Here is a 43041-nt window from a genome sequence, read left to right on the forward strand (position 1 = left end):
CTATTTTCTATTTTCTATTTTCTATTTTCTATTTTCTATTTTCTCGTTCCTACTGGTGCCGAAAACCTATTTTCTATTTTCTATTTTCTATTTTCTATTTTCTCGTTCCTACTGGTGCCGAAAACCTATTTTCTATTTTCTATTTTCTATTTTCTATTTTCTCGTTCCTATACCCTTCCCTTAGGAGGTCAATCATGTGCCTTGGTGTTCCCGGAAAAATCGTCGCCCTTGACCCGGATAGTGAAAGCATGCCTATGGGCAAAGTCAGCTTTGGCGGCATTGTCAAAGAGGTCTGTTTGGCCTACACCCCCGAAGCGCAGCTCGGCGACTATGTGATCGTGCATGTTGGCTTTGCCTTGAGCATCGTTGATGAAGCCGAGGCGCAACAGGTTTTTGCCTATCTCCGTGAGATGGATGAGCTTACGGAGCTTCAGGTTGAGCAACCGGAGTGATGGTTTATACCATTTACGATTGTAGATTGCCGATTGCAGATTGCCGAACATAGCGTCCCAATGGGCGTTAGCGTTCTTGATAAGGCGGCATGTTCAAGGGTAATTGGTATTATGAGGATGCGCGGGGTTGTAAGCCCCAACGATGTTGGTGTAGCCCTAATCCATACCTTGACCACAGGTATAACTATTATTATACTGGCAACATGAAAACAGCTATTTCCATACCCGACCCGCTCTTCCAAGCGGCGGAGCAATATGCTCAGGAACAAGGTCTCTCACGAAGCGAATTGTATGCCCGAGCCATTCAGCATTATCTCCAAACCTATCGTTATCAAGGCATAACCGAGGCACTCAATCGAATTTATGCAGAAGAAGATGCATCTATTGAGCCTGGGTACATTGCTGTGCAAACGCAGATTTTGCCGAAGGAAGACTGGTAATGCATCAACCAGAGGCTCCCCATGAAATATGTAGATGAATATCGTGATGCCACGGATGTGCAGAGGTTTCTACAGGCGCTGAGGCAGGTGGTGCGCCGCCCGTGGACGATTATGGAGATTTGTGGGGGCCAGACCCATACGTTGGTCAAGTCGGGCTTGGAGCGTATGTTGCCGCCGGAGGTGCGCCTCGTTCACGGCCCGGGTTGTCCGGTCTGTGTGACGCCGTTGGAATTGATTGATCGGGCCCTTGCGCTGGCCGCCCGCCCGGAGGTGATCTTTACCTCTTTTGGTGACATGCTGCGTGTGCCGGGCTCGCAACAGGATCTGTTGAGCGTTAAGGCGGCAGGGGGGGATGTGCGGATTGTCTATTCGCCCTTGGATGCGGTCAAGTTGGCCCAGAAGCACCCTGAGCGCGAAGTGGTCTTCTTTGCGGTGGGCTTTGAGACGACGGCACCCGCTAATGCGATGGCGGTCTACCATGCCCAAAGGTTGGGCTTGAGCAACTTTTCGATTCTGGCGGCGCATGTGTTGGTTCCACCGGCGATGGCGGCGCTGCTGGCCGCGCCCAATTGCCAAATCCAGGGCTTCTTGGCAGCCGGGCATGTCTGTGCAATCATGGGCTATGAGGAGTATCTGCCGTTGGCCGAGCGCTACCGCGTACCCATTGTGGTCACCGGCTTTGAGCCGCTCGATCTGCTGCAAGGGATCTACATGACCGTGGAGTTGCTTGAACGGGGCGCGTGGGGCGTAGAGAACCAGTATGTGCGCGCCGTCACGCGCAAGGGCAACCAGCATGCCCAGCGGATTATGCACGAAGTCTTTGAGGTGCGTGAGCGCCAATGGCGCGGCATTGGCCCGATTGCCCAGAGTGGGCTGGGGCTCCGGGCGGCCTATGCAGCCTATGATGCCGAGCAGAAGTTTCATGTAGCGACCATCAAAGCCAATGAATCGCCCCTTTGCATTGCGGGCCAGATCATGCAAGGCTTGGCCCGCCCGCCCGATTGTAGCGCCTTTGGTACCCAGTGTAGCCCCGAACAACCACTTGGTGCGCCGATGGTTTCGTCTGAAGGGGCATGTGCGGCCTACTATCAGTTTAGGAAATAGGAGACAGGAAGTAGAAGGACGCCCACAATGTCCCTAGAACTCCAATGCCCGTTGCCGCTACACAACTACCCCACGGTCACCATGGGCCATGGTGGGGGTGGGCGCTTGAGCCAGCAGTTGATCGAGGGGATGCTACGCCCCGCTCTGAGCAACCCGGCGCTTGATGCGTTGCACGATGGTGCTCGTTTGGCGCTTGGTGGTGAGCAGGTGGCTTTCACGACCGATTCCTATGTGATTAGTCCGCTCTTCTTTCCTGGTGGCGACATTGGTGCACTGGCGATCCATGGGACAATCAATGATCTGGCGATGTGCGGTGCCCAGCCTTTGGCGCTTGCAGTGGGCCTGATTATCGAAGAGGGCTTGCCGATGGAGACGCTCTGGCGTGTGGTGCAGAGTATGCAAGCCGCCGCTCGTGAGGCTGGGGTTGCGGTGGTAACGGGTGATACCAAGGTGGTTGAGCGGGGCAAAGGGGATGGTATCTTCATCAATACGAGCGGCATTGGTCTGATTCCGCCTGGCATTGTGCTCGATCCGCGCCGCGCCGCGCCCGGCGATCATGTGCTGCTCAGTGGGCCGATTGCGAACCATGGCATTGCGATTATGTCTGTGCGTGAAGGTTTGGCCTTCGAGACGGCCCTAGAGAGCGATTCGGCGGCGCTGCATGGCTTGGTGGCGGGCCTGCTTGAAGCTGTTGGTACACATGTGCATGTGCTGCGCGACCCCACGCGGGGCGGTGTGGCCTCGGCGCTCAACGAGATTGCTCAAGCAGCCGGGGTTGGGATGAGTCTTGATGAAGCGGCCATCCCGCTGGACGAGGCGGTACGCGGGGCCTGCGAGATGCTCGGATTGGATCCGCTCTATGTTGCCAATGAGGGTAAATGTTTGGCTATTGTGGCCCCTGAACAGAGCGAAGCGGCCCTCGCTAGCATGCGGGCCCACCCCCTGGGCCAGTCTGCCGCGATCATTGGCCATGTCAATAGCACCAATCCCGGACGGGTTACGCTGCGCTCGCGCATCGGCGGTAGCCGCGTGGTGGACATGTTGAGTGGTGAGCAACTTCCGAGGATCTGTTAGTACCATCTATGACTCAAAAATTTCACCTCACCGCTTCGATCATTGTCTCCCATTTTAAGCATCGCTGTGACCGACGCTTGCGCTGGGGCGTCGTTGCGAAACAGGATCGTGGGAAGCCTGGGCTTGGTTGGAATGTGCCCGCCCATTTGCGTAGCCATAACCGTCCTGGCATCGGGCTGCTGATGGCAGCGGGCGATGCGTTTGAACTGGAGCGCGTCCAGGCGCTGGAGGCGAGCCTCACGACCACGCCGCCGCTGCCGGGCTTGGAGCAGCGCCTGCACCACGCCGGTTTGCAGCAAGAGCGGGGACGTACCCGGGTAGTGCCGTTGCCGCTCAACGATACAATTGCGCTGCTGCGCCAGCCCACACCGCCCCGTTTCATCGCTCAGGTAGACATCAATCTCGCTAACCACCAGGCCATCGCGGAGCGCTTTTTGCGCCAGTTTGGCCTTGATCCCAACCAGATCGAACTGGGCGTTTCGCGTCCCGATCTGCTCGAACTGCTTCCTGCGACGCCCGACCAGCCCCAGCGCCGGGTGCGCGTCTGGGATTTTAAGGGCAGCCAGGTGCCGCGCCACGAACATTATATCCAGGTGGCTTTCTATACGCTGCTGCTAGAGGCGGTGTTGGCTGAGTTTGGCCTGCCCGATCTTGTGGTTGACCCGCAGTTGGCGGTGATTGAGGCGCGGCGTGAGCGTACCATTTGTGAGTTGGCACCCTACCGTTTGGCCTTGAGCGACTTTCTCTGCAACCGCCTGCCCGCACTGCTGGCGCTGCCCGCTGCTGAGGCCCACTTCCACGTCCATGCGGGTTGCACGCTCTGCGAGTATCTGGAGGAGTGCCGGACCCAAGCCAATGCCGCCTTCGATCTCTCGCGCCTGCCCTACATCAGTTCCGAGTCGAAGCACCACCTACTGGCCGCCGGAGTGCGCAGCCATACCGATCTGGTCGGCCTTGATCCAGAGCGCGACCAGCAGCGCATTGAGCAGTTGCGCCAACTGAGCCACGATCTGGCCAGTAACCTCGTGCGCTACCTCGCCGCAGCCCAAGCCCTGCATGATGGCACGCCGCGTCTCTTAGCAACCCATAGCTTCCAGATGCCCGCCTACGAAGATGTGCGCGTCGTTATCTCCGCCGAGCAGGATGGAGTGACTGGCACATGCTTTGCCTTGGGGCTCAAGAGCTACGAGGGCTGGGACGAGGGGCGCGGGCGTCCGTTGGGCCAGGAGCATGTCTTCATCGCTGAGCATGAGGGTGATGAAGTAGCTATGCTGCTGCCCTTTCTGCAAACCCTCAACCGCCTGTTGGAAGCGCTTGATGCGGAAAATGAGGCCCAACGTGGCCAACCGCTTGATAGTGATCCGCGCATCGCTGCCGCAGCCCAAACGCATCTTGCGGCCCAAACGGAACTGGCCGATTTCAAGCAGACCCACGCTGCTGCGTTGCGGAAGCGTGATGCCAATGCTACCGCGTTACGGGCCAAACGTACGGAACTAGAACAGGCTGAAAAGGAGGCAGCCAAGGAGCTCAAGTTGGCTTGCAGCCTTGTGCAGCGCGAACAGCGCCGTGCCCAGAAGCGGCTCCACTTCTACTTCTACGACACCCTCGATCTGTTGGTACTCAAAGGGCTGATCGAGCGCCACATGTTCGCCAGCGAGCCGCCTGAATTGCGCGTTGAACTAGACAACCTGATGCGCCTCTTCCCCCCCGAAGCGGTGCTGCCCGATGCCGAGACCTTCCGTAGCATCCCGGCGACGATTGTGGTGCTGCTGCTCCGCAAACTGATCGCCCTGCCCATCCCCTATGCCTACGATCTGCGCGAGGTCGCACAGTGCTACCAACCACACAAGGGGGGCTTCAGCTTTCGCACGCGCTACGGCTTCAGTTGGGAACACTCCAACCAGATTGCTTTCGAGCGCATCCACGATGTATGGCGCAACCAGGATTTCACCTATACCCAGCGCGGCAAAGCGGTCAGGCTGACGCCAAAAGAGATTGTGCGGGAAATTGGGCAGGCTGTGCGTGCCAAATTGCGGGCGAGCGATGCGATCATTCGGCGCATCAAAACCGACTTTAAGGAACAGTTGCTCTTACGCAAAGAACCTTTTCGCCTCTACAAGCTCGGCGATCCGCTCCAAGCCCAGATGCTGGAAGCCTTGCGCATCTTTACCACGCTTGAGGTTAGCCATGAAGAACTGGCGACCAAGCAGCGCCACACCCTGCCCGTGAGCGACCGCGTGGCCAGTTTTGTCTGCCTCTCAGGGCTACGCGCCCTCACTGATGATCTTGATGCGGAAGGCTGCCTCTGGTTTACTTTCGACCCCGTTGCTGCTGATGCCAAATTTGAACCTGGCGACTTTAATCTTGTGCTGACACCTAGTGACCAGCCGCATATTCTGTTGAGCGAGATTGACGGCGAGCTCTTCAATACCACGAGCAACCGTTGGCGCTTTGCGCCCTACAAGGTGACGCTCTGCGCCTATGATCTCCACAGCAACCCGCCCCGTGTACAACTCAAAGCAGAGCACCCCCCACAATTCCGCAAGGTCTTTGAACCCGACCAGACCTACGTGCTGGATCGCCTCTTTGTGGACTACAATTCACCAAAGGTCTTTGAGGTACTCCAACGGATCGCCAGCGCCCCTGCGCCTGCCGCGCACCTGCACGCGCTTATGGCCACCGCGACCAATCCTGCTTGGCAGCCCTGGATGCCTGACGTAGTGGGCCTTGAAGACGCCATGCGCCAACTGATCAGTGCCAGCGGTAGCGACCCCGACGGGCTGCTCAATGAAGGCCAATGGCAGGCATGGCGGGGCGTCTTCCGCGAGCCACTCACGCTTGTCTGGGGGCCGCCGGGTACAGGCAAGACCCACACGATTGCCCATATGCTGATCGGCGCGATCCTTGCTGCCCGTATTCAGCAACGGCCCGTGCGCGTCCTCGTGAGCGCCTTCACCCACCATGCGATCAACAACGTGTTGCGGAAAGTGGGCGAACTCACTGCGCGCTACGGCCTTGGGGCCGACCTGGTGCAGTTGGGCAAACTGCAGCGCAACGCCCCCGCTGGGCCCGATCCTGAACTGCCGGGCGTTTTGCCGCTCGACACCAAAAGTTTCAGTAACAGCTTGGAGAACGCCAGCCCCTGCCAGATTGTAGGTGCCACCGTCTGGGCGCTACACCACGCCATGCAGCAAGCGGGCGACCTCTTGCAAGCCTGGTTCGATCTGATTCTGATTGACGAAGCCTCGCAGATGAAGTTGCCCGATGCGCTGATCGCCTTTGCCGCAAGCAAAGCGAGTGCCCAGATCATCCTCGCGGGCGATGATCGCCAACTGCCGCCAATTATTCATGGCGACTACCCCGAAGAGCAGCAGCACCTGCTCAGTTCAGTCTTCGCCTTTGTGCGCCAGCGGGTGGAAGTGGAGCGCCCCGAATTAGAAGCACGCATCCTCTTCCAGCTCGAAGCCAACTTCCGCATGAACGAACCGCTCACCGCCTACCCCCGCGATGTCCTCTACCATGGGCGCTTTTTTGCCACCAAGCCAGCCATCCGCATCGCCACAAGTAGCATGCTCCAAGCTGCAACCGATGATCTCGTGGATTTTTTGCTCCACCCGGAACGGGCAGTTATCTTAGTGCGCTATCAACCGCCGCACAGCTACACCGCCCGCAACCCATTGGAAGCGGCCCTTGCCACCCAGATCGTGGTGCGGCTGCGTGACCTGCTGATAGATCAGCGCAGCAATCTGGTCTATGATGCAGCCCAATTCAGTGCGGAAGGGGTCGCGATCCTCGCGCCGCACCGGGCCCAAAACAGCGCTATTAGGCAACAGTTGCGCAATGTAGGCTTTGACAGCGCCAACCAACCCATGCCCCTCGTAGACACCGTAGACAAACTCCAGGGCCAAGAGCGCGACGTGATCATCATGTCTTACGGCGTCACCGACAGCGAATATGCCGAAATGGAGGCGGAGTTTCTCTTAAGCAGCAAGCGTTTCAACGTCGCTGCAACACGAGCGCGCCACAAACTGATTGTGCTCTGCGCCGACACGATCCTCGACCTCGTACCCACCGATCCGCAGGTTCTCAACGATGCCATGATGCTGAAAGAATTCCGGCGCTACTGCGACAGCGGTATGCGGCGCTTGCGCTGGCCGGGGGGCGAGGGGGAAGTGGTGGTGCAGTGGAAGGATTTTGGGTAATACCCTTGTTCTTCCGCTTTGGCGGCTACGCCGCCAAAGCGGAAGAACAAGGGAGCGGAGCGCAAACAGCGCAGCTTTGTTGCGTTCCTTATATTCTGCGTGAGCGTTTTGCTGTTCTGTTCTTCTGTTCTGTTGTTCCTCTGTTCTTCTCCGCTTATGCCATCAACTCACGGATCGTCGCCAAGTTCGCCGCATCCACCGCTTCCCAACCGGGCATATTCAGGTCGTTGAGTACCTCTTTACCCAGATTGTCACTCGTCATAGCCACGAGGGCTTGGCGCAACTGCTCGGCCTGCCCGGCCAAGCTAGGCGCAACACAGAAGGAGTGGAAGGCGCACTGCTCATTGGTCGTATGCAGCAACGTGACCATCGCCTGGCCTTGGGGCGAAAGATCCGCATAGGAGTCGCGGTCAAGAACCCCGTAGGGCGCATCGCCCCCCCAGACGGCTTGGACAACACCGAGCCAGCTATCGCGGCCAACAATCTCACCAGGGTTCATGCCTTGGGCCTGAAGCATGCGCATAGCCAGTTTCATAGGCAGCGTGCCGTTAATCGTCGCCAGCTTCGCCCCACCCATCTTGGCCACCGCAGCATCAGCCAACTCGGTACTCGCCACCACCACCGCCTCATCGAACCGTCCGGTCACCCGTGCAATGGCGCTATAGCCATGCTGATCCACCAACTTCAGGGTATCACCAGCATTGGCATAGACCAGATCGCTGGCCGCAAAGCGCTCGTGGAAATCGGCAAAATCGAGCGCCAAACCAAAACTGACTTCCAGACTCATGCTGTTCGAAAGGTACTGAACCAGACGATACCAGCCTTCAGAATTGCGAACGGTGTCGTGTGGGCAGACGGCTAATTTGAGGTTTCCCATGGTCTATACTCCTTAGTATGCTCAAGCTGTACGCGAGGTGGGGCAGGTGGTACAGCACCAACCGCTTGGTTTTATGTATCGAGTATACTAAAATTCTGTAACCAAACCGTAACCTGAAGCATAACATATTGGGTGTTTCACTATGGGCACATTTCGTATCTTGACCGCGACCGACTACGAGCAACTCAAACCGATGCTTGCACGGGGCGCACGAGCGAAGCAAGCACCACCCGAACGGCAGCGGCAACTACAACGACTTGAGCAACGAGTACAGAAGTATCAGCAGCGTTTCCGTTATGATCACGCTCGTGGTGGGGCATTGCCCCAAAACCATGATTGGCGTCCCTATCGCTTTACCGTCCAGAATGTCTTGCTGGGGGCAACAGTAGTACGCCATAGTCGTGAGCATAACTGCTTGGAGGTGGATGCGTTTCTTACTGCCCATCCGCGCGAGTATGACCAGCTTGCGGCAGCGCAGGCGTTGACCTGCTTTCTGCTTTCGGAGGCCTATAAGTGTGGTGGGAGCCTCGAGTTGCGTTTTACGCCCCATGTGGCTGGTGGGCACCTGCCCGCTGAGTTGTGCGCGTTAGCCGAGCGCCACCATGTCCCATTAGCTGACGCGAGCGCTGGGCGTCTGCCGAGCAGTGCGGCGCGCCTGCTCTACTTGGCGCTAACCGGCTTTGCCCCGGCGGTGCAGCAGCGCCTCTTGGCGCTCGATCAAGCGGGGGCGCTGACGCTACCTCGTGCTTGCTACGCGGTACACCATGGCGTCTGGAGCCGCGAGCAGGTGGAGTTGCTCACCTTGGGCAGCCGTCGCCCCGAACGGCTGCTGGCTGGCTTGAGTCAGCCGCAACAACGCCACAGCTACCAGGAGGATCTGTTGCATGCCCGCGCCGCTGTGCTGACCGGGCGGCTCGACCGCCGCCTGCGTCATGGCGATAGTACCGAGGGCTACGTGCCAGCCCCCCTCGCATTGCGCTCCTCGTTCCTACCGGCACCCTACGCAATGGCCTATGTGGCTGGTGAGGCATTGACGATTCCGTGGATCTACCCGCAACGCAGCGCCGAACTACCCGCCGGTAGTCGCTTGCTGGCGGTGGTGCGGGCCCGTGATAGTGCTGATTTCTTGCACCACCTCGGCGACGATCTGCGCGTGGCGCAACAACTCCGTGAACGTGCTGCCCAGCCAACGCTCATTCTCATTCCGGGCGACTTTGTCGATCTGCCAGTGGCCCAACGTCAACGCATGCTGAAAGCCTGCCAAGAGGCTAAAATCGGCCTGCTGGTCTGCCCTGAATCCACTCTGAACCTCGACACAGAAGCGGCTGAACGTTTGGCATTGAGTAGGCTTTTGCGGATATAATACCATTTACGATTGCAGATTGCAGATTGTAGATTGTAGATTGCCGATGGCGTCCCAATGGGCTTTCGCGTTCTTGATAATGCGGCATGTTCAAGGGTAATTGGTATAATATCGCAATGACCACCTCAAAACTCTACCTCTGCGCGTTGCCCCGTGCGGTCTGGCTGGCACCGGCTGCACGCCACGGATTACAGACCGACTTGGTTGATCTGGTGAGCGAGGCGCTGGCCTGTGAGCGGCGCATGCGGAAGGCGATCAATCTGAGTGAAGAGCAGCGGCGCTATACACGCTGCTGCCAACGGATTGAGCAGCAGGTTGCGGCGAGTCCGCGCTTGGCGCTCTTTAAGCGTGGCGAGGAGTTTGCCAGCCTGGTGCGGAACGGGCGCTTTCCGCTCTTTCCGCTGCACCCAAGCTACCTCGACATTCTGGCCCAAGCGGCGCAACGTGGTGCCGCACCGGAGCGTCTGGGGGCGTCGTTCTTCCCGCCGCAGAGCCTGACGGCCCACCGTGAGGCCTTTGCCCATTGGGCCAGTCAGCAACGCCTTGAGCAGGTTGCGGCAATCCAGCACCGCATTGCCTTCCTGCGCCTCGCCGAAGCCAACGCTTGCGGCGTGGTCGAGTGGCAGAGCCCCTTCCATAGCAGCGCCCCCAATGAGGCCACGCCTCCGCCGGTACGGCGCGTCTTTGCTGCCGCTACCCTGCCCCCGCCCGCGCAGGAGCCAGCCCCCGCCGAGCGATCTGAACATTTCCGCCACAAGCTCAAAACTAACCTGCGCCAACACATCCGCAACGCCCTTGCTGCAGGTGAGCCAGTAGCTTTTGGTAGCGCAGCCCCCCACGATGTCTTTACCGAAGTGCTGCACGAGTTGGTCTACATTCCGGCGGGCAGCGACCTGAAACCCTTGCCGCTGCGCGTCGTCTATAACGACGGATCCGAAGCGGCACCCTTTCCCATCTTTATGCTACCGCGCGATCCCCGTCCGCTGCCGGAGCTACCGCCGCTGCGCGTGGCGCTGATGAGCATGCGCCACGCCGAACTCGATGCGCTCGTTGATGTCTGTTGGCTACGCAACCGCGACGTGTCACGCGCCCGCACCCTGGCGGAGACGGATGAATTCTGTTATACAGCAACGATCAACCAACTACGCGAGAGCCTAAGCGAAGGCGATCTGCTCATTCACCTCTACCACACCGGCTTCACGCCCGCCGTGATCGGCTTCTACCGTGGCTTCGCTCAGATCCTGCGGGGCTTACGCACCCGCCGCATCATGCGACGGCTGATTGTGGTTCCCTTCTATTACCGGGGTGAAGACGGCTACGCGATGGGGACAGCGTGGCAGTGATTTGTTGGCTTCGACAGGCTCAGCCAACGTCACACACCGATGGTGTTCGGTAGAGTAGCATAAAGGAATCAGCCTATGGCACGTGAGTGGTTCACCGAATGCCCCGACTGTGGGCGTAGTTTTGGCTTTGCCGATGCGGTGTTGCAACAGGCGGAAGAACGTGGCGAGGTTCGTCCTGAGCGCTGTGCTGCCTGTAGTGCGATCTATCGGCGCGAAGTGGCTCACCTTGGTCAGCCGACCCACCCGTTGCCGCCGCAGCACCCGCTGCCCGCGACGGGGCTGCGGGGGGCTGAGTTGGGCTATTTGCAGCGTCGTTACCAGGAGCCAAAGCCGCAGGAGCAGACGCCCCAACCACCGCTGGATCGCTTTGCCCTGCGTGAGGCGCACGTCGCAGAAATCTGTGCGCTCTGCTACCGCCACCAAGTGCTGGTGCTGGTGGCCCCGACGGGCAGCGGCAAGTCTACGCTGCTGCCCTATCGCTTGATGCAGCCGCCTACGCAGCGCCCCGCTGAACCTTTTGCGGCGCTTCTGCCCCCCGAAGGGCTTGCGCCACAGCTCTTTACGCGCCACGGGCCAATTATTGTGACCCAGCCCCGTATTCAGGCGACGCGCCAGATTCCTAGTTTTGTTGCCCATGATCTGCACGGCGCGAGCCTCGGCGCCGGTTTTGATGTGGGCTTCCAACATAGCGGTCAGCGGGCGAGTGATCGCCATAATCGCCTGATCTATATGACTGATGGGACGCTGCTTAATCTGATTGTGCGCGATGAGTTGGAACGGGTTGGTACCATTATCATTGACGAAGCGCACGAACGCAGCCTGAATATTGATCTTATTTTAAGCCTCCTGCGACCACGTTTGCGCCGCTTTCCCCATTTGCGCCTGCTGATTCTGAGTGCGACGATTGAGCCACAAGATTTCGTGCAGTTCTTTGGTGGGCCCGCCGATCTTCCGCTTGCTACTGTGCAGCAGCAGCCGAACGCCAATGCCCAACTTGCCGCCATGCTTGCCCAGTCGCCAGTGGGTTGCTACATGCTGCCGGAGCAGCGCGCCTTCCCGCTTGAGGTGCGTTTCCGCCAGCAGGCACCGCTGCCTGAGGAGTTACTGGTGGGACGTATGTATGAAGAGGTGGCCAATACGATCTTTGATCTGCTTTTGGCCATGCACCAACGCGATCCCGCCACGCCCCAGGGCGATATTTTGGCCTTTTTGCCAGGGCGTAAGCCGATTGAACGCGCTATTGATCGCCTGCGCGACCTGCTGCATAGCGAGGCCGATTACCGCCTCGCCGCACGGGTAGACATCTTTCCGCTCTATGCCACTCTGCCCCAGACGCGCCAAGCGGCGGCTCTGCGCCCATCCAAGGATAAACGACGCATCCGTGTGGTCATTGCGACCAACGTTGCCGAAACGTCGCTCACGGTGGAGGGCATTGTTCATGTGGTGGATAGCGGGCTGATCAATCAGGCCAGTTGGGATGCTGCGTCGCAGACCACCGCTGTGGTGCCGACGCTGCATAGCCAGGCGGGTTGCCGCCAGCGTTGGGGTCGCGCCGGGCGCACCCAACCCGGCGTGGCCCATTGCCTCTACACCAAGGAGCAGTTTGCCGACTTTGCGACCCAGACGCCGCCTGAGATTGCGCGTGCGCCACTGGAGCCGTTGGTGTTGAGTGCCAAGGCGGCGGGGGTGGACGATCTTGCTGCTTTCGCTTGGCTCCACGCCCCGCCCGCCGATGAATTGGCCCGCGCCACCCGGGCGCTTCAGTTGGTCGGGGCACTCGATGACCAAGAGGACATTACGCCCCACGGGAGTGAGTTGCGGACGATTGCCGACGAGCCGGAGATTGCAAACCTGATGCTGCTCGCCGACCGCTTCGGCTGCGCGGTGGAGATGGCGACCATTCTGCCCATGCGGCGCTTGGATGGCTACGCCAGCCTGTTGCAGTGGGATCGTGAGTGGGATGCGGCAACCAAACGGGCTGTGCGGCGCATCCATCAAGGGCTGATCGGGCCGTGCCGCGATGATGTGGAATTTGCGCTAAAGCTCTGGATGGCCTGGGAAGGTAGTGGCTTCGGGCGGAGTAAAGAGCGCGAGCGATTGGCGTGGGCCGAGCAGTTCTTTGTCAACCATACGATCTTTAGCGAACGCCTTGTGCGCGAACGCGATCTCTTGCTACACAACATGGCCGTGCGACGGCGCAATCAACAGTTGCGCCCCTGCGATCTGGGGCTGCTTGATCGGCTACGCATCGTCATCACCTACGGCCTGTCGCACCAGATCTACCAGACTGAAACACAGGGCGATGAGCGGCGTTACCGCCTCTATCTGCGCGACGCGGCCCTGGCCTCTGATCAGAGCAACGAGCTTGAACTCAGCCCCAATTCTATCTGCTTTGGGCAACCGCCGACCTACTTTGTCTGCGGTAAACGCCAACGGGCACGCAAGCGCATGACGCCCCTGGCGGCACCACTGAGTTTCACTGCTGCCTCCTTCCTGAGCCTGGTTGAAGCGGCGTGGCTGCCAGCGGTCGGTGGGAGTCACCTTGGCCTCGCCCGCCTCATTGCCAACACCACGCGTGATGCTAACGGCCTGCTGCAACGCTCCACCAACCCCGCGTGGCTCTTCATTGACCAGCGCTTTCCGGTGGGCTCGCGCATCAGGTGTAGCCCGACGCACCAAGGGACACTGCGTATCCACGAACTCGAAGCTGCCGCGCCACCCTTGCGCCCCAATGCGAGCAGCGAGTTGATTGAAGACCCCGACGACATTGAGTTGCTCGCCAGTGAAGAGGCGCTCGGCGCAACCCTGGGCAGTCGTGAGATCAAAGTGACCTTTGCGTCTAGTGCCCCGGCCAGCGCTGCCGAACTCTTTGATAACGATGGTCAGGAATCTACGTCAGAACCATCCACTGCGCTCCTGCAGGATGCCCCGCTGCCCCACGGGCGTATGCTCTACGGGCAGCCCCCCGCCACCCAACAGACCTTTAGCGCCATCGTTGCGGGCTACGATCAACACCAGCCCCATCAGCCCATTGTTCTCTTCACACCGCTCCAAGAGCCCTCGCCCTTCGCTCAGTTTCAGGCGCGCTACCGTGAAGGCCAGAGTATCAGCGTTGAGGTGCAGAGCATCGAGCGCTACATCAACGACGGCCTCTTCTACCTGATTGTGCGTGAGCCGGTGAGTGGCCTAGAGATTACCCTTGATCCCTATGACTACAGCCTAAGCGGGCGTAATGTTGCGGTGGAACTGCTCGCCAGTGCCCCGCCGCGCACGCAACTCCAGGTGGTAGTTGAAGAGATCAACAGCGAGTTGGAACAGGTGCGTGTCAACCGCCTCGCAGCCTCGCAGCAAGCCACCGCGGCCCTTGTTGCCAACGGCGAGCGTGTGGTGAGTGGGCAGATCGTGGATGTACGCGACAACGGCATCTTTGTCTGGATCGAACCGGAGCAGACCGAAGCCTACCTCCCGGTCATCCTCTTTGTCCATGTTGATCGCCTGCCACCGCGTGCCGACGAGTTCAACCTGGGCCAGCGTTGCCGTCTACGCATGCAAGCGCGGCGCTTCCAGCGCCCATTGCGGATCAGCCTCGATCCCGAAGACCTGCCGGGCAAAGAGCGCAAGGCGCTCGTGCAGCGCCTCGGCCCCAACTGGGACGAAGCGAGCCAAGCGTTGATCACCGATCAGCCCTTGAGCTACGCCCGCCGTCGTGAACTGCTGGAACTGAGCAACCACGTTGGCTACCGGCGTAAACTCAACATCCTCTTCCGCCGCTCCAATGAACTGGAAGTACGTGTGATTGACGTGAGCGGCCTTGAGTTGCTGCGCCCCTACGCCGAAGATGAGCGCCCTGTGCCCGTCACCATTGCGGGCATGCACAACGACCTCGTCTTTGTCCGCACCCATGAGGGCTACGAAGCGCCCATCCAACGCCGCGAAATCAGCAGCGCAATGCCTCAACTGCCCATTGCTCTTGGTCAACAACTGGAGGTACGCATCCGCGAATTCAACCCCGAAGAGGGGCGCGTCCAATTCACGCTCCGCAGCAAAAAACCTGCCCCGCGTGAAACGTGGCAACTCGTCTTGCAGGTCAACCCGGAGATGGTCTTCCGCATGATCGGCAAAGGCGGCGCGGTGATCAAAGCGATCCGCAGCCAGAGCGAGGTGCAGCGCATTGATCTGGAGAAGGATGACGCTGGCAACTCAACCGGACGTGTAACAATCATTGGCGCTAGTCAGGCCCACGTCGAGCGAGCGCACACCCTGATCAACCAACATGTCTTGGCGCTAGTCGTCAGCCCGGCGGAGCGGAGCAACACTCCTGCCGAAGCGCCGCCACGGCGCACAGCGCAACAGAGCAAAACACCCCAACGCGAACTCAACCTCACCCCAGCACAACTCAGCGCACTCACACGCAAATCAGGTGGGCTCTTCAGCAGCCTCTTTGGCGGCGGCAAGAGCAAATTGGAGACGATCCAAGCGCAAACCAGCACCCAAATCACTCCACTTGGCACCAGTGGGCGCATCCGCATCACCGGCACAACCATGAAGCAGGTGCATGATGCGGTAGCGAAGCTTAACGAAGCGATCAATCGGTGAGTGGGGGAGCGGAAGAACAGAGGAGCGGAAGAACGGAAGAACAGAGGAACAGAGGAACAGAGGAACGGAAGAACGCAAAGGAGCGCAATAAACAGCGGTGCCTTCGCCCCTCTCCCACAACGTGGGAGAGGCGATGCCCTGCCCTTCGACAAGCTCAGGGGCTGCTTGTCGAAGGGGGTAGGGGGTGAGGGCCATCCTGGGTGCCCCCAAGCCCTATCTGCGACTTCACAATGCTGTATCCTCTGTGCCCTCTGTGCCTCTGTGGTGAAAAACCTCGTTAGCGCGAAAAAGCCTTGGGTTGGCAGGCTGCCGCGCCGCTTGGCTTCGACAGGCTCAGCCAGCGGCGCGGCCCAGGACTTCTTCGCGCTAACAAAACCTCTGTGCCCTCTGTGCCTCTGTGGTGAAAAACCTCTGTGCCCTCTGTACCTCTCTCTACTCCGCCATGCTCTGGCGCACAATCTCCTCGATTTGCGCGAGATGGCCAAAGCCATGGGCCAAGCCAAGAGCGTGGCGACCAACGGCATTCACGCGGGGGCCACCGGGCCATGCCTCCTCCTCAAGCTCCAAGTGGGGGGCATCGGGCCAAACTGCTAGGCAGGCCAGCATCATACGGCGGCTCTCCTCCAGCCGCGCCCGCACCTGTGCAATGCTCGTGACCGTCTCCCAGGGCACTTCATAGCGCGAACGCCCGTGGAAAGCGACGCCACGGGCCTGCTCGGCCCCCAAAAAGGCGCACTCTTCGCCACCTGCGGTGACATGCACCACCACATGGCCAAGCGTCCAGGCAATATGCGCATCGGACTCAGTGGCTGCCGCCGGATCGTGGGCATCGGGATCAATTGGCACAAAGACCACAGCAGCATCGTTGCAATCCGCAATCAGGGCCAGGATGCGATCAATCAACTCGTTGGTCTCACGGGCCAAATCGTCCTTCGTCACCCCCTCTAGGACCTCAGCGAGAGTTTGGGTGCCGGCTATGACTGGTTGGAGGTCAAGCATATGGGTTCTTTCTGTGCTTTGGGATGGTTTTAGGAAACGAGGATGCGTGAGGCGAAGACGCGATGACTTCGCCTCACGCATCCTCGCCTCACGCCTCACGCCTCTTCGCAGGGCGAGTTTTGCGCTACTTCCTACTTCCTACTTCCTACTTCCCCGCTGCCACGGCGCAAATTGGGCTGCCAGTTCGCTCGGTAGCCGTCCGTGGATGTGGGTGCCTTCGTTGAGGTATTCTTCCTGTTCAACGATGCCCCGTTCACGCCAGAGCGAGACGAGATCGTTGCGTTGGTAGGGGATCAAGACCTCTAGGGTGACCATGGTAGCGGCGAGGGTTGTTTCGATGCGGGTGAGTAAATCGGCGAGCCCCCAGCCCTGTTGGGCCGAGACAGCCACAAAATCGCTGGGGAGGCCCATGTCGGCTACAATGTCACTCACTGCCGCTGCCTCAACCCCCTCCATCTTGTCCACTTTGTTGAGCACAGTGAGGGTTGGATGCTTGCCAACACCAAGCTCGCTGAGGGTCGTTTCGACCGTCTGGGCGTGCTCTTGGGCGTTGGGGTGGGTTAGGTCAACCACATGGAGCAGCAGATCTGCCTCATTGATCTCCTCTAGGGTGGCGCGAAAAGCGGCAACCAATTGGGTCGGAAGTTTTTGGATAAAGCCGACCGTATCGGTGAGCAGGAGGGCTTGACCACCCGGCAGCGTAATCTGGCGCGTGGTTGGATCGAGCGTCGCAAAGAGTTGGTTGGCCGCGTAGACATCCGCGCCGGAGAGGGCGTTGAGCAGGGTACTCTTGCCCGCGTTGGTATACCCCACAAGGGCCAGCACAGGTACACCACTCTGGCGGCGACGCTTGCGATAAAGTTCGCGGTGGCGATGCACATCGGCCAACTGCTCCTTCAGCCACGCAATGCGCCGATCAATCAAACGGCGGTCAATCTCCAACTGGGTCTCACCGGGGCCACGCAAGCCCACAACGCCCCCGGCTGAGGTGCCACCACCTGTACCCGCCTGACGCTCAAGGTGGGTCCACTGCCGACGTAGGCGCGGCAAGAGGTAGTGGTACTGCGCCAACTCCACCTGCAAACGCCCCTCGTGGGTGCGGGCGTGCTGGGCAAAGATGTCGAGAATGAGCGCCGTGCGATCCAACACGCCAACCTGCAACTCCTGTTCAAGGTTGCGCGTCTGGCTCGGACTCAATTCATCATCAAAAACAACCAACCCTGCGTTGCTCTGTTCGCGCAGTTCAGCAACCTCCTTGACCTTGCCGGGGCCAATGAAGAACTTGGGTGAAGGCTGATCGAGGCGTTGGAAGATACTACCTACCACCTCAAGACCAGCGGTATGCGCCAGCAATGCCAATTCACGCAGCGAATCGGGAGCACTCCAGGGGCTCTTCATGCTGGCAACTTCAGCGCCCACCAAGAGGGCGCGGGTTCGCGGCTGCGCCGTTGCGTGCAGGCGCTTGCCGTCCTGAGTTCGCACGTCTTCTATGATGGTCTCTCCTTTACTTCCATGAGTCAAGCGTACTCTGTTATTGTAGCATTGCCTTTTGGCTCGTGCCAAGCGACTAAAGTAGGATGAATTTACCTCCGGTGGGGGTGCGGGGGCGTTGCCCCATATGCATTGCGGCGAAGCCGCCAACACGGAACACAAAACGGGGTTTGGGGCGTAGCCCCAAGCCCCGCTAGGGGCTCCGTCAAAGGGAAGGTAGCGTATAATGAAGCGTTAAGGCTAAAGCACCAACATAAAGGAACACCATGAAACTGATTACCTATCACCATGCGGGCCAAGAGGCTCTTGGTGCGGTTCGTGAGGATGGGGTTGTGACCCTGAGTAGCCTGGCGAGCAGTATGCTCGCCCTGATTGACGGTGGCCCGACGCTGTTGGCCCAGGCGCGTGAGTTGGTGGCTCAGGCGCACAGTACGATCCCTTTGGATCAGGTCACGCTCTTGGCCCCAATTCCGCGACCGCGCAAGAATATCATCTGCTTGGGGCGCAACTATGCCGCCCATGCCATCGAGTCGCTACGGGCGATTGGGCAGCCAGAGCAGTTGCCGAGCCACCCGCTCTTTTTTAGTAAGGCGCCGACGGCGGTTACCCACCCCAATGCGGTGATTCCCCTGATGCCCGAGATCTCCGCACAGCGCGATTGGGAGGTGGAGTTGGCGGTGATTATCTGGTTGCCTGCCCGCCATGTATCCAAAGCGGATGCGCTGGACTATGTCTTTGGCTATACGATCCTTAATGACATCTCGGCGCGCGATCTGCAGAGCCGCCATCAGCAGTTCTTCTTTAGCAAGAGTCTTGATGGGGCCGCACCCATGGGGCCATGGATTGTCACCAGTGATGAATTGCCCAACCCCCACAACCTACGGATTCAACTACGGCTCAATGGCGCGACGATGCAGGATGCCAATACGAGCCAGATGATCTTCGATATTCCTACATGTATTGCCATCCTCACCAGTGGTCTCACCCTTGAGCCGGGCGATATTATTGCCACCGGCACGCCGAGTGGCGTTGGTCTGGGCATGACGCCGCAGCGCTGGCTCCAGGCGGGCGAGGTGCTTGAGTGTGAAGTTGAGGGGATTGGGGTGCTGCGTAATCCGGTGGCTTAATACCAATTACCCTTGAACATGCTGCATGATCAAGCACGCTAACGCCCATTGGAACGCCATGTTCGGCAATCTGCAATCTGCAATCTACAATCTACAATCGTACATGGCATAAGGCATGCTATACTCATGCCATGCTAAGAAACCGACATATACGCCGAACATCTGGTGGGCACCGCGTGGCGCGGCGGCCCGCCTTTCCGGGGATGCTGCGTGGCCGACGCACGCCCCCTTCCTCTGGGATGGGCTTACGCCTGGTAAGTCAGTTGGGCGTTGCCCTCGTGGTGGCGCTCGTTGCCGTGGGCCTCAGTATGGGCACGATGGCCTATTCGGTCTATGCCAATACGGCAGCCTCACTCACACCCCGCCTTGCCGCTCTTGATGAGCGCGAACTCTTTCAGACCTCGCGCATCTTTGATCGTAATGGTGTGTTACTCTATGAGTTCTTTGATGCCGGACGACGTACCAATGTGCCGCTTGATCAGGTTTCACCTCTGCTGATCAATGCGACGATTGCGATTGAGGATAAGACCTTCTTTACCAATCCGGGGATCGATTTTGCGGGTATGGTGCGTACCCTGGCGAGTAGCCTGTTAGCGGGCGAAGAGACGGGTGGTGCCTCGACGATCACGCAGCAGGTGATTAAGAATAGTGTCCTCACCGAGGATGAACGTGTCCGCGAACGACGCTATGAGCGGAAGCTCAAGGAGATTATTCTCGCTCAGGTGCTTGATGAACGCTTTAGCAAAGAAGAGATTCTTGAACTCTACCTGAATGAGAACTTTTATGGCAACATGGCCTATGGGATTCAGGCCGCTAGTGAGAGCTACTTTGGGGTCAATGCCAGCGATCTGAATCTCAACCAAGCCTCCTTGCTGGCCGGTTTGCCCCAGTTGCCCACCTTCTACAATCCGATTAACCACCTCGAGCGCGATGATCAGGGCGGCTATCTGCCCGGCGTGATCCTCGAGGCTGGCTGGCTGGAACCGGGCCATCGCCTGCCGCCCACGGTGAGTGCGCCACGCTGGCGCCAGGTTGCGGTGCTGCGGCGCATGGTTGAAGATGAGTATATCAGTGAGGCGGAAGCTCGTGCTGCTGTCGCCGAGCCGCTGCGCTTTACGCGCCAAGAGGTACCGCTCAATGCGCCCCATTTTGTCTTCTATGTGCGCGACCAGATTCAGGAGCGCTATGGCCAACAAGCGCTCTTTGGCGGCGGGTTACGCATCTATACCACCCTTGATCTGAATCTGCAACAGATGGCTCAGCAGAAGGCGGCGGAACGCATCGCTGAACTAGAGTCGCGTAATATCCATAATGCCGCCGTGGTGGTGATGCAGCCCTATACCGGCCAGATTTTGGCGATGGTTGGCAGTATTGACTACAATGCGATCAAACCGACACGCACCCCCGGCGAAACGGGCAATGTGCTCGATGGCCAAGTCAATGTGACCACCCGCGAACGGCAACCCGGCTCGGCCCTCAAGCCCTTTACCTTCCTCGCGGCAATGGAACAGGGCATGACCCCTGAGACGGTCATTTGGGACGTGCCTACCGATTTTCCCACCGGCATGGCGGGCCAGTGGTATACGCCGCTCAACTACAATGGGCGCTTTAATGGCCCAGTCCGTATGCGTACCGCCCTGGCCAATTCGCTCAATATCCCCGCCGTGAAGGCGCTCCGGTTCGCGGGGATTGATGAAACCCTCGATCTCTTTGACCGCATTGGGATTAAGCAGGGGCTGAAGCGTGGCCGCGATTTCTATGGCCTGGCCCTAACCCTTGGTGGTGGGGAGGTGACGCCCCTTGAATTGACGGTGGCCTACAATACCCTAGCGAGCAATGGCCGCTACTACCCGCCCGTTGCCATCCTCAAGGTGACCGATGCCGATGGTCAGGTACTCGAAGAGTTTACCCCCTACCAAGCCGAACATGTGGTTGAACCAGAACTGAGCGCAATTATCACCGATATGCTCAGTGACGACCGCGCCCGCCAAGCGATCTGGGGGCTCAATAGCCCGCTCCAACTGAGCCTGCCCTCAGCCGTCAAGACCGGCACGACCAACGATTGGCGCGATGCCTGGGCCGCAGGCTATACCCCCTTTGTCACCATTGGGGTCTGGACGGGCAACAATAACAACGAGACCACCGCGCGGGTCGAGAGTCTCACGGGTGGCGGGATCATCTGGCGCAACATCATGGAGGAGCTCTTTGTCTGGATGCGTAACGACGAGCGCTACCGCCAACTCTTTGCCGAGCCGTTTGGCACCACGACGCCACCGACCGACTTTGTGCTGCCCGACGATGGGCTCTTCACTCGTCCGATCTGTGAGCTACCAGGGCCGTTTGGCGGCTACAACGAGGAACTCTTCACGCGCACGATGCTCACGACTATCTTTAGTGAGACGGCGCGCATCGCTTCTGGCCCCGAACTGGATCGACAACTCAATCAACTGAGTATTCCCTGCGACATCTTCCGGCGTGTGGAGGTGGTGCGTATTCCCTCCGAAGCGGATTGGAGTTTCGATGGGGAAATGATGGTGCTTGCCCCAGGCGGCGGCGCCGAAGATGCTGAGATCGGTGAAGGTGAAGGTGGCTTCTGTCGGCCCGAAGAGGGTGCTACCTACCCAGCAGGGCTCCGGCGCACCATTACGCTCTGGAACATCCCACCGCCCGACCCCTTCATGCGTGTGCGCTACACCTGGTCTGGTGGTTCGGCCAGCCATGACGTGGATGTAGAGAATCTACCAAGCTGTAGCGCCGCTATGTTCGAGCCACCAGTGATTGAGCAGGAGGAAGAACCCCAACCCCCGATTGCGGGCGCGATTCTCATGCCCGACCTCAAGGGGCTTGGCGAAAATCAAGCGCGACGCCTGCTCGAAACGTTGGGAGTTGATCCGAGTAGTATCCATGTAGACTACCAGGATCGCTCGCGCATCGGGGCCGAGTTCGACCGCTACGGTGCCTATGTGGTTCTCAGTTCGTTGCCAGTAGCGGGCGACTGGATTATTCCGGGTACGGCAGTGATCTTGGGCATCCGCGCCCCCGAAGCCGAGCCTGCCCCCGCACCTGCGTATGAACCAGAACCCCCACCGCCACCAGCCGAGCCAGACCCGGCACCGCCGCCCCCCGAAGCGCCTCCCGAACTGCCCCAGCCCGAACCAGGCCAACCGCCTATGCCGCCGGGCCTGCCGCAGCCGCTGCCACCGGGGTCATAATTACGATTGTAGATTGTAGATTGTAGATTGCCGAACATGGCGTCCCGATGGGCTTTAGAAGCTGTCTGAAAAGCCGGGGGCGCACGCTGGAGTGCCGGCTTCAGCCGGCTAAAGCCGGCACTCCAACGCAAAACCATAGACTTTTCAGACAGCCTCTTAGCGTTTCCCCGCGCCCTCGCGCCCTCGCGCCCTCGCGCCCTCGCGTCCTCGCGCCCTCGCGCCCTCGCGCCCTCGCGTCCTCGCGCCCTCGCGCCCTCGCGCCCTCGCGCCCTCGCGTCCTCGCGGCTCCTACGCCATCAAACGCACCACGGTTTGCCGGTAGAGCGCCGAGATTGGATGATCCGGAAAGCGCAGCACAAAGATACCCATCGAGGCGAGGGCCATGAGATCGTCGGAATGGGGCAATACTGCGACCACTTGGACACCGAAGGTCTCTTCGACCCGTCGCTGCACAATGGTCGCATCATAGCTCAATGGAACTTTGTTGACCAAGATGTGCAACTGAGGCACCTCAAGCTTCCGTGCGACCTCGACGGTCACGCCGGTGCCTTGGTAGTCTTGCTGATCGGGGCGCAACACCACCAAGAGGATATCTGAGACCGCAATGGAGAGCAGCGTCTCTTCATTCAAGCCAGGGTGGGTATCAATCAGTAGCACATCGAGGTCAAGCACCTCACGCAGGCGCTGAAAGCCCTCACTGAGTTCACCGGGATCATAGCCTTCACGCAGAACGCGGGTAATGGCCCCCGACTTGATGCTGGAGGGCACCAGAAAGACGCGGCCATCCACAGGGGCACCAAGCAGTGGGGTGACATCGTAGGCCGCCGCTTCAATCGGGCATTCGTTATGCAAATAGTCGTTGAGGGTGAGACCAATGACCTCATCATCAAGCCCAAAGATGACATGGATGCCTGGTGATTGAATATCGGTATCAATGACGCCCACCCGGTAGCCTTGGGCTGCCAACAGGGCCGCGATGTTGGCCGTGGTATTGGATTTACCAGTGCCGCCACGAAAGGAGTGAATCGAGATGATGCGTCTCATTGGCCTGCTCCGGTAGAGTTGTGGGAGCTTGTCAACGCTGATCTGCGTTGTCTAAGAGGCTGTCTGAAAAGTCTATGAACTGGCGTTGGAGTGCCGGCTTCAGCCGGCTAAAGCCGGCACTCCAGCCGTGTGCCACATCGTGTGGAACGACACTGAGGCCCTTTTCAGATAGCTTCTACCCACCCGCCTTCAATTGTTCAACGAGGGTAATATAGTCTTGCATTGCTTGTTCCTCATTGACACCTTTCAATTTAGCCCAAGCATCATACTTCATACGCCCCTGCATATCAAGAATACCCGGACGCGATCCACTCACATCACCAAGCGAGCCCTGCTTATAGAGGGCATAGAGCCTCAGCAACACATCATTCCCCGGGCGCTTCGGCAGTTGTTGAACTTCTTGAGCCGCTTGCTCAAACTGAGCCTTCAGATCGCTCATGGTATCCTCCTTGATGCCATACTCCACTATGCATCGGCGCATATTGCGCGCTGCGTCAACGGAATCCTACCATTGTCACGCTCATGACGCAAGGCCATACCTCAAACAACAAAACCAGCCCGTAGGGGCTGGTTGGTTGGCGGGGAGGGAGGGATTCGAACCCTCGACAGGGTTGCCCCTGTAGCGGTTTAGCAAACCGCCGCACTAGGCCACTATGCGACCTCCCCGTGCATTGATTGACGCGAATTGTACCATAGCTTGCACGATTTGCCAAATGGAGGGGGCGGTGGGATTCGAACCCACGGGCCCTGTTAGGGGCCGTTCGCTTTCAAGGCGAATCCGTTCAACCGGGCTCCGGCACGCCCCCGCAGTCGCTTGCAAACTATACGGGCGTCTCCACCCATGCGGATACGCCCGTTATTTGTGTGAACTTGTGGCAGGCGGGACAGGAATCGAACCTGCAACCTGCGGATTTGGAGGCCGCTGCTCTGCCAATTGAGCTACCCGCCTTTGCTCGTGCAAGATAATACCATATGTGGGCGCGTTTTGCAACTCGTGTGGCGTTGCTTGATCTTATGGTGTATGATGATAGGTGTCTTTTTGGGGCCAAGCCCAATACTTTTTACATTCCAAGGTAGCGGTAAGGGTGTGCGCGGGAACCAGGTTCCCGCGCACACCCTTACCGCTACCTTCGGATAAGGAACTACCCAGTGCTCCCTCCTGAACTTGAAACTACGCTTGTTGCTGCGGTTGGGCCGTTGACCCGGGTGGAGCCGCTGGGGGGGAGTTTTGGTGCTGCGTTGCTGCGGGTGACGACAAGGCAAGGCCGTTTTGCGCTGAAATGGGCTGCTGCGGGGAGACCGGCGTTGATGGTTGCGGCTGAGGCGCATGGGTTGCGTTGTTTGGCCGCTACTCAGGCGCTGCGGGTGCCTGCTTTGGTGGCTGCGGCTGAGGCTTCGGCTGAACCCGCTTTTATTCTGGTTGAGTGGCTTGATGGCGCTGGGACGCGCCCCGATTTGGCGCGTTTGGGTGAACAGTTGGCTGCGCTGCATCGCCACGCTGCGCCTGCGTTTGGGCTTGAGGTTGATAATTTTATTGGCGGTACGCCACAATCCAATCAGTGGCTTGAGGCTTGGCCCGCGTTCTTTCGTGAACGCCGCCTGCGCCCACAGGTAGCGTTGGCTGCCGAGTCAGGCCGTATGCCTGCGCTCCGCCGCCATGGCTTTGAACGCCTCTTTGCCCGCTTGGATGCGCTCTTAGCAACCGATGAGCCCCCGGCCCTGATCCATGGCGATCTCTGGGCTGGCAATGTGGTCGCTGCCCCTGGCGCGACGCCCGCCCTGATTGATCCCGCTGTCTCCTATAGCCAGCGCGAGGCTGAGGTAGCCTATACGGAACTCTTTGGTGGCTTTGGCCCGGCGTTCTATGCGGCCTATCAGGCCGCTTGGCCCCTTGAGCCTGGCTATGCCGAACGCCGTGATCTCTATAATCTTTACCATCTGCTCAATCACCTGAATCTCTTTGGGGAAAGCTATGGGATGCAGGTGGATCAGATTTTACGTCGCTATTAATTGGGATGACACTTTTGCCCAAGGCTGGGTAGTTGGTGATAATGCCGGTGACCCCCAGGGTAGCAAGACGCCGCATGCGCTCTGGTTGGTCTACAGTCCAGACGTTGACTCCGTAGCCGGCACGACGAGCCAGGGGAATGATGCGGTCGAGTCCGGGTAACCCTTCGTAGGGATGCCAGGTATGGGCCGCAATGCTGCGTAGGGCGAAGAAGGGCCAGAATTCGCGTAGGCGAACGTTGGGTCGCCATGTGCGGATGCCCATGAGGTAGCCACGTTGGAGCTCTGGTGCTGTCCGTTGAAGCTCTTGGAGGGCTTGAGGGTAGAAGGAGGAGATTAGCACCCGATCACTGAGTTGGTACTGGCGCACAAGTTTGGCACATGCTGTTGCCATGCCATGAGCTTTGAGTTCGATGTTGAGCAGGATGCCACTCGTGCGAGCAAAGTCGAGGACTGCTGCTAACGTAGGTACGCGCTCGCCGCCAATGTCGAGTTGCTGCAACTGCTTGAGGCTGCATGTGGCAACCGGACGCCCTTGACGCTCCCAATGTTCTGTGGTAGCGTCATGAAAGACCACGAGGTAGCCATCGGCGCTGCGTTGCAGATCAAGTTCGAGCATTGCGGCCCCTTGCCGTTGCGCGAGTTCAAAGGCGGCCATGGTGTTCTCCGGGGCTTCGCCCGAAGCACCACGGTGGGCGATGATCATGGGTGTGTTCATATGTTTGGTCGTGTTTCAGGATGCGTTACCGTTTGCGAGGACGCGAAGACGCGAAGAGGCGAGGATGCGACGCCCTCGCCTCTTCGCCTCACGCATCCTCGCAAGATTTTACAGTAACCTTCCGCTAATCTGAAATTATGGTACAACATTATGCGTATTGGCCTTGATGCGCGCTATGCGACCGATCATTTCCCTGGCATTGGACGCTATACCCTTGGTTTGGCCCAGGGTTTGGCTGAGTTGGGTTTGGTTCAGCGCCTGTTGCTTATTGTAGATCAGAATGTAGCTGTTGGGCGCTACAATCTGGCTGCATTGGCCCGTCTGCCAGGGGTAGAGTTGGTGCCAGTAAAGGTTGGCCCGTTTAGCCTGCAACAACAGGTGGTTCTGCCGCTGGTGGCGCGCCACTTGGGCCTCGATCTGCTCCATTCGCCCTACTATGTTAAACCATATGTTGGCTTGCCCTGCCCCTCGCTGGTGACCATTTTTGATCTGAATGGCTGGCGTTTTCCACACAGCCTCTCGTGGCGTGGGCGTATCTTCTACCGGGCGACGATGGCTCTGGCAGTACGCACGGCTGCGCTGGTTATTACCGGCTCGGCGAGTGCTCAAGCCGATCTGGCCCATGTCTACCGTCTGCCCGCCGAGCGGATGCTCGTGACCCCCTTGGCCACTGAGCGCCGCTTCCAACCTCAAGAGCCTGCTGTGATTGCCAGCATGCGTGAACGCTATGAACTCCCGCCGAGCTATGTGCTCTACATTGGCTCCGATAAGCCGCACAAAAACTTGGAGCGGCTTGTGTGCGCATGGGGCCAGGTGGTGGCAGCCGGGGCTCACAGTGGCATGCCTTTGGTGCTGGCCGGGCATGCGACGGGGGGCGCTGAACGTGTGCGTCAACGTGTGAGTACACAACAGCTTGATGCCTATGTACGCTTTTTGCCAAACGTTGCCGATAGTGATCTGCCGGCGCTCTATAGTGGCGCAACGATTTTTGCCTTTCCCTCCTACTACGAAGGTTTCGGTCTGCCCCCCCTGGAAGCGATGGCCTGCGGCACCCCCGTGCTTTGCGCCAATGCTACCAGTCTCCCCGAAGTGGTTGGTGATGCTGCGCTCACCGTGGATCCCTTCAGTACGCATGCGTTGGCCGAGGGGCTGATCAAGCTGCTCAATAACCCCCAACTGCGCCGTGACCTCAGCGCCCGCGGCCTGCAACGCGCCAGCACCTTCTCATGGCGGCGCACCGCCATGGCAACCATGGCCGCGTATGAGGCGCTTGTAGATTGTAGATTGTAGATTGCAGATTGTAGATTGTAGATTGCCGAACATGGCGTTCCAATGGGCGTTAGCGTTCTTGATGATGCGGCATGTTCAAGGGTCATTGGTGTGATGGGCGCAATCCGCCTAGCTTTCCGCAGGCGTGTGGTTGCTCATGGCGGCTAGTTCGGTGGGGCTGGTATAGGGGGTGTAGAGTGAGACAATGAAGGCGAGCATGGCAACTACGAAGGTGGATTGAAACATGGTACGCATAGCGGCGGCGAGGGCGCTGCGGGCTTGGGTGCCGAGTTCAACCATGGTGTGGTTGCCTTCACTCATCAGGGCATGGAGCGGTACTGCATCGGGGGTGAGGCCCACGGCGGCGAGGCTGGTGGCCAGTTGGAAACTGAGGAGGGCGCCTAGCACCGAGACACCGAAGGTGCCACCAATAGTGCGCGAAAATTGCAAGGTGGAGGTGGCGCTACCAAGGTCATGTTTGACTACGCTGCTCTGCACCGCAATGAGAAAGGCCGGAATAGATGCGCCCATGCCGATACCCATGAGCGCAACTGCTACAATGATTTCGCCCCGGCTGATCGCAGGATGGATTTGAGCTAAGAGGGCGGACCCTACGACAAAGCAGCCCATACCTGCCAGCACAACAGTGCGATAGCTGAACGTGAGGAGCAAGCGGCTGGCGATGATGCTGGTAAGCACCCACGCCAAGAGCATAGGGGTAATGGTTGAACCAGCCTCGGTGGCACTGGTGCCGAGTACGACCTGTACGAAGAGCGGAACATAGCTGATCCCGCCAAAGAGCACCCATCCTGCAAGGACACCATGGGCGCATGCGACGGCAAAGAGGCGCATGCGTAATAACGCGAGGGGTAAGACAGGTGCAGGAGCGTGCCATTCAACCCAGAGCAGCACAGCGGTGGTGATGAGGGCGAGGCTGATTAACCCCCATGCATGCGCTTGACCCAGTTGATTCAGGCCAACCAAGAGGGTGACCATGGCCAGACTGAGCAGGAGCGCACCCGCATAGTCAATCGCTGGCCGTGGGCCACTCGGCGGTGCAAAGCCGCTCCATGCCACCCAGACCAGCGCCGCTGCGAGGAGTGCCACTGGCAGGTTGATCAGAAACACCCATTGCCAAGCCACACGATCAACCAAGAAACCACCGATCAGTGGGCCAATCACTGAACTGAAGCCCCATACTCCCGAAAAGAGACCCTGGACTTTGGCGCGCTGTTCAAGGTTAAATATATCACCAACAATAATAAAGGCCAGTGGTAACAGCCCGCCCGCACCGAGCCCCTGCACTGCCCGCGCAGCAATCAACTGACCCATGGAGCCCGCAAGCCCGCAGAGCAGCGAGCCAACAAAGAAGAGGCTGATTGACACCATGTAGATGGGACGACGCCCATAGATGTCTGAGAGCTTGCCGAAGATCGGCACCACCGTCGTTGAAGTGAGCATATAGATCGCAAAAACCCAACTATAATGCTCTAAACCCCCTAATTCGGCTACAATTGTTGGCATCGCCGTCGCAATCACCGTGCTCTCCATTGAAGCCATGAAGAGACTAATCATCACTCCAAGCGTAATTAATACCACTCGCTGTCTGGCCACACGGCCCCCTTTGTCTATTTGGCTGATCAGTCCAATATTAAGACTATACTCTATTTTCTTGGCAACTTGCTCCAGCCGGGGCGGGTCTGCCATTCCACATCGAGTCCAATATTAAGACTATACTCTATTTTCTTGGCAACCCCAAGTCCTCCGCTTTGGTGCTGTTTGGCGACTTCGCCGCCAAACAGCACCAAATTCCTAGTTCCTAGTTCCTAGCTCCTCATTTCTGTGTTCTTAGGATGGTTTTATGCACAAACAACGTGACCACGCAGAGCAACCTGAAGAGCAACGAGCGCCAAAGCGTAGCTTTCGCCGTCCGAAGCAGTGGCAAAGAACTCGGCGGCGTCTGCGCCACCTTGAGGCGCTATTGCGCCTAGAACATGGTTCCTATGCCAACCCGCTGGCGCACCTCGACAACCTGATAGGTACCGTCAGTACTGATGGGTATATCCTCTACCTCAACGAGCTTGCAGCCGAGCATCTAGGTGGTACTGTACCCACATTGGTAGGCAAGCATCTGCGTGACATACTCATAGAACCAATTGCACTCCAGACGCTGAACATGTTGCGAGCCATTATGGAAGGCCAGAGTCCGCGCATCTTTGAATTGCAGGTTAGGAATCATAACCATGATGCTCACTGGTACCGCGTCTCGTTCCAACCTGTGCATGATCGTTATGGCCAGGTGCGCTACTTCGTCGGTTGTGCCACCGATATTCACGATTTGAAGATGGCCCAGCAAGAATTGTTGGAGTTAAACCAGACCTTGGAAGATCGGGTGGCCGAGCGTACTGCCGAATATGAAGATCTCTACAACCGCTCGCCGAGTGGCTATCATTCGCTCGATCCAGAGGGGCGTCTAGTAATGATCAACCAGACCGAATTGGATTGGCTTGGCTATACCCGTGATGAACTGCTTGGGCAACCCTATACCACGTTGCTTACTGCTGAGAGTAGAGCGAAGTTTTCTCAACAGTTTCCACGCTTCAAGGAGCGTGGTTGGATCAAAGACCTTGATCTCGAATTGTGCCGCAAGGATGGATCGAATTTTCCGGTTTTACTCAGTGCAACCGCGTTGTATGATCATAACGGCGATTTTGTAATGAGTCGCAGTACCATTTTTGATAATAGCGAACGCAAACAGGTAGAACAGGCGCTGTTGCTGGCCAACGCTGAGATGGAACGAACCCTGCGTACTCGTGATGAGTTTTTGGCCACGATGAGCCATGAATTACGCACGCCACTCAATGCCGTGCTGGCGTTGAGCGAGAGCCTGCTGGAACAGATCCACGGGCCGCTCACCCTGGGGCAAAAAGCCTCGTTGCGTCAAATTGAGCAGAGTGGTCGCCACCTACTCGATCTGATCAACGATATTCTTGACCTCTCAAAGATCGAGGCGTCCCGCCTCGATCTTTCGCTTGAGCCAGTTGCTGTCGTTGATGCCTGTCGCTCCAGTCTGCAATTTGTGCGCGAGATAGCCCACAAGAAAAAAATTCAGATCACATGTGAACTAAAAGATGAAACGATGCAATGCAGCGCCGATCCACGACGGCTCAAACAGATGCTGGTCAACCTGCTTTCTAATGCGGTTAAGTTTACCCCGTCTGGCGGCAAGGTGAGCTTGAGTGTGGAGGTATGGCCTGAGCAGGGCTTGATCAACTTTGTGGTGCGTGACAATGGAGTTGGAATCAAGGCGGTTGATCTGCCACGGCTCTTTCAGCCTTTTACCCAACTCGATTCAAGCCTTAGCCGCCAACACGAGGGCAGTGGTCTCGGTTTGGTGCTTGTACGTCGCTTGGCAGAGTTGCACTATGGGAGCATCGCGGTCGAGAGTAGCCCTGGCGTGGGGAGCTGTTTCACCATTACGTTGCCCTACCATCCTACATTACCCCAAAACGCGACCGCGCCACCCACACCCGTGCCACAACCACTGCTGCCCCGCTCGGTACTCATTGTGGATGACTCGGTCAGCACGGTGGAGCAACTCACACGCTACCTGCAGGAGTTGCGTATCCCGACTATTGTTCATGCCCAGGCCAAGCAAGCTGTGGAGGTGGCACACTATATGCTACCTGATCTAATCCTGCTTGATCTTTTGATGCCCGAATGTTCTGGCTGGGAAATAGTTCAACAACTGCGTGAACATGCTACCACACGTAGTATTCCTGTTATGATTACCTCGGTGGTAGATGAACACAACAGCGGACTACAGCAGAGCGTTGCAGGTTACTTGGTCAAGCCAATTACACGCGAACAGTTGCGTAACGCTTTACATAAGCTTCAGATCACCACAGAGGTTGTGCATGCCTACCCAGAGCCTCCTGCAGCAACCCAAGCGAAGGAGTTTCGCCTATTGATCGCAGAGGATAACCAGGTCAACCTCGAGGTTATGCGCGACTATCTGGAGCGCAAGGGCTTCATTGTGATCAGTGCTTCCAATGGCCGTGAGGCGCTCGCTGAGGTTGAACGGACGCAGCCCGATCTGATCTTGATGGACATCCAGATGCCAGAACTTGATGGTCTGAGCGCCATCCGCAAGCTCCGCAGCACTCCCGCTAGTGCCAAAACGCCAATTATTGCGCTCACCGCCTTGGCGATGCCGGGCGACCGTGAACGTTGTTTGGCTGCCGGTGCGACGGCCTACCTGACCAAGCCCATGAGCTTAAAGGATTTGGTGCTGCATATCAATCGCTTGCTGATGATCTAGTTGAAGATAACAGCTTATGCAATTGCGCTATACCGAAGCCCTCGCCACATGCTCGCATATCCTCTTGATGGCAGGCGCTAATACCCCCGATTGGCAAGCTGTGGTGCAACAGGCACTTGCAACTTTGCGTAATGTTGCAGGTTGTGTTCGCATTGGTCTGCGCCTCTATCCCTCGTTCAATCAAATTTTGCCCGACTATGAGGTGCTTATTTTCGACCAAGCTCCGCATGTGCCCCCCTTCAAGAACTATCCAACCAAATCTGAAGACGTGGATCCTAAGCTTGTGCAGACCACGTTGAGTGGCGAAGCGATCATTGGCACGCCTGAAGCATACTTTCCGCCCGGTAGTTCGCAGCGCATCCACTATGAGCAGAACAACATACGCTCATTTGTAATCCTCAGTGTGATCATTGAAGGCCAATGGCGCGGCCACATGGTGGCCGCAGAGCAGTATGAGCGCACATGGAGCGAGGCGACGGTGCGGCTGCTGCGGACTGGCCTTGAGATGATTGGGGCCTTTATTCACCAGTGGGAGATAGCAAGTATGCTGCGCGGACGCGAGGCGCAGTTGCGTGCTCTGGGCGATAATCTGCCCAATGGCTTTATCTATCAACTGCGGCGCGATAGCAATTGGCGGCCTACCTTTACCTATCTGAGTAGCGGCATTACCCAGATTCTTGGCATTACGCCCGAAGAGGGGCTCAACGATGCCGATGCGCTCTATAGCAGGCTCGTGCCTGAAGATCGCAAACGGGTAGAGGCGTCGGAACGCCAGTCGGCCCACCATTTGCATGATGTCGCGGAGGTCGTTAGCCACCTTGGTCCTGATGGCCAACGGCGTTGGCTCTACCTCTGCGACCGCCCCCGCACCCTAGCGGATGGGAGTATCATCTGGGATGGCTTGGCCCTCGATATTACCGAGCGCCAACTGGCCGCTGAAGAACTCACCCGCGCCCGTGATGCCGCCGAGGCTGCCGCCCGGGCGCGGGCCACCTTCCTCGCCACGATGAGCCACGAGATCCGCACGCCGCTCAATGCGGTAATTGGTATGGCTGCGCTGCTGCAAGATACGGCGCTCAACGAGGAGCAACGTGCCCTCGCCGATACCATCAGTACTGGCGGTCAGGCTCTGCTTGCCCTGATCAACGACATCCTCGACTTTTCACGCATGGAGTCGGGCCATGTCACCCTTGAGCAGAGCCCCTTCAATCTGCATAACTGCCTTGCCTCTGCCGTCGAGTTGGTGGCTCACGGTGCGCGCCAAAAGGGCCTTGTGATTGGCTACAGCTTCGATCCTGAATTGCCCCAGAAGGTACGTGGCGATGAGGTCCGCCTACGCCAGATTCTCTTGAATTTGCTTGGTAATGCGATCAAGTTTACCAGTCAGGGTGAGGTCCACCTACGCGCCAGCGCCGAACCAGCAGGTGATCAGGCCGCTTTGATCAGCATCAGCGTGAGCGACACCGGCATCGGCATGAACCTGGAGCAGCAGGGACGCATCTTTGATGCCTTTGTGCAGGCTGAGACCAAGACCGCCATTAAGTATGGCGGTACCGGGCTGGGCCTCGCGATCAGCCGCCAACTGGCCACCCTGATGGACGGTAGCATCCATGTGAACAGTGCGCCCGGCCATGGCTCAACGTTTACCTTACGGCTAACCCTTCCACTCGATGCTGCCTGTCTCACCAGCGCCGTTAGCCCTGCCGACCGAGAAGCAGCAATGCCGCTCCTCGAAATTCTTGTGGCTGAAGATAACCTTGTGAACCAAGAACTTATGCGGCGCATCCTGGGACGTATGGGCCACCGCGTTACTGTGGTCAGCGATGGCAAAGCGGCCATTACGGCTGTTTGCCAAATCAGCTACGATGTCTTGATTATGGATCTCCAGATGCCCGAAGTGGATGGCATCACCGCCACACGCCAAATCCGCGCCTTGGGTCAAAGCATCCAGCAACCATACATCATAGCTCTCACCTCAAGCGTCGCTACGAGTCAACAAGCAGAGGTTATGGAAGCGGGCATGGATGCCTTTCTGACTAAACCGATCCAGCGCAGTGAGTTGGCCCTTGCTCTCAGCGCCGCCACAAGGCGGACAAAAACGCAAACTTGACGACCTCGTGCCACGCGAGCGTTGCACAGAGCAAGAGCCCCAGTGGCCCGTCGCGCCAGCCCCCAAGCTTTACATAACGAAGAAGGAATTCGCGCACTGGTGCGCCCAGGAAGTTGCGCCAGCGCACCTGACGACCACTCAGATAGAGCGTGCGTGCTTCGGCGAGGGCGTAGGCGCTCTGTTTGGCCCAGAGTTCATCAAGGCGTTCGATGTTGTGGTGAATGAGGTGGCCCTGCAACCAACCGGCCTGCCCGTCCAATGCGGCATACTCATGCACCAGGCGCTGCTCGTCGTAGTGGGCGGCACTGCGGCGCAAGATCCGCAACTGGTGATCGGGATACCAACCGCCGCCGCGCAGCGTTTGGCCAAAGAAGCGATTCTGGCGTGGAATCCAATAGCCCGCCAGCGGATCATCATCAGGCAAACTGCGTAACTCCTGGGCCAACGCAGGGCTCACACGCTCATCGGCGTCGAGGAAGAGCAGCCATGGCGTAGTGGCAAGCTGCAAGGCACGGTTGCGCTGGGCCGGAAAGCCGCGCCACGGCTCACACACCACCCGTGCCCCCGCAATGCGGGCCAGTTCGCCCGTCTTGTCGCGGCTACGGCTATCGAGCAGCAGCAAAACCTCGTGGCTAACCTCCCGCACACTAGCAAGACAACCAACAATGTGGCGTTGTTCATCGCGGGCAAGAATGGCTACGGTGAGATCCATAAGAGGTGTTCCGATGGTGCGAGATGCGAGAGGCGAAGCAGCGAGCGGCGAAGTGGCGATCGGCGCGGGCTTCGCCTCCTCGCCTCCTCGCCTCCTCGCGCCCCTTTAATCCTTAATCTGGGCCAACTGGCCACGCCGAAAGACAATCAGTACTTGGTCGGCATCATAGCGGTTGCGCGCCGCCGTGAAGATCACGCCATCGTAGCCATTGCGGTCGAGCCACCATTCTGCGGCGAGGGCGGGATCGAGATCAAGCCCAAGGGCTTGGGCCTCTTGGCGGATCTGTTTGAGCTGCCCCTTCCATGCGGCCAGCTTGCATGTGAAGGGTTGCAGCACCCGCACCCGGTAGCGTTCAGCTTGCACCGTGGCGACGAGCCGCCCCAACCAGGAGCGCGGCCCACTGCGCCATTCGCGCAACGGAATCAGGGTAATCCCCCGGCCAACCGGCGTATGCTCTTGCACCAACTGGTCACGCCAGAGGCGGTAGGCACCTTTGGCCTGCGACTCGCCCACCCAGAGGTTGGCTTCACGCGCATCGAGCAATGCAGGCTGCTCATCAATGTCGGAGACACGGGGCACCCGTGGGGGGGCCATGATCTGAATCTGGGGCAAGGGTTGGCCAAAGACTTCACGTCCGGTGGCATCCTGCCAGAAACTATGCACAATCTGCATCGGGCCATCGCGCTGCACCCCAAAGCGAAAGCCGCGACGTTCACGCCCTTCCCAGGCACGCGAACTGGCGCTAATCTTGCTGATCAAGCGCAAGCCAGCACCGCAACCAGGTGCAGGAAACCATGGCACCTCGCTATGAAAATGGAAGATTGTCTGCGAACCACGAGCCTCACTCCCTGCCGCATGCCACCCGCGCCCCACCAGCCCACTCCAGCCATCGCGCACCGGGCGCAGGGGCGGGTAGATCGCCACCACATCCTCGGGGCCAGGCGGCGGATCAATCACCCAAAGGCCGGGGGGAACTGCACCAGAGCCGGGCAGCTTGACTGTACCACCAATCACCTGCTGATCCACCCGCGCATTGGGCAACTGGATCGTCGGCGTTCCCACCGCATGGGTCGGCTCTGGGGCTGTAGGCGCTGCGGGCGCAACCGCACCACGAATAGGCACACCGCACTCAATGCAGAAGCGCGCCTGCTCACTTGGCAACTCGGCACCGCAGTTGTGGCAAAAACGAGGAGTATGCATAGAGGTTTATGGTATAGCAATCACTATTGTTGGTAAACCCTCGATCAAAGACTCGGTGCCCTCTGTGCCTCTGTGGTGAAAGATTCTATCCCTCTTCTCATTGACGTTAGGGAATCCTTAGTTCAAAGAACTCTCTGCCTGACACACATTGCCAAGTTCAGCGTGGGCCGCATTGATAAACTGGCTTTGGATGGCCGCAGCAAGCTCAGGGGGGCCTGCAAGCAACTCAAGTTCTTGCATCAGTTGCGCTTGGGCCGCCCATGCGCTCTGGTTGTTGAAGCCAACACACGTTTCACCGGCACCATAGCGCAACAACTTGATCGTCTCAGTTGCCTCAAAGAGCAATTGTTCGCGGTTGAGTTCAGGGTTGTAGGCCAGAATCAATTCAATGGCCTCATCGGGATTGGCAATCGCATCCTCCCAACCGCGCAGCGTTGCGCTCACAAAGGCTTGCACCGTGCGCGGATTGTCGCGCAGGAAGCTTTCGGTGGTAAAGAGGACATCGCCCATCAATTGTACCCCATAGTCGCGCGAAAAGATCAGGTCAACCTCAGCCCCGGCCATGCGCGCCGTATTGGGCTGATCGGCAGCATAGACCGGCCAGACATCAATGCGTCGCTCGAGAAACGGAACGATGCTATAGTCGCCGGGAATCTCTTGGATAGCCGAACGATCCACCCCGGCGGCCTGGAGCATGGCGAGGTACTCGGTCTCCACGTTATCGCCATAGAACATCGCCACGCGCCGCCCGGGGAAATCGCGCGCACTGCTGATCCCTGAATCGCTGTGAACCATAAAGGCCACTGGGCTGGTCTGGAACCATGTGGCCAACGCAACCACCGGAATGCCCTGTTCGCGGGCGATGAAGATCGTATCGGCCCCAGTACTCCCGAAGGTATCGTTGCCAGCAGCAACCAACGGTAGCGGCACGAGGTCGGGCCCGCCCTGACCCAAGCTTACCTCAAGGCCAGCCTCGGCATAGTAGCCCTTACGCAAGGCCACAATATAGCCCGCAAACTGCCACTGCGGAAACCATTGGAGGCGCATACTCACCGTATCTACTTCAGGCGCTTGAGCATCCACATTGGCTAACGGGGGCGTTACTTGGTTGGTAGTGCTGCCACAGCCCGCAACGAGCAACATGAGCAGCAGGACGATGAAGAATCGGTGCATAAGGTTCCTTCTTTGTGTGTGAGGGTTTGGTTTATGGCGGCTTTACCGGGTGCCATGCGATCACTCCTATTATACATTGGGGCTACGACCATTCGCATTACGTTTAGGGCTGCCGCCCTGAAACCCGCTTTGGGGCATAGCCCCAAGCCCCGTTTTTTGTTACGTATTGGCGGCGCAGCCGCCAATACGTAACAAAGTGTGGTATATTTCCCCTGACGTACTATTATAGCTAGTTACGAAAGGAGTAAGTAACCATTTTCAATTCGCGACGGTTGACTCTCGTTGCAATGATGCAGAAAGTTGGGAGACTATGAAATCTATGGCGCTAGATCGCAGGCATGCCCTTCGTCTTATCCTCCACCTCGCCCTTTTGCTCTTCATCACCTTCGCGGCGGTACTCCCCGTGATGCTGCCCCGTCAAGCGACAGCGGCTGATCTGGTGAATCTTGGGTTACCGTTAGCTACCTTCGATGATAATGCGCTCCCCCAGGGTTGGGCGGTACTGCCCGAAAGCGGGCCAGGCTGGACATTCAATGATCCAGGTAACCGCACAAACCTGACTGGTGGGATCGGTGGCTTTGCGATTGCCGATAGCGACCACGCCGGACGGGTGGCGATGGATACGGAGTTGCGTACCCCCGCCTTTAGCCTGAGTGGTGCGGCGAGTGCGCGGTTGAACTTCAATCACCTCTTCCAGCCCCATGGCCAATCTGCGGCTGCGATTGACTACAGTATTGATGGTGGCACCAATTGGACCAATCTCTGGCAGCAGACCCAACGCGCCAATGGGCAGGTGGGCCTGAATTTACCCGCTGCGCTTTTGGGTCAAGCCAACGTCATGCTGCGCTTCCGCTACCACAATGCCAACTACGATTGGTTCTGGCAGCTCGATAATATCCAAGTGACGGCTGAAGCGACCCGGCCCAAGCCGAATGCGCCCACCAATCTGAGTGCTCAGCTTACGAATGGTCAGGTAGCGCTCAGTTGGGTTGATAGTAGCACCAACGAGACCGGCTTCCGTGTTGAGCGTTCAACCGATGGTACCACCTGGGCAACGCTCAGTACGCTGCCCGCCAATAGCACTAGTGCGCGTGATGCACGGGCTGCATGTGGTTCAACCCTCAGCTATCGTGTTGTGGCGCTGCTTGCGAGTGGCGATCCCTCCGATCCGAGCAATGTGGCCCAAGTGACGACCCCGGCATGTGTGGGTGTCACCTCAATCAACGAGAGCTTTGATGCCACGACCACTCCCACAGACTGGACGGTGACTCCGGCGACGGGCGCGGCATGGCGTTTCGACAATCCTAAATCGCGTGACAATCGCACGGGAGGCGCGGGTAACTTCGCCATCGCCGATAGCGACCATGCCGGCCAGGTGGCGATGGATACCAGCCTACAGACGCCGCTGCTCAATTTTGCTGAAGCGCAGGCTGTAAGCCTCAGTTTCAAGACCTTCTTTCAAATCCATACACGCGCAACGGCTGATGTTGATGTGAGTAGCGATAATGGTACTACTTGGACCAATGTCTGGCGCAAGACGGCTACCTTCAATGGGCCAGTGAGCCTCGACATTTCGCGCCATGCGGCGGGTAAATCCAACGTCTTGGTGCGCTTCCGCTACTACAACGCCAACGATGACTGGTTGTGGCAGATTGATGATGTGCAGCTTGAAGGGCTTGCGCCCCCCGCAGCACCAACCAATCTGAGCGCCTCCCTGGGTGGTAATGGCCAGATTAACTTGGCATGGAACGGCGGTGGTGCGCCGCGCTTTGAACTCCAGCGTGCCCCGGCCACCGGCGATGCATGGGCCAAGCTTGCCGAGGTGAGCAATGGCGCAACGACGTTCGTGGACGAGGGTGTGGCCAGTAAGACCACCTATCGCTACCGGGTGAAAGCGATCAATGCGGCAGGTGAATCGGCTTGGAGTAATGTCGTCAGCCGCGAATCGGGCGATCGCACCTCGCGCACCTTCGATATCACCATCTCGCTCTACCGCAACGAGGTAAACGATGAACTGCGCTCAAACTATGAACGCATTCTGCGCTACTTCGCCGATTCGGTCTACGAGATGTCCAACGGAGCGCACAAACTTGGTAATGTAAAGGTCTTCCTGGGCGGCGCAAATAAGGACAATTCACATATTGTCTGGGTCGAGACCTGCCACCCCTCGGCCCACGTAAGTGGCTATGGTCGTCCGGGCTTACGCGTCAACATGTGTGATGTCTTCCACAACCAGCGCTATCTGACGAGCGACGGTTGGGCCCAAGTGGGCGGCTTTGGCTCACTCGGCCACGAGTGGGGCCACTACTTCTACGGGCTCTATGATGAGTACCGTGGCGGTTCGGCATGCGATCCCAATGCCCCTAGTTGGCCATGTGCGGGTGATACTCCTGTGCCCTACGCGATGATGCACAGTGGCGACTACGCAGGCAATAACCCTGATTTCGGGTTTAACGGCGATCTGCGTTGGGGCAACTTCTCGACCGCACGCAACGATACGCGCAACACTGCCCAGCATCGCATCTTTGGTGCGAGTTCTTGGGATACACTGGTCCGTCCGCCAAGCCAAGACCCGCGTGATGGTCAGCGCAACCGCACCCCTACGCGCCTCCACTGGCCCGAATTGGCCGCTGTTGCGCCCGGCCCGGATGAGACCCATCGCATTACGCTGGTGAACGAGACGGCCCGCCAGGCGGCGCGCAGCGAGTTGACCATCAGTTGGCTCAACAGCGCCGGGCAGGTACTCAACACCACTGGTTCACAGGCGACTCTGGCCCAGGGAACCAGCGGGGTGGTGCGTCAGTTTGTGATTGATCATTCGGTACGCATCAGCAATACGCAGGTACTTGATACGATCAAGAACGCAGTGAGCCAGCAGATCGATGCGGCGAACATTGGTGACACTATTGGTCTGATCACCCTTGGTGTTACGCCCACCGTCGTGCATGCGCCGCTTACCATCAACAGTGATGCGGATCGTACCACGTTGAAGAATGCACTGGCTGGGATTACACCGCAGACCAGTGGCGATGCCGACCTTGGGGCCGCCCTGCAGACCGCCTTGGGTAATCTGCCAGAGAGCCTCAATCGCTACGTCATCCTGATCACCGGCGGGGCCGAAACGACGGGCGAACCCTCGTTTGCCCAGGTTGGTGCCTACCAAACGGCGAATGTACCTATCTTTGCCTTAGCCTACCCAAGCGATGCTGCCTCCGCCGCAATGTTGCAGCAGTTGGCCTTGGCTACCGACGGGGAATACCTCGCGCTGGGCAACAGTGGGCGCAGCAGCCTCACCGCAGCTCTGCAAGAGCTGCGCCAAACGACAACACCCGCGCTGATCTTCGATCTGGCTGAAGATGTCATGCTGGTTGACGCGGGAACGACGAAAGAGACCAACTTCATCGTTGACTCCACGCTGGGCAGCGTTGATCTCTTTGTCTTTGTTGATGGGGCACTTGGCGATGCCACGGTCGCCCTAGAAGCACCCAATGGTAGTGCCGTTCAGATGGAGTGCGAAGCGGACAACGATGGGGATGACCCACGCGATGTCTTCACCATCTGTAGCGCCATGCTTGAGGGTGAAACCCTGCAGGTAGGCGCATGGAAGCTGATGGCAACTGCGGCTGATCGCGATCTCTTCATCTTCTACTCCATCGAGGCAACCGCTGCCGCAGGTGAGTTTGCCTACACCGCCACGGTTACCGCTGTGGACGGCACGTTGGTCAACTACCCCGAACCGATCATCATTCGCGCCTCGTTGCAGCGTGAAGTCCTCGTCACTGACCTGTACGTCACCGCCCGCCTGATTGCCCCCGATGGCAGTGAGCGTGTCATTGAACTCCGCGATGACGGCAATGCCCCCGATGCTGTGGCGAATGATGGTGAGTACACCGGCATCTTCGACTACGACATGGATGGGGTGTACTACGTCTTGGTGGACTTTGACAACCGTGATGGCACGGCCAAGACTACCATCGCCAGCTACCAGTTGCAGCGTGGTAGTGATCCGCCCGAACCGGTACTCCTCACCGAGAACTTCCAGCGCCACGCCGCGACCCAGATTACGGTACAGGGCTGGCGGGAGGACGATCACGCCGAAGAGCTTGATCTGGCAACCCCGCTCCCGCTCGACAACAGTCCTGTTGCCGGACGGATCGACTTTGCCGGTGACATTGACACCTTCAAACTCACTGTGCCTGAAGGCGGCGCTGGCGAGATCACCATTCGCACCTCCGATCTAGCTCTGGGGATGGATCCCGTCGTCTTCATCTTCAGCGAAGATGGTAGCATTGACATCTTCGACTTCTTCGAGGCTGAGCCCACCAGCAATGACTACCTCAGCATTCCGCTGAACGTCACTGCTGGCCAAGAGCTTTACATAACCGTAATGCACTTACATGAAGAGGCCGAGACGGGTTACTACAGCATCAGTGCTGGCCCAGCGCTGCCACTTGAGGGCATGCGCGGCGTTCCGACCAAGGCGACCTTCTCGGTCTATTTGCCACTCATTGCTCGTTAAGGTTTTCTCTCGTTGCGTATTGGCGGCTGCGCCGCCAATACGCAACGAGTTGTTTGCGCGGGCGGCTTCGTAGCACCCGCAAAATCCGCCCCAGGGGGCGTGGTTCCCCCACAGCGCGTAGCGGCCCGCCCCAGGGGGGCGTGGTTCCCCCACAGCGCGTAGCGGCCCGCCCCAGGGGGCGTGGTTCCCCCACAGCGCGTAGCGGCCCGCCCCAGGGGGCGTGGTTCCCCCACAGCGCGTAGCGGCCCGCCCCAGGGGGCGTGGTTCCCCCACAGCGCGTAGCGGCCCGCCCCAGGGGGGCGTGGTTCCCTCACCGCACTTGAGGCCCGCCCCAGGGGGCGTGGGGGAACATGGTTCCCCCACAACACTTGACACCCCGCCCGCGAGGGCATAAAATAACTACCGATTACTAGAGCTAATCGGAACTTATGCCCCATGAGCCAAGAAAAGATTGACATAATCATACAAGCCGCTTCTATTGACCCCCATGCCTCTGCGACAGCCGATAGCGCCGCCGCTGATGCGGTCTTTGCTGATTATCGCAGTCGTATTGACGATGACACGCTGCGTCGCCAAGAGGCTGATCTGGCGCTCTTTGCCTATTTTCTTGGGGAAATCAAGGCGGTACCCGCCGCCAGCGTGCCCGCCTTGGGAGCACGCTTGCCCCATACGGCGCACGTATGGGCAAATATTACCCATGGGCTTGTTAGCGCATTTGTGCGTTGGCAATTGCACGAGGGCTATGCGGTCGGCTCGATCAATGTGCGCCTTGCGACGGTGCGCCGCTACTGTGGCTTGGCCAATAGCGCCGGGGTGATCCCCAATGATGCCTTTGCGCTCATTCGCACGGTGCGTGGCTATAGTGGCCGCCAAGCCCGTGCGGTAGATACCCAACGCCGCCGCGATAAAACACCTACGCGCATTGGGGCTAAAAAGGCCCAGCCCCGTGTTCTCTCAGCGGCCCAGGTTGCCACCCTGAAGCAGCAACCCGAGACGCCCCAAGGCCGCCGCGATGCGCTCATGCTCTGCCTGCTGGCCGATCTGGGTCTACGGGTTGGTGAACTGGCCGCCCTCCAAGTCGAGAGCCTCGACAGCACCCGTGGCACCCTTACCTTCTATCGCGAGAAGGTGGACGCCACCCAAACCCACAAGCTCCCGCCCGATACCCTCGCAGCAGCCCAAGCCTACATGGCCTCCGATGCGCTCCCAAGTGGGCAACTGCTCCGTGGCTCGCGCAAGAACGGCGAACTCTGGAAGGGCATGTCGGTACGCGCCATCCGCGAGCGGGTCGCCATCCTGGGCGAACGTATCGGTATCAACGATCTCGCCCCCCACGATCTCCGCCATACCTGGGCCACCCGCGCCGCCCGCGCCAAGAGCGACCCCTTCGCTCTCCGCGATGCCGGCGGCTGGAGTAGTCTCTTAATGCCTGGACGTTATGTAGAGTCCAATGAGATCGCCAACCAGCGGATCAGCTTAGACGAGCCTGAGTAAGGGAAGGATACAGGAAGCAGGAAATAGGAAATAGGAAATAGGAAATAGGAAATAGGAAATAGGAAATAGGGCTGAGGCTTCAGAAAGCCTTGAATGCATCAAACTGCAATCTGCAAACTGCAATCTGCAATCTGCAATCTGCAATCTGCAATCTGCAATCTGCAATCTGCAATCTGCAATCTGCAATCTGCAAT

General features: G+C 58.6%; 26 protein-coding genes and 3 tRNA genes. 16 read left to right on the forward strand and 13 right to left on the reverse strand.

The genetic code is table 11. From position 1 onward, the window contains the following. The first annotated feature begins 194 nt into the window (after positions 1-194). The 5 genes from CJ255_RS09990 to CJ255_RS10010 all read left to right on the forward strand — a co-directional run bounded on the left by CJ255_RS09990 (position 195) and on the right by CJ255_RS10010 (position 7272). Positions 195-452: a HypC/HybG/HupF family hydrogenase formation chaperone gene (locus CJ255_RS09990; RefSeq protein WP_097643962.1), complete on the forward strand. Its 258-nt coding sequence runs from the start codon at positions 195-197 to the stop codon at positions 450-452. Between the two features lie 203 nt (positions 453-655). Continuing rightward, positions 656-892 (forward strand): ChpI protein, encoded by a 237-nt coding sequence (locus CJ255_RS09995; protein ID WP_097643963.1) that lies wholly within the window; start codon positions 656-658, stop codon positions 890-892. 21 nt (positions 893-913) lie between these two features. Further along, on the forward strand, positions 914-1996 hold the full coding sequence (gene hypD, locus CJ255_RS10000) for a hydrogenase formation protein HypD (protein ID WP_097643964.1): 1083 nt from the start codon (positions 914-916) through the stop codon (positions 1994-1996). 27 nt (positions 1997-2023) lie between these two features. Further along, the gene (hypE, locus tag CJ255_RS10005) at positions 2024-3070 is read left to right on the forward strand and encodes a hydrogenase expression/formation protein HypE (RefSeq protein WP_097643965.1); all 1047 of its coding nucleotides are present in this window, start codon (positions 2024-2026) and stop codon (positions 3068-3070) included. Between the two features lie 8 nt (positions 3071-3078). Beyond that, complete coding sequence (locus tag CJ255_RS10010) at positions 3079-7272, forward strand: bifunctional RecB family nuclease/DEAD/DEAH box helicase (protein ID WP_097643966.1); 4194 nt, start codon at positions 3079-3081, stop codon at positions 7270-7272. A gap of 154 nt (positions 7273-7426) precedes the next feature. On the opposite strand, the gene CJ255_RS10015 is transcribed toward CJ255_RS10010, so the two are convergent. Continuing rightward, entirely contained in the window at positions 7427-8149 is a 723-nt protein-coding gene (locus CJ255_RS10015; protein WP_097643967.1) for a phosphate/phosphite/phosphonate ABC transporter substrate-binding protein, read from the reverse strand. A gap of 142 nt (positions 8150-8291) precedes the next feature. Here CJ255_RS10015 and CJ255_RS10020 point away from each other — a divergent pair, with 142 nt between their 5' ends. The 3 genes from CJ255_RS10020 (at position 8292) to CJ255_RS10030 (ending at position 15451) form a co-directional block, all read left to right on the forward strand. Beyond that, entirely contained in the window at positions 8292-9512 is a 1221-nt protein-coding gene (locus CJ255_RS10020) for a hypothetical protein (RefSeq protein WP_097643968.1), read from the forward strand. 116 nt (positions 9513-9628) lie between these two features. After that, on the forward strand, positions 9629-10855 hold the full coding sequence (locus CJ255_RS10025; RefSeq protein WP_097643969.1) for a hypothetical protein: 1227 nt from the start codon (positions 9629-9631) through the stop codon (positions 10853-10855). A gap of 75 nt (positions 10856-10930) precedes the next feature. Beyond that, on the forward strand, positions 10931-15451 hold the full coding sequence (locus tag CJ255_RS10030) for a KH domain-containing protein (protein WP_097643970.1): 4521 nt from the start codon (positions 10931-10933) through the stop codon (positions 15449-15451). Positions 15452-15883: 432 nt separating this feature from the next. Here the strand turns inward: CJ255_RS10030 and CJ255_RS10035 are convergent, their stop codons facing one another. Together CJ255_RS10035 and hflX are read right to left on the reverse strand one after the other, a co-directional pair. Continuing rightward, positions 15884-16450, reverse strand: coding sequence for a DinB family protein (locus tag CJ255_RS10035; RefSeq protein ID WP_097643971.1), 567 nt, complete (start codon positions 16448-16450; stop codon positions 15884-15886). Between the two features lie 138 nt (positions 16451-16588). Then, positions 16589-17932 carry a GTPase HflX gene (hflX, locus tag CJ255_RS10040; RefSeq protein WP_097643972.1) on the reverse strand — a complete coding sequence of 448 codons (1344 nt, stop codon included), beginning with the start codon at positions 17930-17932 and terminating at the stop codon, positions 16589-16591. Between the two features lie 275 nt (positions 17933-18207). Between hflX and CJ255_RS10045 the strand changes: the two genes are divergently transcribed. Together CJ255_RS10045 and CJ255_RS10050 are read left to right on the forward strand one after the other, a co-directional pair. Continuing rightward, positions 18208-19068: a fumarylacetoacetate hydrolase family protein gene (locus tag CJ255_RS10045; protein WP_097643973.1), complete on the forward strand. Its 861-nt coding sequence runs from the start codon at positions 18208-18210 to the stop codon at positions 19066-19068. Positions 19069-19244: 176 nt separating this feature from the next. Next, entirely contained in the window at positions 19245-22280 is a 3036-nt protein-coding gene (locus CJ255_RS10050; protein ID WP_245863309.1) for a transglycosylase domain-containing protein, read from the forward strand. A 288-nt stretch (positions 22281-22568) separates the two neighbouring features. Here the strand turns inward: CJ255_RS10050 and CJ255_RS10060 are convergent, their stop codons facing one another. The 5 genes from CJ255_RS10060 to CJ255_RS10080 all read right to left on the reverse strand — a co-directional run bounded on the left by CJ255_RS10060 (position 22569) and on the right by CJ255_RS10080 (position 24273). Then, a complete protein-coding gene (locus tag CJ255_RS10060; protein WP_097643976.1) occupies positions 22569-23324 on the reverse strand; it encodes a MinD/ParA family ATP-binding protein in 756 nt (251 codons plus the stop codon). A 175-nt stretch (positions 23325-23499) separates the two neighbouring features. Continuing rightward, entirely contained in the window at positions 23500-23763 is a 264-nt protein-coding gene (locus CJ255_RS10065) for an acyl-CoA-binding protein (RefSeq protein WP_097643977.1), read from the reverse strand. A gap of 137 nt (positions 23764-23900) precedes the next feature. Then, positions 23901-23990 (reverse strand) — tRNA-Ser (locus CJ255_RS10070). A 48-nt stretch (positions 23991-24038) separates the two neighbouring features. Continuing rightward, positions 24039-24130: transfer RNA gene (locus CJ255_RS10075), tRNA-Ser, on the reverse strand. A 67-nt stretch (positions 24131-24197) separates the two neighbouring features. Beyond that, positions 24198-24273 (reverse strand) — tRNA-Trp (locus tag CJ255_RS10080). A 200-nt stretch (positions 24274-24473) separates the two neighbouring features. Here CJ255_RS10080 and CJ255_RS10085 point away from each other — a divergent pair. Beyond that, complete coding sequence (locus CJ255_RS10085; protein ID WP_097643978.1) at positions 24474-25334, forward strand: fructosamine kinase family protein; 861 nt, start codon at positions 24474-24476, stop codon at positions 25332-25334. Here the strand turns inward: CJ255_RS10085 and CJ255_RS10090 are convergent. Beyond that, positions 25267-26049: a glycerophosphodiester phosphodiesterase gene (locus CJ255_RS10090; RefSeq protein ID WP_097643979.1), complete on the reverse strand. Its 783-nt coding sequence runs from the start codon at positions 26047-26049 to the stop codon at positions 25267-25269. The two genes, CJ255_RS10085 and CJ255_RS10090, sit on opposite strands and share 68 nt — an antisense overlap. Before the next feature lie 150 nt (positions 26050-26199). Between CJ255_RS10090 and CJ255_RS10095 the strand changes: the two genes are divergently transcribed. Continuing rightward, entirely contained in the window at positions 26200-27339 is a 1140-nt protein-coding gene (locus CJ255_RS10095) for a glycosyltransferase family 4 protein (protein WP_097643980.1), read from the forward strand. Between the two features lie 108 nt (positions 27340-27447). On the opposite strand, the gene CJ255_RS10100 is transcribed toward CJ255_RS10095, so the two are convergent. Beyond that, positions 27448-28932, reverse strand: a complete 1485-nt coding sequence (locus CJ255_RS10100) for an MDR family MFS transporter (protein WP_097643981.1) — start codon at positions 28930-28932, stop codon at positions 27448-27450. Between the two features lie 247 nt (positions 28933-29179). Between CJ255_RS10100 and CJ255_RS10105 the strand changes: the two genes are divergently transcribed. Both CJ255_RS10105 and CJ255_RS10110 read left to right on the forward strand, forming a co-directional pair. Continuing rightward, entirely contained in the window at positions 29180-31639 is a 2460-nt protein-coding gene (locus tag CJ255_RS10105) for a response regulator (protein WP_097643982.1), read from the forward strand. Positions 31640-31655: 16 nt separating this feature from the next. Further along, positions 31656-33749, forward strand: coding sequence for a hybrid sensor histidine kinase/response regulator (locus CJ255_RS10110; protein ID WP_097643983.1), 2094 nt, complete (start codon positions 31656-31658; stop codon positions 33747-33749). Here the strand turns inward: CJ255_RS10110 and CJ255_RS10115 are convergent. The 3 genes from CJ255_RS10115 to CJ255_RS10125 form a co-directional block, all read right to left on the reverse strand. Beyond that, the gene (locus tag CJ255_RS10115; protein ID WP_097643984.1) at positions 33712-34461 is read right to left on the reverse strand and encodes a glycosyltransferase family 2 protein; all 750 of its coding nucleotides are present in this window, start codon (positions 34459-34461) and stop codon (positions 33712-33714) included. The genes CJ255_RS10110 and CJ255_RS10115 overlap by 38 nt on opposite strands. A gap of 105 nt (positions 34462-34566) precedes the next feature. Next, complete coding sequence (locus tag CJ255_RS10120) at positions 34567-35661, reverse strand: zinc ribbon domain-containing protein (protein ID WP_097643985.1); 1095 nt, start codon at positions 35659-35661, stop codon at positions 34567-34569. A gap of 117 nt (positions 35662-35778) precedes the next feature. Then, entirely contained in the window at positions 35779-36834 is a 1056-nt protein-coding gene (locus tag CJ255_RS10125; protein ID WP_097643986.1) for an ABC transporter substrate-binding protein, read from the reverse strand. Positions 36835-37153: 319 nt separating this feature from the next. On the opposite strand from CJ255_RS10125, the gene CJ255_RS10130 reads away from it, so the two are divergent. After that, positions 37154-41353: a choice-of-anchor X domain-containing protein gene (locus tag CJ255_RS10130; RefSeq protein ID WP_165774657.1), complete on the forward strand. Its 4200-nt coding sequence runs from the start codon at positions 37154-37156 to the stop codon at positions 41351-41353. A gap of 435 nt (positions 41354-41788) precedes the next feature. Next, a complete protein-coding gene (locus tag CJ255_RS10135; protein WP_097643988.1) occupies positions 41789-42847 on the forward strand; it encodes a tyrosine-type recombinase/integrase in 1059 nt (352 codons plus the stop codon). The last annotated feature ends 194 nt before the right edge of the window (positions 42848-43041 follow it).

Origin of the sequence: Candidatus Viridilinea mediisalina (assembly GCF_002532535.1) — a bacterium.
In the GTDB taxonomy this organism is placed as follows: domain Bacteria; phylum Chloroflexota; class Chloroflexia; order Chloroflexales; family Chloroflexaceae; genus Viridilinea; species Viridilinea mediisalina.

What these genes read in the sequence shown, in the direction of transcription:
- CJ255_RS10065 (WP_097643977.1), bottom strand. Translation starts at nt 23,763, where the DNA reads ATGAGCGATCTGAAGGCTCAGTTTGAGCAAGCGGCTCAAGAAGTTCAA.
- hypE (WP_097643965.1), top strand. Translation starts at nt 2,024, where the DNA reads ATGTCCCTAGAACTCCAATGCCCGTTGCCGCTACACAACTACCCCACG.
- CJ255_RS10105 (WP_097643982.1), top strand. Translation starts at nt 29,180, where the DNA reads ATGCACAAACAACGTGACCACGCAGAGCAACCTGAAGAGCAACGAGCG.
- CJ255_RS10010 (WP_097643966.1), top strand. Translation starts at nt 3,079, where the DNA reads ATGACTCAAAAATTTCACCTCACCGCTTCGATCATTGTCTCCCATTTT.
- CJ255_RS10045 (WP_097643973.1), top strand. Translation starts at nt 18,208, where the DNA reads ATGAAACTGATTACCTATCACCATGCGGGCCAAGAGGCTCTTGGTGCG.
- CJ255_RS09995 (WP_097643963.1), top strand. Translation starts at nt 656, where the DNA reads ATGAAAACAGCTATTTCCATACCCGACCCGCTCTTCCAAGCGGCGGAG.
- CJ255_RS10015 (WP_097643967.1), bottom strand. Translation starts at nt 8,149, where the DNA reads ATGGGAAACCTCAAATTAGCCGTCTGCCCACACGACACCGTTCGCAAT.
- CJ255_RS10110 (WP_097643983.1), top strand. Translation starts at nt 31,656, where the DNA reads ATGCAATTGCGCTATACCGAAGCCCTCGCCACATGCTCGCATATCCTC.
- CJ255_RS10115 (WP_097643984.1), bottom strand. Translation starts at nt 34,461, where the DNA reads ATGGATCTCACCGTAGCCATTCTTGCCCGCGATGAACAACGCCACATT.
- CJ255_RS10130 (WP_165774657.1), top strand. Translation starts at nt 37,154, where the DNA reads ATGGCGCTAGATCGCAGGCATGCCCTTCGTCTTATCCTCCACCTCGCC.
- CJ255_RS10030 (WP_097643970.1), top strand. Translation starts at nt 10,931, where the DNA reads ATGGCACGTGAGTGGTTCACCGAATGCCCCGACTGTGGGCGTAGTTTT.
- CJ255_RS10025 (WP_097643969.1), top strand. Translation starts at nt 9,629, where the DNA reads ATGACCACCTCAAAACTCTACCTCTGCGCGTTGCCCCGTGCGGTCTGG.
- CJ255_RS10035 (WP_097643971.1), bottom strand. Translation starts at nt 16,450, where the DNA reads ATGCTTGACCTCCAACCAGTCATAGCCGGCACCCAAACTCTCGCTGAG.
- CJ255_RS10060 (WP_097643976.1), bottom strand. Translation starts at nt 23,324, where the DNA reads ATGAGACGCATCATCTCGATTCACTCCTTTCGTGGCGGCACTGGTAAA.
- CJ255_RS10125 (WP_097643986.1), bottom strand. Translation starts at nt 36,834, where the DNA reads ATGCACCGATTCTTCATCGTCCTGCTGCTCATGTTGCTCGTTGCGGGC.
- hypD (WP_097643964.1), top strand. Translation starts at nt 914, where the DNA reads ATGAAATATGTAGATGAATATCGTGATGCCACGGATGTGCAGAGGTTT.
- CJ255_RS10090 (WP_097643979.1), bottom strand. Translation starts at nt 26,049, where the DNA reads ATGAACACACCCATGATCATCGCCCACCGTGGTGCTTCGGGCGAAGCC.
- CJ255_RS10120 (WP_097643985.1), bottom strand. Translation starts at nt 35,661, where the DNA reads ATGCATACTCCTCGTTTTTGCCACAACTGCGGTGCCGAGTTGCCAAGT.
- CJ255_RS10135 (WP_097643988.1), top strand. Translation starts at nt 41,789, where the DNA reads ATGAGCCAAGAAAAGATTGACATAATCATACAAGCCGCTTCTATTGAC.
- CJ255_RS10095 (WP_097643980.1), top strand. Translation starts at nt 26,200, where the DNA reads ATGCGTATTGGCCTTGATGCGCGCTATGCGACCGATCATTTCCCTGGC.
- CJ255_RS09990 (WP_097643962.1), top strand. Translation starts at nt 195, where the DNA reads ATGTGCCTTGGTGTTCCCGGAAAAATCGTCGCCCTTGACCCGGATAGT.
- CJ255_RS10020 (WP_097643968.1), top strand. Translation starts at nt 8,292, where the DNA reads ATGGGCACATTTCGTATCTTGACCGCGACCGACTACGAGCAACTCAAA.